This window comes from Streptomyces malaysiensis subsp. samsunensis, from assembly GCF_024519315.1.
Classification (GTDB): Bacteria; Actinomycetota; Actinomycetes; order Streptomycetales; family Streptomycetaceae; genus Streptomyces; species Streptomyces malaysiensis.
In genome coordinates this window covers 114,426-171,553 of the sequence record NZ_JANIIC010000010.1, presented here as the reverse complement: position 1 = coordinate 171,553, position 57,128 = coordinate 114,426, and the positions used below count along the sequence as shown (strand labels likewise).

General features: G+C 70.6%; 50 protein-coding genes (2 of these 50 cut by a window edge). 21 read left to right on the top strand and 29 right to left on the bottom strand.

Features of this window, described 5'->3' with window-relative positions; genetic code table 11:
- The 3 genes from NQU54_RS11715 to NQU54_RS11705 form a co-directional block, all read right to left on the bottom strand.
- On the bottom strand, positions 1–604 hold the 5' portion of the coding sequence (locus NQU54_RS11715) for an ABC transporter permease (protein ID WP_257631012.1). 221 nt of this gene lie to the left of the window's left edge; only the first 604 of its 825 coding nucleotides appear in the window; it begins with the start codon at positions 602–604; its stop codon lies beyond the left edge, outside the window.
- A gap of 107 nt (positions 605–711) precedes the next feature.
- Positions 712–1,563, bottom strand: coding sequence for a molybdate ABC transporter substrate-binding protein (modA, locus tag NQU54_RS11710; protein ID WP_257630991.1), 852 nt, complete (start codon positions 1,561–1,563; stop codon positions 712–714).
- Positions 1,564–1,643: 80 nt separating this feature from the next.
- Positions 1,644–2,033 carry a TOBE domain-containing protein gene (locus NQU54_RS11705; protein WP_173963255.1) on the bottom strand — a complete coding sequence of 130 codons (390 nt, stop codon included), beginning with the start codon at positions 2,031–2,033 and terminating at the stop codon, positions 1,644–1,646.
- Between the two features lie 614 nt (positions 2,034–2,647).
- On the opposite strand from NQU54_RS11705, the gene NQU54_RS11700 reads away from it, so the two are divergent.
- The 6 genes from NQU54_RS11700 to NQU54_RS11675 all read left to right on the top strand — a co-directional run bounded on the left by NQU54_RS11700 (position 2,648) and on the right by NQU54_RS11675 (position 7,707).
- A complete protein-coding gene (locus tag NQU54_RS11700; protein WP_257630990.1) occupies positions 2,648–4,546 on the top strand; it encodes a cellulose binding domain-containing protein in 1,899 nt (632 codons plus the stop codon).
- 101 nt (positions 4,547–4,647) lie between these two features.
- On the top strand, positions 4,648–4,992 hold the full coding sequence (locus NQU54_RS11695; RefSeq protein WP_069860291.1) for a hypothetical protein: 345 nt from the start codon (positions 4,648–4,650) through the stop codon (positions 4,990–4,992).
- Between the two features lie 76 nt (positions 4,993–5,068).
- Positions 5,069–5,557 carry an acyl-CoA synthetase family protein gene (locus NQU54_RS11690; protein WP_306278605.1) on the top strand — a complete coding sequence of 163 codons (489 nt, stop codon included), beginning with the start codon at positions 5,069–5,071 and terminating at the stop codon, positions 5,555–5,557.
- A 195-nt stretch (positions 5,558–5,752) separates the two neighbouring features.
- On the top strand, positions 5,753–6,229 hold the full coding sequence (locus NQU54_RS11685) for a hypothetical protein (RefSeq protein ID WP_148666277.1): 477 nt from the start codon (positions 5,753–5,755) through the stop codon (positions 6,227–6,229).
- A gap of 87 nt (positions 6,230–6,316) precedes the next feature.
- Positions 6,317–6,985, top strand: a complete 669-nt coding sequence (locus NQU54_RS11680; RefSeq protein ID WP_257630989.1) for a thioredoxin-like domain-containing protein — start codon at positions 6,317–6,319, stop codon at positions 6,983–6,985.
- Positions 6,982–7,707, top strand: coding sequence for a DUF305 domain-containing protein (locus NQU54_RS11675; protein WP_257630988.1), 726 nt, complete (start codon positions 6,982–6,984; stop codon positions 7,705–7,707). Before NQU54_RS11680 ends, NQU54_RS11675 begins: the two co-directional genes overlap by 4 nt.
- A gap of 69 nt (positions 7,708–7,776) precedes the next feature.
- Here the strand turns inward: NQU54_RS11675 and NQU54_RS11670 are convergent, their stop codons facing one another.
- From NQU54_RS11670 to NQU54_RS11655, 4 genes are all read right to left on the bottom strand, one after another.
- A complete protein-coding gene (locus tag NQU54_RS11670; protein WP_257630987.1) occupies positions 7,777–8,388 on the bottom strand; it encodes a TetR-like C-terminal domain-containing protein in 612 nt (203 codons plus the stop codon).
- 352 nt (positions 8,389–8,740) lie between these two features.
- Entirely contained in the window at positions 8,741–9,127 is a 387-nt protein-coding gene (locus tag NQU54_RS11665; protein ID WP_257630986.1) for a hypothetical protein, read from the bottom strand.
- Positions 9,128–9,169: 42 nt separating this feature from the next.
- Entirely contained in the window at positions 9,170–10,645 is a 1,476-nt protein-coding gene (locus NQU54_RS11660; RefSeq protein ID WP_257630985.1) for an alpha/beta hydrolase, read from the bottom strand.
- 255 nt (positions 10,646–10,900) lie between these two features.
- The gene (locus NQU54_RS11655) at positions 10,901–11,146 is read right to left on the bottom strand and encodes a hypothetical protein (RefSeq protein ID WP_257630984.1); all 246 of its coding nucleotides are present in this window, start codon (positions 11,144–11,146) and stop codon (positions 10,901–10,903) included.
- A gap of 189 nt (positions 11,147–11,335) precedes the next feature.
- On the opposite strand from NQU54_RS11655, the gene NQU54_RS11650 reads away from it, so the two are divergent.
- Both NQU54_RS11650 and NQU54_RS11645 read left to right on the top strand, forming a co-directional pair.
- Entirely contained in the window at positions 11,336–12,514 is a 1,179-nt protein-coding gene (locus NQU54_RS11650) for a sensor histidine kinase (RefSeq protein WP_257630983.1), read from the top strand.
- Entirely contained in the window at positions 12,515–13,192 is a 678-nt protein-coding gene (locus tag NQU54_RS11645) for a response regulator transcription factor (RefSeq protein ID WP_257630982.1), read from the top strand.
- Between the two features lie 66 nt (positions 13,193–13,258).
- Here the strand turns inward: NQU54_RS11645 and NQU54_RS11640 are convergent, their stop codons facing one another.
- The 11 genes from NQU54_RS11640 to NQU54_RS11590 form a co-directional block, all read right to left on the bottom strand.
- Positions 13,259–13,627, bottom strand: coding sequence for a GNAT family N-acetyltransferase (locus NQU54_RS11640; protein ID WP_257631011.1), 369 nt, complete (start codon positions 13,625–13,627; stop codon positions 13,259–13,261).
- A 98-nt stretch (positions 13,628–13,725) separates the two neighbouring features.
- Entirely contained in the window at positions 13,726–14,352 is a 627-nt protein-coding gene (locus tag NQU54_RS11635) for a protein kinase family protein (RefSeq protein WP_257630981.1), read from the bottom strand.
- A 71-nt stretch (positions 14,353–14,423) separates the two neighbouring features.
- Positions 14,424–14,639 (bottom strand): hypothetical protein, encoded by a 216-nt coding sequence (locus tag NQU54_RS11630; protein ID WP_257630980.1) that lies wholly within the window; start codon positions 14,637–14,639, stop codon positions 14,424–14,426.
- A gap of 397 nt (positions 14,640–15,036) precedes the next feature.
- A complete protein-coding gene (locus NQU54_RS11625; RefSeq protein ID WP_257630979.1) occupies positions 15,037–15,453 on the bottom strand; it encodes an ATP-binding protein in 417 nt (138 codons plus the stop codon).
- 104 nt (positions 15,454–15,557) lie between these two features.
- Positions 15,558–16,772 carry a helix-turn-helix domain-containing protein gene (locus NQU54_RS11620; protein ID WP_257631010.1) on the bottom strand — a complete coding sequence of 405 codons (1,215 nt, stop codon included), beginning with the start codon at positions 16,770–16,772 and terminating at the stop codon, positions 15,558–15,560.
- 146 nt (positions 16,773–16,918) lie between these two features.
- Positions 16,919–18,193, bottom strand: a complete 1,275-nt coding sequence (locus NQU54_RS11615; protein WP_257630978.1) for a cytochrome P450 — start codon at positions 18,191–18,193, stop codon at positions 16,919–16,921.
- Positions 18,190–18,831: a GTP-binding protein gene (locus NQU54_RS11610; protein ID WP_257630977.1), complete on the bottom strand. Its 642-nt coding sequence runs from the start codon at positions 18,829–18,831 to the stop codon at positions 18,190–18,192. The genes NQU54_RS11615 and NQU54_RS11610 overlap by 4 nt, the downstream gene beginning before the upstream one ends.
- Complete coding sequence (locus tag NQU54_RS11605; protein ID WP_167502444.1) at positions 18,812–19,171, bottom strand: DUF742 domain-containing protein; 360 nt, start codon at positions 19,169–19,171, stop codon at positions 18,812–18,814. Before NQU54_RS11605 ends, NQU54_RS11610 begins: the two co-directional genes overlap by 20 nt.
- Positions 19,168–19,596 (bottom strand): roadblock/LC7 domain-containing protein, encoded by a 429-nt coding sequence (locus NQU54_RS11600; protein WP_257630976.1) that lies wholly within the window; start codon positions 19,594–19,596, stop codon positions 19,168–19,170. Before NQU54_RS11600 ends, NQU54_RS11605 begins: the two co-directional genes overlap by 4 nt.
- A gap of 14 nt (positions 19,597–19,610) precedes the next feature.
- Entirely contained in the window at positions 19,611–21,176 is a 1,566-nt protein-coding gene (locus NQU54_RS11595) for a sensor histidine kinase (protein WP_257630975.1), read from the bottom strand.
- 254 nt (positions 21,177–21,430) lie between these two features.
- Entirely contained in the window at positions 21,431–24,181 is a 2,751-nt protein-coding gene (locus tag NQU54_RS11590; RefSeq protein WP_372505850.1) for a SpoIIE family protein phosphatase, read from the bottom strand.
- Positions 24,182–24,456: 275 nt separating this feature from the next.
- Between NQU54_RS11590 and NQU54_RS11585 the strand changes: the two genes are divergently transcribed.
- Both NQU54_RS11585 and NQU54_RS11580 read left to right on the top strand, forming a co-directional pair.
- Positions 24,457–25,047, top strand: coding sequence for a DUF7144 family membrane protein (locus NQU54_RS11585; RefSeq protein WP_441005740.1), 591 nt, complete (start codon positions 24,457–24,459; stop codon positions 25,045–25,047).
- A gap of 48 nt (positions 25,048–25,095) precedes the next feature.
- Positions 25,096–26,634: an ATP-dependent DNA ligase gene (locus NQU54_RS11580; protein WP_257630973.1), complete on the top strand. Its 1,539-nt coding sequence runs from the start codon at positions 25,096–25,098 to the stop codon at positions 26,632–26,634.
- 102 nt (positions 26,635–26,736) lie between these two features.
- Here the strand turns inward: NQU54_RS11580 and NQU54_RS11575 are convergent, their stop codons facing one another.
- Positions 26,737–27,951 carry an alginate lyase family protein gene (locus NQU54_RS11575; protein ID WP_257630972.1) on the bottom strand — a complete coding sequence of 405 codons (1,215 nt, stop codon included), beginning with the start codon at positions 27,949–27,951 and terminating at the stop codon, positions 26,737–26,739.
- Positions 27,952–28,115: 164 nt separating this feature from the next.
- Here NQU54_RS11575 and NQU54_RS11570 point away from each other — a divergent pair, with 164 nt between their 5' ends.
- Positions 28,116–29,183, top strand: a complete 1,068-nt coding sequence (locus NQU54_RS11570; RefSeq protein ID WP_257630971.1) for an endonuclease/exonuclease/phosphatase family protein — start codon at positions 28,116–28,118, stop codon at positions 29,181–29,183.
- A gap of 42 nt (positions 29,184–29,225) precedes the next feature.
- Here the strand turns inward: NQU54_RS11570 and NQU54_RS11565 are convergent, their stop codons facing one another.
- Positions 29,226–30,275: a LysR family transcriptional regulator gene (locus NQU54_RS11565; RefSeq protein WP_237287773.1), complete on the bottom strand. Its 1,050-nt coding sequence runs from the start codon at positions 30,273–30,275 to the stop codon at positions 29,226–29,228.
- 157 nt (positions 30,276–30,432) lie between these two features.
- Here NQU54_RS11565 and ligD point away from each other — a divergent pair, with 157 nt between their 5' ends.
- Entirely contained in the window at positions 30,433–31,377 is a 945-nt protein-coding gene (gene ligD / locus NQU54_RS11560; protein WP_257630970.1) for a non-homologous end-joining DNA ligase, read from the top strand.
- Positions 31,378–31,423: 46 nt separating this feature from the next.
- Here ligD and NQU54_RS11555 read toward each other — a convergent pair whose 3' ends face one another.
- Positions 31,424–33,499: a PhoX family protein gene (locus NQU54_RS11555; RefSeq protein ID WP_257630969.1), complete on the bottom strand. Its 2,076-nt coding sequence runs from the start codon at positions 33,497–33,499 to the stop codon at positions 31,424–31,426.
- A gap of 269 nt (positions 33,500–33,768) precedes the next feature.
- Here NQU54_RS11555 and NQU54_RS49200 point away from each other — a divergent pair, with 269 nt between their 5' ends.
- The 3 genes from NQU54_RS49200 to NQU54_RS11540 all read left to right on the top strand — a co-directional run bounded on the left by NQU54_RS49200 (position 33,769) and on the right by NQU54_RS11540 (position 38,690).
- Positions 33,769–36,270, top strand: a complete 2,502-nt coding sequence (locus tag NQU54_RS49200) for a VWA domain-containing protein (protein ID WP_306278603.1) — start codon at positions 33,769–33,771, stop codon at positions 36,268–36,270.
- A 159-nt stretch (positions 36,271–36,429) separates the two neighbouring features.
- Positions 36,430–38,175 carry a methionine--tRNA ligase gene (gene metG / locus NQU54_RS11545; RefSeq protein WP_257630968.1) on the top strand — a complete coding sequence of 582 codons (1,746 nt, stop codon included), beginning with the start codon at positions 36,430–36,432 and terminating at the stop codon, positions 38,173–38,175.
- A 119-nt stretch (positions 38,176–38,294) separates the two neighbouring features.
- The gene (locus NQU54_RS11540; protein ID WP_069860318.1) at positions 38,295–38,690 is read left to right on the top strand and encodes a response regulator; all 396 of its coding nucleotides are present in this window, start codon (positions 38,295–38,297) and stop codon (positions 38,688–38,690) included.
- A gap of 42 nt (positions 38,691–38,732) precedes the next feature.
- On the opposite strand, the gene NQU54_RS11535 is transcribed toward NQU54_RS11540, so the two are convergent.
- Entirely contained in the window at positions 38,733–38,870 is a 138-nt protein-coding gene (locus tag NQU54_RS11535; protein ID WP_372505848.1) for a hypothetical protein, read from the bottom strand.
- Positions 38,871–39,816: 946 nt separating this feature from the next.
- Positions 39,817–41,625: an aspartate--tRNA ligase gene (gene aspS / locus NQU54_RS11525; protein WP_257630967.1), complete on the bottom strand. Its 1,809-nt coding sequence runs from the start codon at positions 41,623–41,625 to the stop codon at positions 39,817–39,819.
- Positions 41,626–41,744: 119 nt separating this feature from the next.
- Between aspS and NQU54_RS11520 the strand changes: the two genes are divergently transcribed.
- Positions 41,745–43,883 (top strand): ATP-binding SpoIIE family protein phosphatase, encoded by a 2,139-nt coding sequence (locus NQU54_RS11520; RefSeq protein WP_257630966.1) that lies wholly within the window; start codon positions 41,745–41,747, stop codon positions 43,881–43,883.
- Positions 43,884–44,055: 172 nt separating this feature from the next.
- On the opposite strand, the gene NQU54_RS11515 is transcribed toward NQU54_RS11520, so the two are convergent.
- Complete coding sequence (locus NQU54_RS11515) at positions 44,056–45,207, bottom strand: Dyp-type peroxidase (protein WP_257630965.1); 1,152 nt, start codon at positions 45,205–45,207, stop codon at positions 44,056–44,058.
- Between the two features lie 66 nt (positions 45,208–45,273).
- Between NQU54_RS11515 and NQU54_RS11510 the strand changes: the two genes are divergently transcribed.
- Positions 45,274–46,617, top strand: coding sequence for a right-handed parallel beta-helix repeat-containing protein (locus tag NQU54_RS11510; RefSeq protein ID WP_257630964.1), 1,344 nt, complete (start codon positions 45,274–45,276; stop codon positions 46,615–46,617).
- A 7-nt stretch (positions 46,618–46,624) separates the two neighbouring features.
- On the opposite strand, the gene NQU54_RS11505 is transcribed toward NQU54_RS11510, so the two are convergent.
- Positions 46,625–47,305, bottom strand: a complete 681-nt coding sequence (locus NQU54_RS11505) for a hypothetical protein (RefSeq protein ID WP_257631008.1) — start codon at positions 47,303–47,305, stop codon at positions 46,625–46,627.
- A gap of 507 nt (positions 47,306–47,812) precedes the next feature.
- On the opposite strand from NQU54_RS11505, the gene NQU54_RS11500 reads away from it, so the two are divergent.
- On the top strand, positions 47,813–50,257 hold the full coding sequence (locus tag NQU54_RS11500; protein ID WP_257631007.1) for an SdrD B-like domain-containing protein: 2,445 nt from the start codon (positions 47,813–47,815) through the stop codon (positions 50,255–50,257).
- A gap of 117 nt (positions 50,258–50,374) precedes the next feature.
- Here the strand turns inward: NQU54_RS11500 and NQU54_RS11495 are convergent, their stop codons facing one another.
- Together NQU54_RS11495 and NQU54_RS11490 are read right to left on the bottom strand one after the other, a co-directional pair.
- The gene (locus NQU54_RS11495) at positions 50,375–51,370 is read right to left on the bottom strand and encodes a pirin family protein (RefSeq protein ID WP_257630963.1); all 996 of its coding nucleotides are present in this window, start codon (positions 51,368–51,370) and stop codon (positions 50,375–50,377) included.
- 120 nt (positions 51,371–51,490) lie between these two features.
- On the bottom strand, positions 51,491–51,985 hold the full coding sequence (locus tag NQU54_RS11490) for an SseB family protein (protein WP_069860325.1): 495 nt from the start codon (positions 51,983–51,985) through the stop codon (positions 51,491–51,493).
- 137 nt (positions 51,986–52,122) lie between these two features.
- Here NQU54_RS11490 and NQU54_RS11485 point away from each other — a divergent pair, with 137 nt between their 5' ends.
- The gene (locus NQU54_RS11485) at positions 52,123–53,949 is read left to right on the top strand and encodes an acyl-CoA dehydrogenase (RefSeq protein ID WP_257630962.1); all 1,827 of its coding nucleotides are present in this window, start codon (positions 52,123–52,125) and stop codon (positions 53,947–53,949) included.
- A gap of 86 nt (positions 53,950–54,035) precedes the next feature.
- On the opposite strand, the gene NQU54_RS11480 is transcribed toward NQU54_RS11485, so the two are convergent.
- The gene (locus tag NQU54_RS11480) at positions 54,036–54,404 is read right to left on the bottom strand and encodes a hypothetical protein (RefSeq protein WP_167502431.1); all 369 of its coding nucleotides are present in this window, start codon (positions 54,402–54,404) and stop codon (positions 54,036–54,038) included.
- 12 nt (positions 54,405–54,416) lie between these two features.
- Positions 54,417–55,175, bottom strand: a complete 759-nt coding sequence (locus NQU54_RS11475) for a TNT domain-containing protein (RefSeq protein WP_257630961.1) — start codon at positions 55,173–55,175, stop codon at positions 54,417–54,419.
- A gap of 183 nt (positions 55,176–55,358) precedes the next feature.
- Between NQU54_RS11475 and NQU54_RS11470 the strand changes: the two genes are divergently transcribed.
- Entirely contained in the window at positions 55,359–56,651 is a 1,293-nt protein-coding gene (locus NQU54_RS11470) for a M18 family aminopeptidase (RefSeq protein WP_257630960.1), read from the top strand.
- 1 nt (position 56,652) lies between these two features.
- Positions 56,653–57,128, top strand: partial view of an AfsR/SARP family transcriptional regulator gene (locus tag NQU54_RS11465; RefSeq protein WP_257630959.1) — the beginning only. 1,483 nt of this gene lie beyond the right edge of the window; the window shows 476 of its 1,959 coding nt (coding positions 1–476); the start codon lies at positions 56,653–56,655; the stop codon falls past the right edge of the window.

Genomic DNA, 57,128 nt, shown 5'->3' with positions numbered 1-57,128 from the left:
CCACGCCCGGCGCGACCATCGGCAGGGTGACGCGCCGGAAGGCGGTGAAGCGCGAGGCGCCGAGCGTGGCGGCGGCCTCCTCGTAGCGGGGATCGGCCGCCCGCAGTGTGCCCTCGACGCTGATCACGAGGAACGGCATCGCCACGAACGCCTCCGCGACCACCACCCCCGCCGTGGTGAACGGCAGGGTGACGCCGAACGCCGAGTCCAGCCAGCGGCCGACGATCCCGTTACGGCCCAGTGCGAGCAGCAGCGCCACACCGCCCACCACCGGCGGCAGCACCAGCGGCAGGGTCACCAGGGCGCGCACCAGCCGGCGGCCGGGGAAGCGGGCGCGGGCCAGCAGCCAGGCCAGTGGCACGCCCAGCACCAGCGCCACGGCGGTGGCGGCGGTCGCGGTGATCAGCGAAAGCCGCAGCGCCTGCCACACCGCGACACTGGTCAGCTGGTCGGGCAGGCTCCGCCAGGGCGCCCGGACCAGCAGCGCCAGGAGCGGGAGCACCAGGAAGACCAGGCCGACGAGGGCGGGCAGCAGCAGCGGCAGCGGGGTGCCCGTCCGGAGGCGGGGGGTGCCGAGCCACGGCCGGGTGCCGCCGCCACCCAGGACCTCTGTCGGCTCGGTCCCGGCCTTCCGCTCCGCCCCCGCCCTCGGCTGCGCCCCCGCCCTCGGCTCGGTCCCGGCCTTCCGCTCCGCCCCCGCCTTCGGCTCCGTCACGGCTTGAGGAAACCGGCCTGGCCGAGCACCTTCTGGCCCTGCGCGGACTTCACCAGGTCGATGAAGGCGGTGGCCGCCTCGGCGTTGGGGGCGTTCTTCAGCAGGGCGATCGGATAGTCGTTGATCGCCTTCTTCGACTCGGGGAACTCCACACCCGTGACCTTGCCGCCCGCCGCCTTCACATCGGTCTTGTAGACGACGGAGGCGTCCACCTCCTTCAACTGCACCTTCGTCAGGGCGCCCTTGACGTCCTGCTCGTACGAGACCGGGGTGAGCTTCAGCCCGGCCCCGTCCAGCACCTTCTGGGCCGCCGCCCCGCAGGGCACCTCCTTGGCGCACAGCGCGACCTTCAGCCCGGAGCGGGTGAGGTCCTTCAGCGTGGCGATCTTCTTCGGATTGCCGGGGAGGGTCGCGATCTCGAGCTGGTTGCGGACGAAGGTGGCCGGGGCGCCCTTGGAGTCCTTGGCGTCGGTGACGGTCTTCATGGTCTTCGGGCTGGCGGCGGCGAAGACGTCGGCGGGCGCGCCGGAGGTGATGCTGGCCGCGAGGGCGTCGCTGCCGCCGAAGTTGAAGGAGACCTTGGTGCCGGGGTGCTCCTTCTCGAAGGTCTTGCCCAGCGAGGTGAAGCTCTCCTTCAGCGAGGCCGCCGCGAACACGGTCACCGTGCCGGAGAGCTTCTTGGAGGAGGAGCCGGACGAGGACTTGGTGGAGGAGTCGTCGGCGCCGTCCGAGTCGCCGGAGGAGCAGGCGGTCAGCGCCACGGCGGCGAGCGCGAAGCCGCCCACCGCACGGAGGGTCCAACGGGCTCGGGGTCGCGATCGGGGTCCGGATACGGAACGGGTCGTCATAGGGTCTGTCTCTCCCTCTCTGCCACTGCCACTGCCGCTTCCGCGGCTTCTGCCGCCACTGCCGCCCTCGGCGCGTGTGTTCACGGGGTTTCCACGACCACGTTGGTCGACTTGATCACGGCGACGGCCGGAACTCCGGGCTCCAGCTTCAGCTCCTCCGCCGACTCCCGGCTGATCATGGACACCACGCGAAACGGCCCCGCCTGGATCTCCACCTGCGCGGACACATCGCCAAGGATCACCTCGGTGACGATGCCCGAGAAGCGATTGCGCGCCGAGGAGCCGGGGTGGTCGCGCTCCGCGCTGGTGGCGACCTCGCGGGCGAACGCGGCGAGCGCCGGGCCCGGAATGATCCGGCGCCCCTGCTCGTCCCGTTCGGCGGCCAGCCGTCCGCCGTCGACCCAGCGCCGCAAGGTGTCGACGCTGACCCCCATCAGGGCCGCGGCCTCACCGATCCGGTACGTATGCATTCGCCGATGGTAACGCCGCAGCTGCGAGGGGGTACATCGCGATCAGGTGGTATCCGTCCAACGATTCGGGCACGGAGGCTGGCATCTGCCAGCGATCACCAGAGGAGGACGAGGGCTCAGAGCCCTTCACCGCCGTCCACGTCCTCGTCCCCTTTCGCCTCACCGGGGCCGCGAACGGCCGTGACGGATCACACCGCACATCCCCCCGACATGCGGCTGACCACGGCGATCGCGCTACCGGACGCGACATCCGAGGGACCGGCAAATCACCTCGCCGTAAATCTCCGAAAACGCACAGGGGTTCACACGGCGAACGATGCGGTCTGGACCTTTTTCGGGCCCCGGTTTTGTGTCGCATGGGGCAGTGAACGTGACTACTATTCACGTCAATCCGGCCCGATCACACGGCTTGTCAGGTGGTTCATAATCCCAAACGGGGACTGGCCTTCGTCTCTTGTCAGCCTGGTCACCGGCGTGAAAGGCTCGGCGCGCCCCGTAAGGGGAATCCCCAACTCCGAGGCAGAGCTGTGCTGTTGGCTGACCACCCCGCAGCCGTTTATGAGAAGGTCGCCCCCGGCGGGGGCACCGCTGTTCGTGAGTGAGGAAATGCCTCCATGCCCGACCACTCATCTCCCGGGGAATCTCCTGGGAACGGCTCCCCGACGCGCTCCGGTCCTGCCGGGGCGCCCGCCGAGGATGTCGATGGCGCGGCTTCCGCGACGGCGCTGCTGGGCGCCTATTGGGACGCGGTCGCCGATTACGCCGAACTGTGCACCACCACGCCGGAAGACGGGATGCGGCTGGCCACCGAGGCGTTCCGGCGGGGGATCCGGGAGACCCGCAACCGCCGTACCCGGGGCTTCGGCAAGCGTCTCCCGTGGCTGCCGCTCTTTCTGACCTCCATACGGAAGACCGCCGCCGACTGGCAGGCCCACCGCCACGGCGACCGGCTCAACCCGGAGCTGCGGACCTGGCTGGCCTCCGACCGGGCCGCCCGTTTCGCCGCGCCGCCCCGCGACCAGCCGCTCGCCCTGCGCGCGCTGCGGGATCTGCCGGAGGCGGACGGGGAGCTGCTGTGGCTGGTCGAGGTGGAGGCGCGATCCACGGAAGCGGTGGCCCGGCAGCTGGGCTACGACCCGGAGTACGCCACCGAGGAGATCGCCCGGGTCCGCGCGGCCTTCCGCGAACGGTGTCAGCGCGCCCATGTGGACACCCTCACCGACGAGGAGTGCCGCAGCTACGCCAAGTTGCTGGACGCCGCCACCCGGGCGCCCGACTCCCCCTCACCCGCCGACCTGTGGCAGCACCTCGCCCGCTGCCGGTCCTGCCGGGACGCCGCCACCTGCATGTATGTGGACGGGGACGGGCTGCCCGGCGCACTGGCGGGCGGGGTCATCGGCTGGGGCGGGAACCTCTACGTCAAGCGGCGCCGCACGCTCGCCGAGCGGGCCCCGGGCACCGTGCCGAGCGCCCGTTCCGCCGCGCCCACCGCGCACGCGGTCCGCGCACCGCTGTGGGAGCGGCTGCGCGACGGGGTCCTGGACGCGATCGGGGCGCGCCGGAGCAGACGGGCCGGTGATGCGGGCAGCAGATCCGGCGCGGGTGGCGGAGTCGGTGCGGGTGGCGGAGTCGGCGCGGGTGGCGGAGCCGGCGCGGGTCGCAGAGTCGGTGCGGGTCGCAGAGTCGGTGCCGGTGGCAGAGTCGGTGCCGGTGGCGGAGCCGACGCGAGCGGTGCGGGGGGTGCGGGCGATGCGAGTGCGGGCCGCGCCGAGGGGCACCGGGTCATCCGGGGCCGCGCCGCCCGCCGCCGGTTAAGAAGAGCCCGTACGGCCGTCATCCTGGCGGTGATCGCCGTCATCGCCCTCGCCGCACTGGTCGCGTCGCTGACCAGAACCGCCGCGGACTCCGACGACCGCAGCGGCGGGTCCAGAGGTCCGGAGACGACCCCCAGCGGCCTCGTCCCGGCCACCTCATCGCCGTCGCCGTACAACCCCGGCGCCCCCGCCTCCCCGAGCCCCTCGAAGAGCGGGAGTGGGAGCGAGGAAAAGGACCCCGGCAAGGGTTCCGGCCAGGATTCCGGCAAGGGCTCGAAGAAGCCCGGCCGCTCCTCCGCCCCGACCCCCTCGCCCTCCAAGGGTGGCTCCGGCTCCGCCTCCGGCCATGGCGGAAGGCCGCCCTCCGGCCGGATGCCCGGCGGACACGCCGACTGCACGGCCCGCTTCCGGCTCGTGAACCAATGGCCCGACGGCTTCCAGGCCGCGGTCACCCTCACCTCCCGCGAACCCCTCGACGGCTGGCGGGTCACCTGGAGCTTCCGCGGCTCCCAGCGGGTGACGCAGATGTGGGACGGGGAGTTCACCCAGCGCGGTGCGAAGGTGACCGCCACCGCGGCCGACTACAACAAACGGGTCAAGGCGGGCGGCACCCTCTCCATGGGCTTCCTCGGCACCTGGAACGACGGCAGCCGGCCGCCCGGCTCCTTCACCCTGAACGGCCGCCCCTGCGCGAACTGACGACACCGCTCCACCCGGCCGACACCGATCCACCCGGCCCGAACGGCGTTCCCACCCGGATGGCGGAACAAGACCTCCGCCCGGGGGGAAACCATCTCGGAATGAGCAGTGTCCTCAGCGGCATCGTGACCCTGCCCCCCGACGCCCCTGCCGGGCGGGCGGCGCGGGTGGTGGTGGAGGTGCGCAACGTGTCCCGCTCCGATACCCCCGAGTCGATCGTGGCGGCGCAGGTCCTCACCGATGTGCCGCTGAGCCCGGGAGGCCATGTGCCGTTCAGCGTCACCGTCCCCGGTGAGCTGGTCCCGGGCGACAACTACGGGCTGCGGGTCCATGTGGACGTCAGCGGCTCCGGTGTCATGGAGAGCGGCGATCTGGTCAGCACCGAGGCCAACCCCGTACCGGCCGGATCCACCGCCGGTCTGATCGCCCCGGTCACGATCGTCTGACGGAGGGGTCCCCGGCACGAGGCCGGGCGCCGGGGACCCTCCGGGTCAATGGTCGTTCGCCGCGTCGGAGTCCGGGGTGCTGATGACCACCCCGCCGCTGCTGGAGCGGCTGGCCCGGCACGACGACCTCATCGAGCTGATCGGGGAGAAGGTCAAGGGCATCATGTGGGGCGGCGCCCATATGGACGCCGACACCCGCGATCTGCTGCGCACCGAGGTCTTCCCCGGCTGTGCGCTCTACGGCACCTACGGCGACACCATGATCCTCGGCGGTGCCACCGAGCGGCTGGGGCTCGGCCCGGACGAACCGTGTGTCTTCGATCCGCGCACACCGTTCGTCACCGTCTCGGTGGTGGACCCGGCGAGCGGGGCACCGGTGGCGTACGGGGAGCGCGGCCAGGTGGTGATGAACCACGTCAGCGAGTCCGCCCTGCTGCCGGGCAACCTCGAGCGCGATCTGGCGATCCGCGTGCCGCCGCTGGAGGGCGCGGTCGGGGACTCGGTGGCGGATGTGGGGCCGGTGGCGATGTTCGACGACGAGGTCGTGATCGAGGGCGTGTACTGACGGCGTGTCCTGACGGGCGTGCGTGCGGCGCGGGCTGGTAGCGGGGCAGCACGCCTGACGTGGGGCGTCCCTGACATCGGGCGCCGCTGACGCCCGTGCGCCCGGCGCCGCGCCACCACGCCCCCACCAGGCGTTTGCCGCGTTCCGCCATGGACCCATTCATCGCGACAGTCGCAGTGGTTACGATCTGGCCCGATGGGCAGAGGGCAGGGCGGAGGAGAGGCCCACATACGGAGGGGCCACATACGGCGGGACCCGGTGCGCGGCACCGTGCCCGCCGCCGTCTGGCGTGCCGTACTGCTGCTCGCCGCGGCGATATGGGTGGCGCCCTCGTGCATCCACCCCGCCGCCGACCACAACACCCTGTCCACGGGGTGCCCGCACCGGCTGGCGGACCGCGCGCCGGACCAGCAGCCGCCCGAGGGGCCGGTCAGCCATCCGGCTCCGGGGCACGGCCCGGCGGACGCCTCCGGCCCCGGGCCCGGAAGCGACAACTGTGTCGCGGGTCCCCGGGGAGTGGTCCAGGCCCTGGTGCCCACGCCCGTACCCCCGCCCTCCCTCGCCGAGGTTCCACCGCCCGACGGCACCCGGGGCCCGGACTCCGTCCGGGCGCCGCCCGACCACCCCGTCCGCGCCCTCGGCCTCCATCAGCTCCAAGTGCTTCGGACCTAGGCCGGCGCCGGTAACCGCGATTCACCGCTCCACCCATCCAGCGTGCGAACTGCGCGAACTGCGAGTACTGCGAGGTTGAGGACAGCCATGGGCTCCAAGGGATCGAAGACGAAGGGCACCGCGGCCGACCGCCGCGCGAAGATAGAGGAGTTGCGCCGCGCGGAGAAGGCGCGCGAGCGCCGGTACCGGATCATCACCATCACCTCCGTCACGGTGATCGTCGCCGGACTGGCCGTCGGGGGCTACTTCCTCGTCGACGCGAGCGACAAGAAGGACGAGAAGGAGGCCAAGGTCACCTCGTCGGTCGTGCGGACCGGCGAGTTCAAGGGCATGAAGACCTGGAAGAACCTGGGCCGGACCCATGTCCAGGGCACGGTCGAGTACGCGATGTCGCCGCCGGTCGGCGGAAACCACAACCAGGTCTGGCAGAACTGCAACGGCGACGTCTACACCAAGCCGCTCACGAAGGAGAACGCGGTGCACTCGCTGGAGCACGGCGCGGTGTGGGTGACGTACACCGACAAGGCGTCGAAGGAGGACGTCGAAGCCCTCACGGCGCGGGTGAAGAAGACCCCGTACTCGTTGATGAGCCCCTACCAGGAGCAGGACTCGCCGATCGTCCTCAACGCGTGGGGCAACCAGCTGGACGTCCAGAAGGCGTCCGACCCGCGGGTGGCCGACTTCTTCAAGAAGTTCGTCCAGGGCAAGCAGACCCCCGAGCCCGGCGCCTACTGCACCAACGGGAAGACTTCGTGAGCGACGGGACGACCGCCGTCGGCCGCGCGTCACGCCAGCCGCTGGTGGCGGGGATCGCCGCCGCCCTGGCCCTGCTGACGCTGGTGACGGTGGCGGTGCTGTGGCTGACCAGCGACCGCTCGGAGGGCACGACCGACACGGGTACGCCCAAGGACACCTCCGCCGAGGCCGGTTTCGCCCGCGACATGTCCGTCCACCATCAGCAGGCGGTGGAGATGTCGTTCATCGTGCGTGACCGCACCACCGACGACGAGGTGCGGCGGCTGGCGTTCGACATCGCCAGCACGCAGGCCACCCAGGCCGGGATGCTCCAGGGCTGGCTGGACATGTGGGGGCTGGACAAGACGTCCGAGGACCCGCCGATGACGTGGATGAAGAACGCGTCGTCGGACGGCATGGAGGGCATGGAGGGCATGGACCACGGCTCGATGAAGGGCATGGGCGGCGGCGCGTACAAGCCGCACGACGGCTCGCTCATGCCGGGCATGGCCACCAACACCCAGCTCGACGAGTTGCGCAAGGCCAAGGGCAAGGCGGCCGAGGTGCTCTACCTGAAGCTGATGACCGCCCATCACAAGGGCGGCGTCGACATGGCGAAGGGCGCGGTCGAGCTGGTCAAGGACTCGACCGAGAAGCATCTGGCCCAGACGATGGTCCAGGGCCAGCAGTCGGAGATCCAGCTGATGGCCGACATGCTCAAGGCACGTGGCGCGTCCGCCTGACGCGACGCCGATGGCGCCCCGGCCCGCGGGGGCTCGGGGCGCCATCACCCCCGGGCCCGCGGGGCGCCATCACCCCTTCCGCACGAACACCCCCGACCGAGCCGCCTGATACGTCGCCTCGACGGTGGTGTGCACCAGCCGCTCGTCGATGACCCCGCGCAGAATCAGCACCCGGTAGTAGAGCGGCGCCGCCAGCGAGGCGATGACCTCCCACGCGTCGGTGTCCCCGGGAATCTCCCCCCGTTCGATCGCAAGCCGCACGATCCAGGTCACCTCCTCGGTCCGCCGCATGAACGCGCTGCGGACGATCTCCTCGACCCGTGCGTCATGCGCGGCCGCCGCGAGCAGCCCCTGTATCACATTGCGGTTGCGCAGCGTGTTGTTGAAGTCCGCGATGGCCTCGGTGAGTTGCGTCAGGTCCCGCCGGAAGTCCCCGGTGTCCGGCGTGGGCAGCACCGAGCTCCGCTCGGCCAGCAGATCGACGACGACCCCCTCCACCGTGCGCCAGCGCCGCCGGATGGTCGACACATGCACCCCCGACCGCCGCGCGAGCCGGTCAAGGGTGAGCGCGGCGATCGAATCGCGGTCGAGCTCCTCGTACGCGGCCGCCAACACGGCGGCACGGGTCCGGGCCGTACGCCCCCCTGGGCGAGCCGACCCATGCGGTGGTCGCTCTGTCATGACGCGCCGACTCTACGGCCCCTCCGCCCTCGTGAGCACCAGATCTTCACGACATCAGGGCGCCATACGCCGGGTAACCCATTGCACGGCGTACACACCCCTCGCTAGTGTGACACCCGTTACTTAATGCGCGCGATAGCGCATTAAGGCAACGCGGCACGGAGTTTGCCGGACCTTCCTCACGAGGGGAAGGAAGGTCCAGCACGCCGCCTTCCTTCCCCTGGCCTTCGGCCTCCGGACGATCGTGCTCAATCCGGTCCCCGAGCCCCCGCTCGTCCTCACAGCCCATGGCCATCCCGACGGCTGGAGCGAAGAAGCGCGGTCATCCCGCCCCGCCGTCGAGCAGCAAGCTCTAGCGCAGCCGCAGTGCCCGCTCCGTGCTGGCCGCCACAGTCACCAGCCCGAGCACGATGTTGCCCCATGCCGGCATATCAATGGGCGAGGTGAAGGTCCCGACGTAATGGGAGACGCCCTCCGGCGCCCGGGTGATCTGTTCCATGAGTTGCAGGATGAGGAGAACCAGGCCGATGACGAGCACGACCAGCGAGAGGAGGCCGATACAGCGGCTCAGTGCGGGGTGCGCGCGGTCGAGGCGCGCGCGGCGCCCCTCGGCGGAGGCGGGGTCCGGGATGAGTTGGTGCTCGACCCCCTTGGTGGTGACGTAGTGGCAGCGCGGAAACGCTTCAGCGGTCGCCCGACCCCGGGCTTGACCCGCTGCACGGCCCGACGATGCCGCCACTCCTTGAACATGTCTCCGCTCCCGCTCCCGCTCCCGCTCCCGCTACTCGCTCGGCTCCGCCGCGCAGGCGAGGTTCCGCGGCGGGCGCTGTCCGGTGGTCAGGAAAGTCGTCACCGCGTCTTTGGCACACGTGTTGGGGCCGAACGGATAGACGCCGTGGCCGCCTTGGTCGGCCGTCACCAGCGTGGCCCGCTTCCCGAACGCCCGCCGCAGCTTCCGGGCGCCGGTCAGCGGCGTTCCCGGGTCGCGTTCGTTCTGCACCATGAGCACGTTCGACGGGCCCCGGTCACCGATGCGCACCGGCGGCTCGACCCGCTCGGTCGGCCAGAAGGCGCACGGTCCGATGCCGGCCGTGGACCCGCCCAGCATCGGATACTTCAGCCGGTCGACCGCGACATTGCGCTGATACTCGCGAACCGTCCCCGGCCAGCGCGTATCACCGCATACCACATAGAAACGCGCGGCCATGAGGTTCTCGAGGTTCGGCAACGGCGGAATGGACGGCACCGGCCGGTCCGTGTCGAGCGCCTGCCAGAACTCGGCCAGCTGGGGCATGAGCCCATCGGCGTAGAGACGGTCGAACGTGAACCCGCGGAACGCGTTGCCGTCGATGCCCTGGACCGGCTTCGCCTCCAACTGCTCCGCGAGTTCGAAGAACTTCGCGGTCACCTGCTCCGGTGTGGTGCCCAGCCCGTACTCCGGACGCGCGGCCGCGAACGCCGCGAAGTCCGGGAACCGGTCCTCCAGTCCACGGGCGAACAACCGCATGGCCGTGGCGTCGTAACCGCCGGGCCCCAAGTTGCTGTCGAGCACGACCCGGTCGCCGCGCTTCGGGAACATCGTCGCGTACACCGCGCCGAGGTACGTGCCGTAGGAGTGACCGAGGTACGAGAGTTTCGGCTCGCCCAGCGCCGCCCGGATCCGGTCCATGTCGCGCGCGGTGTTCGCGGTGGTGGTGTGCGGCAGCATCCACGCCGTCCGCGAGGTGGCGCACTGTTCGGCGACGGTCAGCGCGTTCCCCGCCTCCCGCGCGACATCGGCCGCGGTGTGCGCGTACGGCGCGAAGTTGCCACGGTACTGCTGCTCCTGCGTCAGATCGCAGGTCACCGGTGTGCTGTGGCCGACGCCCCGCGGGTCGAAGCCGATCACGTCGTAGGAGTCCAGCACCTTCCGCGGCAGTCCCGAGCCGGCGAGAACGGCCGGGTAGTCGAGCCCCGCGCCGCCGGGGCCGCCCGGATCGGTCAGCAGCACACCGCGGCGCTGCGACGGTTTCTCGCTCGCCAGTCGGGAGATGGCGATCTCGATCTGCCGGCCGTCCGGATGCCGGTAGTCCAGCGGGACGTCGAGCGTCGAGCACTCGAGACGGGGTGAGGCGACGTCCTCCGGGCACGGGCCCCACCGCACGGTGTCCGGCGTCGTCGCCACCGAAACCTTCGGCGTCGCCGCCACCGACACTCCCGGAATCGCGGCCGCCGCCACCACGGTGGCGGTGAGAGCGAGGGACCGGGTTCTGCGCATCTGATGTCCTCCTGAAGGGGTGCACGAGGCACACGGGGCGCCGGAACGGCGCGGGCTCAGCGGGCCCGGCGGGCTCAGCGGGCCCGGCGGGCCCGGTCGTCGGCCGCGTGCCGTGGTTGAACAGGCCACCGGCGTTCCTCCGGTGGTGCGGTAGGAGCGAGTCCGTCGTTCGGATCGCGTCGTTCCGGATCGCGCCCCGGATCGCATCGTCCCGGATCGCGTCAGGCCGTTTCCCGGCCGCGGATTCCCCCGGAATCACCGGCCCGGTCGGTGTCCGGTCGGTCCCCGGCGGGTGTGTGCCCAGCCACCGGACACCATGGCGACGAGCCCGATGAATCCGAGGAGGACCAGCTGGCCGGCAAGGCCGCCCGGAACCCCGTTGAAGATGCCCCAAAGCGGCTCGGAGTCCCGGTCGAGCAGACCGTGGATCACCGCTTGGCCGGCCAGGGCCGTGATCACCATCCCGACCGCCTCGAGCGCCGCTAAGCCACCCTCGCGCATCGCGCTTCTCCGTCTCGTATCCGGTTGTCTCAGCACATGACCGAGCCTGTCCCGACGGCGCGGCCGGCACATCGGCCCGGCGGCCAGAACCGACCTCGACCGCGGGCGAGGCGGTGCTTCGACTCTGGTCTAGGGCGCATCAGCCCTCGGTCCGACTCGCCGGCCGCACGGTGTCGCGATAATGACCAGGTGAACACTGACGTCGCGCCACGGCTCGGGTGGTGGCAGCAGACCTGGCGGCTGACGGCGGCCGCGGCGGTGGGCATCCCGATCTGGCTCTCCACCGGTGTGCTGCTACGGGGGCAGTCGGCCGAAACCGGCTCGTGGTTCCTCATCGGTGATCCGCTGGTCGCTCTCGGCTGCCTGGTGGTGCTTCTGTGGCGGCGGCGGTTCCCGCTCACTGTCGCCATGACGGTCGCGATCGCCTCGACCGCGTCGGCACTCGCCACCGGCGCCGCGCTTCTGGCGCTGGGCTCGATCTCCACTCGTCGCCGTCCGGTAGAGATCGGGGCCGTCGGGCTGGCCTTCGTGACCGCGTCACAGTTCTCCGCGTTCTACTCGATCCAGAGCCCGCCCAGCTCGTTGTGGCTCCAGCTCTCTTTCTCGGTGCTGATCGCGGGCATCGCGGTGGCCGCGGGCATGGCCATCGGCGCGCGACGGGTCGAAGTGCGGTCCTTGCGAGAGCGGGCGGAGAGCGCGGAACGGGAACAGACCGCACGAGCGGCGCAGGCACGGGCCCTGGAACGCAACCGGATCGCCCGCGAGATGCACGACGTACTCGCGCACCGGATCTCCCTGGTCGCCATGCAGGCCGGAGTGCTGGACCACCGCGGCAACCTCACCGCCGAGGAGACCCGCGTGCTGATCCGCGGCATCGCCGACGGCTCCCACCAAGCCCTGGAAGAACTACGGGATGTCCTCGGGGTACTCCGAGCCGACCCGGGCCGCCCGGAACCACCACAACCCTCCCTCGACCGCATCCCCGGACTGGTCGACGACGCCCGCGCCTCCGGACTGGACGTCACGCTCACCACCACCGTGACGGGAACACCATCCGATGTCGTGGGACGAACCTGCTACCGGATCGTCCAGGAAGGACTGACCAACGCCGTCAAACACGCCCCGGGCGCACACGTACACATCACCCTCGAAGGCACGGCGGGCGACACACTCGGTGTCAGCGTCCGCAACTCCGCGGCCACCACACCAACCGCACAGCCACCGGCCTCGGGATTCGGTCTGCTCGGCCTCACCGAACGAATCAACCTCGCCGGCGGAGAACTCGACCACCACCCCACACCCGACGGCGGATACCTCCTCACCGCACGACTACCCTGGCCGAACCCCACGCACGAAAAGAGAACATGAGTGGACAGCCGTCGGGACCCGGTACGTATCGTCATCGTCGACGACGAACAGCTGGTGCGCATGGCGCTGCGGCTCGTCATCGACGGCGAGCCGGACCTGAGCGTCGTCGCGGAGGCGGCCGACGGGGACGCCGCGATCACCGTGGTGAACGAGCACCGGCCGGACGTCGTGCTGATGGACGTACGGATGCCCGGCCGCGACGGTCTCAGCACGACCCGGGAACTCCTCGCCCGACCGGCGCCGCCGCGGGTGCTCATGCTGACCACATTCGACTCCGACGATCTGGTGCTCGGCGCACTGCACGCCGGAGCACTCGGGTTCGTCCTCAAGGACACCCCACCGCCGCACATCCTCGACGCGGTACGGACCGTCGCGGACGGCAACCCCGTGCTGTCACCAGCGGCCACGGCACGAGTGATCGCCGCAGCCACCAGCCCGCGGTCCTCCCACGCCCGCGACTCATCCCGCGAAGCCGCCCGGCAGCAGCTGTCCGCACTGACCGAACGAGAACTCCAAACCGCCCGCGCCATCGCGGACGGACTGGGCAACCCGGAGATCGCCCAGCGGCTGCACATCAGCATCGCGACCGTCAAGGCACACACCGGCAACCTGTTCGCCAAGCTGGCCGTCGAAAACCGGGTACAGATCGCACTCCTGGTCCGCGACGCGGAGGAATGACCGGTCGTTCGAGGGGGCAGGGGGGCCGAGCTCCACTCGATGACCGCCCTCTGCCCCCGCCCAATCTCACACTGTCGGCGGCATCCACACCATGTGGGCGTCGTCCACGGTGTTGAAGCCGAGCTGTTCGTACAGCGCGTGCCCTTCGGCCGAGGCACGGAGCTGTACGTGTGAGCAGTCGTGTTCGGCGAGCCACTGCAAGAGGGCGATCAGGCAGGCCCGCCCGTGGCCGTTGCGCCGGTGCGCGGGGTTGGTGATCACGGAGTGCACGTGTCCTACGTTGGCGGCGGTGGATCGAGGGCTGGGGGGTCGTCTTGTGTATTCGCCAACGGCACAGGACAGCAGTGGGCCAGAGCCGGGGACACCGATCACGAACGCCGCGAACGACGGATCATGCGCCAGCCGCTCAGCGAAGGCACCCAGGCACCTTCGCATCCACCTGTCGTCCGAGGGCGTCGGCCCCAGGCTGGTGAACATGACATGGCGCAGCCGTACGAGCTCTCGTGCGTCGGCCCTCGTGGCACGCCGCGCCTTCACGGGGCCATTCCGGCGAGGAGGGCTGTCAGTTCGCCGGATGTGGGACGCTTATCCGGATCCGGATGCAGACAGGCCATCAGGGCCTCTTCGAATGCCGGGAAAGGCCACGGTCGCGCCAAGGCGAGATCACGTGTAAGTCCCTCGGCGATATCCCGCAGCTTTCCCTCTCTCGAACCGTTCGGCTCGTGATAGGGCACGGGCCGCTGCCCGGTCCAGCACCAGAACAGCGACGCGCCCAGTGCCCATACATCGGATGCCGCCACGACGGGGATGTGCTCGGACTCGGAGGTGTCCAGCACGGCTTGGGCGATTTCCGGAGCCGTGGTGTGGGTGAGAGCCCCACGGTACGGCACGCGGTCGGTCTCCAGATCGGGCCGACCGGCAGTCACAGGACCGCACGCCAGCGCATAGTCGATCAGCATTGCCGTTCCGTCCTCGGTGACCAGCGTGTTGGTGGGCTGGACTTTGGAGGCAATGGTCTCCAAATCGCTGCCCGGAGCCGGCTGGTAGCGCATCCACCGGGTCTGCCCGGTCCGCGTCGCCGGAGTCAGATACGGGCAGTTCCCGGCTACGGCATTCATGTACGGCCCGAGGCCCACCGCCGCGGCGTCGCCGACGCTCACCTGGCTCAGTAGCCGAGGTGCGGGCAGGGCCCTGGCGGATTGGGTCCGCCGAGGCCCTGTTGCCGACGTGGTCATGACCGTCGCGCGGTCGCGGTCCGCGTCGGTGTCGCAACCTCGTCGTCGCCATCGCCACCGCTCGGCACCGGCGAACAGTCCCAATTGGCGACCACGGTCCCGGTGCGTTCGTACCCGCTGAGGATCTCCGTGTCGATCTTGCCGGAAGCGTCGGCGAACCACACAGCGGGCAGGGCGCCAAAACGGTCGGTGTACTCGTCGATCCAGTCCACGCGCCCCGCCCCCTTGACCGGCGCGTGGCCGATGGGAGTGCCCGCGAACGACGGCTGGGCCGGGCCTCAGTACCGCTGTCGGCCTCCGGGGTAGCGGACCGGTTCACGGCACTCTGGTGCGTCCGTAGGAGGGGCCCAAGCACCCAGCGCGTAACACAGAGCCGCGTGCAGTTGCTCCGCCTCGGCGACCGTCAACACCAGCGAGGCAAGGGCGACGTGCTGCCCGGAGCGGACGGCCTGAAGCGGCAGTTCCAGGTGGCCATCCCGCGCGTGGCGCAGACCACGGCCCGGGACAGGCCCGACCTGCCACGTCTCTGCCCCAACGGATCGGGATCGGTTCATTCACACGCTCCCCTCGGTGTCATTGGCGGCCTACCCGGCCCCGGTCCCATGGGCCTCACCCGTCGATCCCACATCGCAACTCGCCCCACACCCGCTTCCCCCAGGGCAGCCGATCGATCCCCCATCGCCAGGCGCACTCCTCCACCACGGCCAGGCCCCGACCGCGCTCGTCGTCGGCTCCGGCGGTGCGCGGCACCGGCAGTGTGCGGCACTTGTCCACCACGGCGACGCGGACCAAGCCAGGCGCGGGACGGGTGACGGTAACGCGGATGACGCGGGTGTCGGTGTGGTCCACCGCGTTGGCCACCAGCTCCGAGACGATGAGGGTGGCGGCGTCGACGCAGTGCTCTATGCCCCAGACCGCCAGCGCAGTACGGACGAGACGACGAGCCGTGGCGGCGCTCTGGGCCGTGCACGGCAGGGTCTCGGTGTAGCCGGGGTGCCCGGAGGAGCGGGTGGTGGTCACAATCATGGCGGACCTCGCGGTTCGTGAACGTGAGCGCACGCTATGACCGCTGAGAGCGACCGGACAGTTACCGTACGTACTACATTGACGCGGGGGTGGGACGCCGTGTCCTACCCGTCCAGGTTGAGCCGGTCGGCCAATTCGGTCACGGGGGAGGTGCGGCGGCGCTCACGACCCCGCAGTTCCGCAACCACCCGCCGGGCCGTTCCGTGGTAGCGCATCCACTCCGGTGCGTCGCCCTCCGCGACCAGGAGAGCGCGAATGGCGCTGTCGTCCTTGCCGAGGTCCACACAGGCCAGGGCGCGATCGACATGGAACCGGGCGCGCCAAGTCGGCGGAAGCCGGTGGAGTTCGGGGACGGTCCGGGCCGCGGTCAGCGCCTTTGCGCCGCGCTCCATCTCCACCAGGAAATTGACCTTGGCGACACCGACGTTGGTCGGGCCGAACGGTGTGGCGTAGTCGAGACGGTCCTCCCCGATGCGGGAGGCGGCGGCCGTCGCCATGTTGAGCAGTTCGTCCACGGTGTCGTGCTTGCCGCGTCGCACGGCCGCGGTCGCCGCACGCAGCAGCAGGATTCCCCACAGGGACAGATCGATGGGCCGGGACCGGAATCCTGGCTCGGTCCGCTCGGCGGCGGTCAGGGCGACGCGCTCGGCGTCCTCCAGCCGGCCCTGCTTGGTGAGGATCCACGACAACGTGGAGACGCCCATGGTCTCGAGGTGCGGATCGTCCGACCGCCTGGCGGCCTCCATGGAGCGCTCCAGCGCCGTGAAACCGGCATCCTCCTTGCCCAGTGCGGCCAGCGTGGTGGCCGCCACCTGATACGCCTCGGCCAGCACCGCATGAGCCGCGGCGGAATCGGCGCCGCCGTGGGCACGGGCCGCCGTCCTGGCGTCCCGGATGAGTTGAGGCAGCAGGACGCCGATTTCGGCCATCCGGCCCTCGCGGCGGATGCGTTCGGTGGAACGTAACGCGGCGCGCAGCGCGCCGACGGTGGGCGGAGCCTCGGGGTCGGCGTCCTCTCCGAGGAGTTCGGTCAGTGGGGAGATGGCCTGCCGCAGCGCGAGCACGGACGGCGAGTCGCCCTCCTGGCGGGCCTCGAAAGTGGTCGGCTGACCGATCAGTACGGACGGTTCCACATCGAGTGCGCGGGCGAGGGCGTTGATCGTCGAGAGCCGCGCCGTCTGCCGCTGCCCCTGTTCCAGTTTGCGCACCACGTCCACGGACAGCTCCGCCCGTTCGGCGAGCCGCTCCTGGGTGAGCTTGCGCCGGACCCGGAACCGAGCGATCCGGTCCCCGAGCCCCCGCTCGTCCTCACAGCCCATGGTCCCGGCCCCCAACTCACCATCAGATATCGGGCGAATGTGGCTTCCACGCTACGCCCTCGCCCGCGCCATATGGGAAATCCGGTGCCCTTTTCGTCTCCCAGCGGTGGCAACGCACCGCCGGGGGACAAGGCCGGGACGAAGGGTCAGTGCAGATGGGCCGGGGTGAATTGGACCGGGAGGGCGGCCACCCCGCGCATCACCAGGGTGACTCGCCAGTCGAGGTCGGCCGGGGGGACGGAGAGGGTGACGTCCGGGAGGCGGTCGAGGAGGACCTCGATGGCGGCGGTGGCGATGACCTCGGCGATTTCGCGGGCGGCCGGGGGGCAGCCGTGTTTGCCGTGGCTGAAGGCCATATGGGCCTGGTTGCCGCCGGCGCCGGAGTGGAAGTCCGGGCGGACGTCGGGGTCGGCGTTGGCCGCGGCGAGGCCCAGCATCAGGCAGTCCCCCTTTCTGATGCGCTGTCCGCCGAGCATGGTGTCCTCGGCGGCCCAGCGGCCGATCCAGAACGGGACCGGGGTGTCCTCCCACAGCACCTCGTTGAGCGCCTGGCCGACGCTGCGGCGGCCGCCGGAGAGGGTGATGGCGAACCGTTCGTCCGTCAGCATGAGCCGGAGGGCGTTGCCGATCAGGTCGCTGGTGGGCTGCTGGACGGCGTAGATGGAGCCGAGCAGATCGTTGATGATCTCGTCGTCGGTGAGCCCGGCCGGATGGGACACCAGATGGGCGGCGACGCTGACCTGGTCGGGGTTCTCCCGGACGCGCTCGATCAGCGCCTCCATGCGGGTCTGCATCCTCTGGAGGGCGACGGGGGCCTCGGACCCGGTGAGGTGGAGCGAATCGTCCTGGAGGGCGGCGGATTCGGCGTCGTCCAGGCCGTACAGCCGGGTCACCACCCGCAGCGGGATCTGGCCGGCGTACTCGGCCACCAGATCGGCGCGGCCGCTGCCCGCGAAGGTGTCGATCAGCTGGTCGGCGACGCGCTCGCACTGGGCGCGCAGCTCGAACTGGTCCACCGAGGCCAGACCGTCGCAGATGGCCTCGGACCGCCGCTGGTGGTCGGCGCCCTCGCTGAAGAGCCCGGTCGGGCGGTAGCCGACGAAGGTCGTCAACTCCCAGTCGGGCGGCACCAGATGCCAGGAGTGCCAGCGGCGGGAGTCGCGGGCGAAGCGGTTGGGGTCGGTGGTCACCCGGACCACCTCGCGATAGCCGAGCACCATCCAGACCGGGATCTTCCCGTCCAGCAGGATGGGCACCACCGGGCCGTGCTCCCGGCGCAGCTCCCGGTAGAACTCCAGCGGTTCGTCCCGGAACCGCTGGTAGTCCAGTGGCACCGACCCGGCGGGCACCACCCCGTCGGGCGGCGCCGGGGCCGACGGAAAGACGGGCCCGGACGGGGAGGTGAGGTCAGGGGTGGTCACGCGGTGCTCTCCCCGGCGGCGCCGTTGGTGGACAGGGAGTAGAGGTAGCGGGCGAGCGCGACCAGTACGGCCTTGCTGGAGTCGCGCTTGCGGGCGTCGCAGTCGATCATCGGCACATCGGGCGGGAGGTCGAGCGATTCCCGCACCTCCTCCAGCGTGTGCCGCGGCTCGGTGAAGTTGTTGCGGGCCACGATGAACGGTGTGCCGTGGTGCTCCAGCCGGTCCAGCGCGTACCAGGAGTCGGACAGCCGGTTGGTGTCCACCAGGACCACCGCGCCCAGGGTGCCGGAGAAGAGCCGGTCCCACAGGAACCAGAACCGCTCCTGGCCCGGGGCGCCGAACAGATAGAGCACCATCTGCTCGTCCAGGCTGATCCGCCCGAAGTCGAAGGCCACCGTGGTGGTGGTCTTGTTGCGGACGAACGAGGAGTCGTCGATGCCGACGCCCGCCTGCGTCATCGTCTCCTCGGTGCTGAGCGGGCGGATCTCGCTGACGGACTTCACCATCGTCGTCTTGCCGACGCCGAACCCGCCGACGATCGCGATCTTGAGACCGTTGCTCGCGCTCTCCCGCAGCGGGGACTGTTCGGTGCCGTGGAGAACCGTGCTGACGGTGCGTTCAGAGATTCTGGAGTGCAACGAGCACCTTCTTCAGGGTTTCGGGCCCGGGCAGCCGACCGCCGAGGCGGGCCACCTGCGGATGGCGCGCGGTGATCCGGCCGGTGTCCAGCAGATCGCACAGCAGGATCTTGACCACGCTGACGGGCAGTTCCAGATACGAGGAGATCTCCACGACCGACAGGGGGCGGCGGCACATCCGCAGGATCTTGACGTGCTCGGACTGCATCCCGGGGGTGGGGTCGCTTTCGCTCACGATCAGCGTGACCATGTCGAACCGGCTCTCATCGGCCCGGCTGCGGCCGCCGGTGACGGTGTACAGCCGGTCCGGCCCCTCCTTGTCCAGCGGGCCTCGGATCATGCTTTCGTCCCGCCGCCGCTGCCGCCCGCGGCCACCCGCGGAGCGGCGCGCAGATGGTCCCCGATCTGCTCGACCAGTTCGTTCATGTTGTGGCCGATGACGCCGACATCGGCATCGTCATGGGCCACCACGGCGAGGTGGGCGCCTTCGCCGGCCTCGACGATGAACAGAATTCCCCCGTGGAACTCCGTCATCGACTGCCGTACGCCGCCGCTGCCGTCGCCGAACTCGATGGACGCGCCATGGGCGAGGCTCTGGATGCCCGACGCGATGGCCGCCAGCTGATCGGCCTGGTCCACGGACAACCCGGAGGAGAGGCACAGCTTGAGCCCGTCCCGTGAGAGCACCAGGGCGTGGCGCGAGCCCGGGGTCTTCTCCAGCAGGTTCTCCAACAACCAGTCCAAGCTGCGGTCAGTGGTGTTCATCGGCGTTCCTTCTGTCACGGCTTGTCGTTCTCGGCAGGCTCGGCGGACTCGGCGGACTCGGCGGACTCGGTGTGCTCCGCGGATACCGAAGGCTCGGTGTCACACGGGGCACCGGCGGCGGAACCACCCCGGGCCGCCTGGCGGAAGGCGCCGAAGCGGGCTCCGGCTTCCTCGGGTCGTGGACGGCTCGTCCTGGCCTTGGGTTCCTCCTCGGCCGCCTGAGCGGCCGCCCGGGTGGCGGCGGCGAGCGTCTCGCCACGGCGCCGCTTGGGCAGTCCGTTGACCCGCGAGGGCTGCTCGGCGGGGTCCGGCGCGGACGAAGGCGAGGTGGACGGCGGCGTGGACGGCGAGGTGGCGGGGGCCAGGGTGGCGGTGGCGGTGGACGCGGCAGACCCGGTGGACCCTGCGGACGCCTGCCGGGGAAACCCGGAGCGGACCGAGCCCGGCGTGTCGAGGACCACGGCGTCCTGGTTGAGGTGCGTGATCAGCTGCTGCGGGATCAGGACGACCACGCCGGTGCCGCCCCGCGCGGACGGCCGGAAGGAGACGGTGAGCCCGTGCTTACGGGCCAGACAGCCGACGACCGCGAGGCCCAGCCGGGTGCCGGACAGGCTCATCAGGTCCAGGCTCTCGGAGGAGACGGCCTTCTGGGCGCGGTCCAGGGCGGCCGGGCCCATCACCAGTCCGCCGTCCTCGATGGTGACCACGACGCCCGCGTGCGTCTCCTCGACGTACACATGCACCTCCTCGGTGGGAGGCGAGAAGCTGGCGGCGTTGTCCATCAGTTCGGCGAGGGCGTGCATGACGCCCTCGGCCGCGTAACCGGCCACCGCGGCGTTGCTCGCCGAGTGGACCCGTACCCGCTGGAAGGCGCTGATCCGGCCGATCGCGCCGCGCAGCACGGACTCCATGACGATCGGCTTGGTCCAGCGGCGCCCGGAGCGCGCACCGGTCAGCACCGCGATGCTGTCCGCGATCCGGCCCGCCTGGGCGGTGGTGTGGTCCAGCTTCAGCAGATCACCGAGGACGGTTTCGTCGTGGCGGTTCTCCATCTCCCGCAGATCGGCCAGCATGCTGGTGGCCAGCGCCTGGACGCGGCCCGCGGCGTTGGCGCACGCGGCCATCGCGGAGGCGCGCATCCGCTCACCGTCGCCGATCTCGCGCAGCAGCGTCCGCAGCAGCTGCTGATGGGCCCTGCTGGTGGGGCGCTCCATGCGGGTGACCACGGTCTCCACCGAGCCGCCCGCGCGCAGTTGCCGCACCGCGGACGGAATCGTTTCCTCGGCGAGCCGGGTGGCCTCGATCTCCCGCGCGGCGGACGCGTTCTCCAGCGCCGTGACCCGCTCCCGGAGCCGGCCGATGGTCAGCGAACGCTGGGTGGCGACCGCGAGCGCCACGCCCAGCAGCACGGCGGCGGCTCCGCAGAAGACGGCGACGAGGGCGCGCTGGTCGGATGGGACCGCGGTGGTCACCCACAGTCCCGCCGCACCGGCGACGACGGCTGCCAGCAGCGGGACGGCCAGGGCCGACCGCGTCACCGAGGGCCCTTTGTACGGATGGCTGGATATGTGTGCTGACATCTATCAGGTCCTCATGGGCGCGTTGAGGGTTTCCGGCTGGACCACGCGGACATCAAGCCGTGGGCGCCACATGTTAGTGGAGTCACGCCACTTTGACCGGTCCCTCCCAGCACATGGATTATGACGATCCGTCAAATCCGGGCGCCGTGGAGCGTCATCTTCCGGACGCATATGCCGCCGCCATCGGCGGCCATCGCCCTGCCGGTCGTATGGGGGCGCGCGGCGGACGCCCCGCCTCGCCGTGTCCCGCGCCGTTACGGAATCGCCAGCTCCGCCCAGATGACCTTGCCGTCCGAGGTGTAGCGGGTGCCCCAGCGCTCGGCGAACTGGGCGACCAGGAAGAGCCCCCGGCCGCCCTCGTCCATCGTCGCCGCGTACCGCAGATGCGGGGAGGTGCTGCTGGAGTCGGAGACCTCGCAGATCAGGGCGCGGTCGCGGAGCACCTGCACCCGGATCGGGCCGGTGGCGTGGCGGATGGCGTTGGTGATCAGCTCGCTGAGCACCAACTCGGCGGTGAACGCGACCTCGTCCAGCCCCCATTCGTCCAGCTGCCGCATGACATCGGCACGCACCCCGGCCACGGCGGCGGGGTCGGACGGCACGTCCCAGGAGGCCACGCGGTCGGTACCCACGACCCGGGTACGGGCGGCGATCAGGGCGATGTCATCGCTGGGGTTGCTGGGCAGCAGCGCGTCCAGCACCTCGGTGCAGATCTCGTCGGGCGTCCGGCCGGGGTGGGACAGGGCGGCGCGCAGCATCTCCAGTCCGGTGTCGATCTCCCGGCGGCGGTCCTCGATGAGCCCGTCGGTATAGAGGACGAGATGGCTGCCCTCGGCCAGCTCCACCTCGGCGGTCTCGAACGGCAGCCCGCCCAGGCCCAGCGGCGGCCCCGCGGGCAGATCGAGGAACTCCACCGAACCGTCCGGACGCACCAGCGCGGGCGGTGGATGACCGGCCCGCGCCATCATGCAGTGTCGGGTGACGGGATCGTAGATCGCGTACAGACAGGTGGCCCCGGTGATCCCCTCGCTGCCGCCGCCCCCGCCGCTGCCGTTCGGCCCACCGGGGCCCTCGTCCTGGTCGATCCGGGCGATCAGATCGTCGAGATGGGAGAGGATCTCATCGGGCGGGAGATCGAGCGTGGAGAAGTTGTGCACCGCCGTACGCAGCCGTCCCATCGTCGCGGCCGCGTGCAGACCGTGCCCCACCACATCGCCCACCACCAGCGCCACCCGCGCCCCCGGCAGCGGAATGACATCGAACCAGTCGCCGCCCACCCCCGATTCGGCCGGCAGATAGCGGAAGGCCACGTCCAGGGCGCTCTGGGTGGGCAGGGCGCGCGGCAGCAGGCTGTGCTGGAGGGTCACCGCCATGGTGTGTTCGCGGGTGTAGCGGCGGGCGTTGTCGATGCAGACCGCGGCGTGCGAGGCGAGCTCCTCGGCGAGGGAGACCTCTTCCTCCTCGAAGGGCTCGCGCTGCTTCATGCGCCAGAAGTTGACCACGCCCAGCAGCACGCCCCTGGCCCGCAGCGGCACGGTGACCAGCGATCGGACGCCGTAGTCGATGATCTTGGCGGTCCGCTCGGGGTCCTGGGCCTGCCAGCCGGTGGCCTCGGAGAGATCGGTCTCCACGACCGGTTCACCGCCGCTCAGCCCGAACGCCTGGGGTGAGGACGGGACGAACGAGAAGATCCGGCCGGCCGGATAGAAAGGGGGATCGGAGCGGATGCCGTGGACGGCCGACCGGCGCATCTCGACGCCGCCGATCGCCAGCGGCTCATCGCCGCGCGCCACGGGCTCCGCCAGGTCGACGGTGACGAAGTCGGCGAAGCGGTCGACCGCCACCTGCGCCAGCTCCTCGGCGGTCCGGCCCACATCGAGCGTGGTGCCGATCTCCACGCTCGCGTCGTAGAGCAGTTTGAGCCGCTTCTGCGCCACTTCGGCACGGCCGGAGAGGGCGCGCAGCTCGGTGGAGTCGCGCAGGGTGGCGACGCTGCCGGGCGGGCCGCCGGCCCGGTCGGTCAGCCGGTTGTTGATGGCCAGCAGCCGGTCGCCGGCCACCAGTACCTCGTCGGTGACATCCCGCCCGGAGGCCAGCACATCGGCGACATGGGGCTCCAGGCCCAGGTCGTCCACCAGCCGTCCCTCCGGCCGCAGCGGCAGATCGAGCAGCCGCGACGCCTCGTCGTTGGCCAGTACGAGGCGCCCGTCGCCGCCGACGATCAACACGCCCTCGCGCACCGAGTGCAGCACCGCGTCATGGTGCTCGTACATCCGCGTCATCTCGACCGGATCCAGGCCGCGGGTCTGCCGCCGCAGCCGCCTGGTCACCAGCGCGGTGCCGCCGGTGGCGAGGACGAGCGAGGCGGAGACGGCGCCGACCAGGAGCGGCAGCTGACGGTTGGCGAGCCCGCTCACCTTCTGGATGGTGATCCCCGCGCCGACCGCACCGACGACCTTGTGGTGGCTGTCGAAGATGGGCGCCACCGCGTCCATCGCCTCCCCCAATGTGCCGGGACCGGTATGGGTGATGGTGTGCCCGTGCAGCGCCGGCTCGATGACACCGACGTAGTGTTGGCCGATCCGGTTGGGATTGGGGTGAGTGAGCCGGATCCCCCTGGTGTTCATGACCACGACAAAATCCAGCCCGGACCCCTTGCGGGCGGCCTCGGCCCTGGGCTGGAGCACCTTGGTGGGACTGGTGCTGTGCAGGGCCTGGACGATACCGGGGGAGTTGGCGAAGGACTCGGCGACCGCGATGGACCGGCCGCGGGCCTCGTCGGTGGCGTCGTGCCGCACCTGGAGCACGAGGGCGAAGGTCGCCGCCGCGCCGAGCAACAGCACGATCACCAGCTGGAGAACGAAGACCTGCCCGGCCACGCTGCGGACGCTCAGCCACGATCGAAAGCGCCGGCCCGCCACCTCCGGGCGCTCCCGGCGCCGACTCCGTGGGCGCCGACCGGGGAACATGCGGGCAGCCCACGATCGACCCATAAACCGGGCCATACAGATACATCTACACCGGGAATTCCTGGAAGGCGAATCTCCGCTTCCACTGGCCAGGCGCCCTTACATTCCGCATGCGACGCACGACTTTCCGTATCGAGTCGCTTACGGAACGCCCCCATCGCGGGCTCCGCGACAGGACTTTGGGCGGACCTTCGGTGGGCGAGGTGCCGAAGGCGAGGCTCTATGCAAATCTAAGAAAAAGGGTAATTCACCCTTATTGCCGCACATCGGTGTCATGGTGGCGCCGATTGCGCCTGACGAAGGAGCCCGACATGGCCAGTCACGCCGGTGGAGTTCAGACAGGGGCCGCCCCGGGCCACATGCACCGGGCGGTGAGCGGATGGCTCGTCTTCGCGGCGGTCATGATGATCTTCAGTGGTCTGATGAACCTGCTCCAGGGCATCTCGGCCATCCAGACCGACCGAGTGTTCCTGGTCACGCAGAGCTATATCTTCCAGTTCGACCTCGCCGGATGGGGATGGGTCCACCTGGGCGTGGGCATCGCCCTCCTGGTCGCCGGATTCGCGGTGTTCACCGGGGCGATGTGGGCCCGCGTAGCCGGTGTGGTGCTGGCCGGTCTGGCTCTGATCGCCAACTTCCTGTGGCTGCCGTACTACCCGGTCTGGGCCACGGTGCTGCTCATCGTCGACGCCCTCGTCATCTGGGCGCTGTGCGCCGGGCCGAGCCGTGGCGGCGCGGGACGCGCGGACATGGGACGTGGCGACACGGGACGCGCGGACATGGGACGCACGGAGCCGGGCCGCACCGACATGGGCCGCACGGACACGGGCCGCACGGACATGGGACGTGGCGACACGGGACGCGGCGACACGGGACACACGGAGCCGGGACACCCCGCCTGAGGGGCGCCGCACCTGGTTTCCGCCCGGGGTGCGGGGCAGGCTGGAGCCATGCTGCTGGCTGATGTCGCGCGGACCTCCCGCCAGGTCGCGGCCACCTCCGCCCGCTCGGAGAAGATCGCCGCGCTGGCCCGGCTGTTCCGGCGTACGGAACCGGCCGAAGCGGCCGTGGTGATCACCTACCTCGCGGGCAAGCTGCCCCAGCGCCGCACCGGAGTGGGCTGGTCCACCCTGCGCCACCGGCGGGAACCCGCCGCCGAGCCCACGCTGACCGTGCTCGATGTGGACGAGGCCCTGAGCCGGGTCGCGGCGGTCTCCGGCAGCGGTGCGACGGCGGCCCGCAAACGGCTGGTGGGCGAGCTGCTGTCCGCCGCGACCAAGGAGGAGCAGGGCTTTCTGCTCGGCCTGATCGGCGGCGAGCTGCGGCAGGGGGCGCTGGAGGGACTGGCCGTGGAGGGGCTCGCCGAGGCGGTGGGCGCACCGGCCGCCGAGGTGCGGCGGGCGGTGATGCTCGGCGGTTCGCTGGGCGCGGTCGCGGGGGCGCTGCTGGCGCGCGGCCCGCAGGCGCTGGCCGACTTCCGGCTCGAGGTGGGGCGGCCGGTGCTGCCGATGCTCGCGCGGAGCGCCAAGGACCTCGACGAGGCCATGGACCGGCTGGGGCCGTGCGCGGTCGAGGAGAAGCTGGACGGGATCCGGGTGCAGGTGCACCGGGACGGCGCGGACGTACGGATCTACACCCGCACCCTCGACGAGATCACCGACCGGCTGCCGGAGGTCGTCACGGCCGCGCGGGAGCTGGCGGTGGACCGGGCGATCCTCGACGGCGAGGTGATCCTGCTGGACGCCGAGGGGCGGCCCCGGCCGTTCCAGGAGACCTCCGGACGGGTCGGCTCCCGGCTCGATGTGCCCGGGGCGTCGGCCGCGCTGCCGCTGTCCCCCGTCTTCTTCGATCTGCTCGTGGTGGACGACCGCGATCTGCTCGACCTCCCGGCCCATGAGCGCCATGCCGAACTGGCCCGGATCACCCCCGGGCCCCGGCGGGTGCGGCGGCTGGTGGCCGACGACCCGGCGGATCCGGAAACCCGGCGGGCGGCACGGGAGTTCGCCGCGGACGTGCTGGCCAGGGGCCATGAGGGGGTGCTGGTCAAGGCGCTGGAGGCGCCGTACGGCGCGGGACGGCGCGGGGCGTCCTGGCTGAAGGTCAAACCGGTGCACACCCTCGACCTGGTGGTGCTTGCGGCGGAGTGGGGGCACGGCCGCCGCACCGGGAAGCTGTCCAACCTCCATCTGGGCGCGCGGGCGGCGGACGGCACGTATCTGATGCTGGGCAAGACCTTCAAGGGGCTCACCGACGCGATGCTGGAGTGGCAGACGGAGGCGCTGCTGGGCGTCGCGGTCAGCGACGACGGCTGGGTGGTGCGGGTGCGGCCGGAGCTGGTGGTGGAGGTGGCCTTCGACGGGCTCCAGCGCTCGTCCCGCTATCCGGCGGGCGTCACACTGCGGTTCGCGCGGGTGCTGCGCTACCGGGAGGACAAGCCGGCGGATCAGGCGGACACGGTCGAGACGGTGCTGGCACTGCGCGGCGGGTGACGACGGGGCCCGGCGGCCCGAGGCCCGGGACCCCGGAGGCCCGGCACGCCGGAACCCCGGGCCGCGCGGCGGCCCGGGGTCGGCCCCTGGTCAACCGGGGAATCAGGCGGGGTTCTCCGCGTGGGTCAGGGTCTCCCAGCCCAGGAAGAGGCTGTTCGTACCCGCCGGGCGCTGCTGCTCGGTGAGCTTCTGGGTGTTGGTCATGGCGGTGCCGAGCCGGGTGTGCAGGGCGTTGAAGCCGACCTCGGTGACCGGTCCGAGGCCGCGCTTGACGCTGCCGCCGCACAGCCAGGACGGCGGGGCCTCGCCCAGTTCGTACTTCGACTGGAAGCCCAGCGCCTGCCGCAGCCGCTCGCCCACCTCGGGGTAGAGGTCCTGGCCCTGGATGCGGCTGGTCTCGGCGACATGCGAGATGGAGGAGATGCCGTATCCGGTGTGAGTGAAGTCGCGGCAGGTCTCCTGGGTGAGGCCGGTGACGAAGGTCGACTGGCCCTGCCAGTAGTTGATGATCTTGTCGCGGGTGTCCAGTCCGCTGCCGGGCGCGGTCTTGGGCAGGGCGCCGTCGGACCCCAGGTAGATATAGGCGGGGACGCGGCCGCGGAACTTGGCGATGGCCTTGTCGTAGTTGGCCCGGTCGTCGAGGAAGACGGAGATGCCGGTGGCGGCCTCCATCATCGTCAGCTCCCAGTTGCCGTTGGAGTTCGAACCGCCGATGACCTTCGGCAGATAGACGTTGCGCAGCATGGTCTTGAAGCGGTCGATCGAGGCGGCGGACCAGCCGTCGTAGGTGTAGCGGATGATCTCGGCCGCCCGGGGCCACGAGGACCCGGCCCAGCCGGTCTGGAGCGGGGCGTTGCTGTTGGTGTGGTCCTTGATGGTGGCCGACCAGGCGTCCATGATCTGGATCGCCTTGTCGGCGTAGCGGCTGTCGCGGCTGATGTACCAGGCCAGCGAGAGGGAGTAGGCGGCGAGCGCGTCCTGGCGCTCATCGGTGCAGCCGATGTTGGGGTCGGAGTAGGGACCGCATTCGACGACCGCGCGGGGCTTGGGGGTGCGCGACAGCGAGGCGTACGGGCTCGCCAGCATCGCGTCGTACGCGCCCTTCCAGGGCTGGGCGCCCGCGTTCACCTTGGAGCGGACGAAGTCGAGCTGGGCGCGGCTGACGAGGACGCCGGGGTGGGTGAAGGCGGCCTTGGGGGTGGCCTCGGGCGCGGCGGACGGCTGGGTCTGCCCGGCCGTGGCCGGTCCGGTGAGGACGCCCGCCAACAGCGCGGCCAGCGCTGTGGCGAGGGCGAGATGCAGAGCTCTGGTGCGCATGGGGGCGGCTCTCCTGTCGAGGCGATGGGTTCTTGTATGTGAACAACGGATGCCGACATGAACTCCTGCGATGCCCCGGGAAGTTAGCTCATGAACACGTCAAGGTCTAGACCTTCTGTGCGTACGAGAGAATGTGCGCCCCCGCCCCGATCGAGAGGCCCAGCGTGGAGACGACAGTCGCGGAGGACCGAGCCGCCGACCCCGGCCGGCCGCCCGGCGCCCCGCGCGGCGCCCGGGGCGCCGCCGGCCGGCTGCTACGACTCCCCGCCGGACGGGGCCGACGCTGGGCGGCCTGGTGCGCGATGCCGCCGCTGGCCCTGGTCAGCGTGGTGGTGATCTGCCGGGCCACGGACACCGACGGCATCACCCCCATACCTCAGCTGCTGGCCTTTCTGCCCTGGCTGCTCGTCCCGGCGGCGCTCGCACTGATGCTCGGCACGGCCGCCCGCTGGCCGCTGGGGTGCGGCTGGGCGCTGGCGGCAGCGGCGGCCACCGGGTGGTTCATCCAGCCGTACGACAACGGCCCGCTGCCCGAGCCGCGCGGACCGGTCCTCGCCCGGCTGCGGGTGATGACCGCGAACCTCGAGTTCGGCCAGGCCAGGGAGGGGCTGCTGAGCGCGCTGCGCCGGGAGCGGCCGGATCTGGTCGCGGTGCAGGAGTGCGATACGGAGTGCGCCGAGGCGCTGGACTCGGCCGACGTGCGCACCGGCTACCCGTACCGGAGCATCGCCCTCGGCGACAGCCCCGCCGCGGGCTCGGCCATCCTCAGCCGCCATCCGCTGACCCCGGCGGAGGGGGTGCGCGGAACGCTGCGGATGCCGGAGGCCGTCGTACGGATCGCGGGGCAGCGGCTGCGGATGCAGGTCGCCCACCCCATGCCGCCGGTACCGGGCGGGGTGGACCTCTGGCGCACCGAGCTGGGGCGGCTGCGGGCCTACGCCGCCGGGCGGGGCGGGGAACCCACCCTGATCGCGGGCGACTTCAACGCCACCCAGGACCACGCCGCGTTCCGCGCCGTCCTGGACACCGGGCTGCGGGACAGCGCACGGGCCGCCGGAGTCCCCCGCACGCCCAGCTGGCCGAGGGCCACGACCCCGATCCTGGGGGCGCAGATCGACCATGTGCTGGTCAGCCAGGCGCTGCGGCCGCGCACCGCCCGCTTCCTGGATCTGCCGCACACCGACCACCGGGCGCTGCTGGTGGAGCTGGACCTGTACGGACCACGGGGCTGATCCGGGGGCTCGGCTCCCACTCGGCTCCCACTCGGCTCCCGCTCAGCTCTCGCTCGGGTCGTAGGAGTTGGCCAGCTCGAACGGATCGGGCTCCAGGCCCGCCGTCGGCCAGCGCTGCTCCCGCTGCCAGCGCGCGTTCTCCTGCGCGAGCGCGTCCCAGAGCAGATTGAGCGGATGGGCCGCGTCGTAGGACGCGCGCTCACCGCGCCGGGCGAAGGCCCCCAGCAGCACCTCCAGCCGGGGCCCGGTGTCATTGACCAGCTCGACGGCGCGCAGCCCGCGTCCGTACGCCACCCTCGGATCGCCCGCCGCGTCCGCGACGCCCTTGGTGACCAGCATGCAGCCGCGCAGCAGACCCGAGCGCAGCAGCTCGAAACCGTAGTTGACGGTGTCGATCTCGGCGGCGATGCGCAGCTTGTTGCGGTAGTCCCCGCCGAACCAGGTGTGCAGCACCCCCGCCATCAGCCCGCTGGCCGAGACCACCAGCGGCAGGGTGCGCAGCGCGCTGGTCGGAGCGGTGGGGCCGGGCAGTTCGGCGCCGGACAGATTGGTCAGCAGCGAGACCCCGCTGCGGCGCCACTCCATCACATCGAAGGCGGCGAGTTCGTCGTCGCCCTCGGGCCTGGTCACCACCGAGCCGCACACCAGGTCGACATCCTTCGCCCGCAGCTTGGCCAGCACATCCCGGGTGCGCACATGGCCGACCTTGAGCTCGATGGCGCGCTGCCGGAAGTCGTCGGCCACCCGTTCCCCGGCGCCCGCCAGATAGCTGAGGGTAAATCGGGTGGTGCCCACCATCAGGGTTTTTCCCAAGCGCCGCCGCGACTCATGGATGCCGTCCAGCCAGTCGCCGAGAGTTCCGCGCGCCAATTCGACCAGGGCTTCTCCGGTGCCGGTGAACAGCACGTCCTTGCCACGCCCCTGCTTGAGTATGAGAGGTTCGCCGCAAAGCTCGCGAAAGTTCCGGTTCATGGTGTCGATCTGCTTTTGCACACTGGACTGTTCACGGCCCAGAATCCGTGCGGCGCCCAGTGCGGTACCGGCCTCATGGACCATGATCAGAGTGCGCAACTGGTCCATCGTGGTATCCATGAGCGCGAGCGGGCTCTGCGCCCAGCGGCCGCGCCGATCCGTCGTCGGCGGGCCGGGCGATCCGGGTCTCACCATGATTTCCCCCGCTTTTCAACGTCCTACGGTTTTCCTGACTTCAGAGTTTAGTCAGCGATCCATGTGGTTACCCGGGTCCGATATGAGCGAGAAGCGGACCGATGCACGGAACGTCAGGAGCGGGGGCCGCACCGTACGGATCAGCCGGCCGGAAAAGGAGCTCTTCCCCGGCGACGGGATCACGAAGTGGGATCTCGTCGAGTACTACCGTTCGGTCTCCCGCCGCATCATTCCGCAGTTGCGCGGCCGCCCTTTGATGATGGAACGCCATCCGGACGGAATCGGCGGCAAGCCGCTCATGCAGAAGAACGCACCCGACTACTTTCCGGACTGGGTGCGCCGCGCCGTACTCCCCAAAGAGGGCGGCGAGGTCGTCCATGTGGTCTGCGACGACACCGCGACCCTCCTCTACCTCGCCGACCAGGCATGCGTCACCCCGCACCGCTGGCTCTCCCGCGCCGACCGGCCCGACCACCCCGACCGGCTGGTCTTCGACCTCGATCCGCCCTCGTCGGGGGAGTCCGGCTTCGAGGAGGTGCGCTGGACGGCCCGCCGCTGCTGCGGGCTGCTCGGCGAGCTGGGACTGCCGGGGCTGCTGATGACCACCGGCTCGCGCGGACTGCACGTCATCGTCCCGCTGGACCGCCGCGCCGACTTCGACACCGTGCGGTCCTTCGCCCATGACGCCGCCGATCTGCTGGCCGCCCGCCACCCCGACCGGCTCACCACCGAGCCGCGCAAGGCCAACCGGCGCGGCCGGCTCTACCTGGACATCCAGCGCAACGCCTATGCGCAGACCGCCGTCACCCCGTACGCGGTGCGCGCCCGCCCGGGAGCCCCCGTCGCCACGCCCATCGACGGGCGGGAGCTGGACGACCCGGAGCTGCGGTCGGACCGCTGGACGCTGCGGACCCTCCGCGAGCGGCTCGCGAACGACCCCTGGGCCCGTACGGACACCAGGGGCCGTTCGCTGCGCGCCCCGCGCGAGCGGCTGAAGCGGCTCGCGGAGGGCGAGGGCGAGGGCTAACGCTTGAGCGTCATACGCCTCACGCGTCTCGTGTGCCCCGCGTACCTCAGGCGCCGATGTCGCCGCCGTCGCGCCGCCAGACGCTGATCACGGACGGCCGGGTCAGCTTGCCCGGACCGTCGGGCCAGGTGGACGCGGGCTTCTCGACGCTCGCACCGTCGAGCTCGCCCGGGTGCTGCACGGCCACCAGCACCCGCCGGTCCTGCACGATCGGACCGCAGGTCTCGGCGCCGGTGGGCACGGTCAGGAACTGCTTGACCTCACCGCGCCGGCTGCCCGCCGTCGCCACGCCGAACAGCCCGTCGTGGTTGCCGAGCGCGTTGCCGTCGGTGGAGATCCACAGATTGCCGTACGCGTCGAAGGTGATGTTGTCCGGGCAGGAGATCGGGCTGACCTGGTCCTTGGGGAAGCCGCCGAAGTAGGTGCTCGGGTCCTCGGGGTCGCCGCAGACCAGGAACAGCCGCCAGTTGAAGCGGGTGGAGCCGGCGTTGTTCCAGCGCTCGGTCAGCTCCAGGATCTGGCCGTGCTTGTTGCCGTTGCGCGGGTTGGCCTCGTCGGCCGGGGCCTTGTCCGCCTTGCCGCGGTCGGTGTTGTTGGTCAGCGCGATGTAGACGCGGCCGGTGCGCGGGCTCGGCTCCACGTCCTCGGGGCGGTCCATCTTCGTCGCACCCACCTTGTCGGCGGCGATGCGCGTGAAGACGTACACCTCCTCGGCAGTCATGCCCTCCACGAAGGAGCGGTCGCCGCAGGCCAGCGGGATCCACTCACCGGCGCCGTCGAACTCGCCGTCCTTGGGCAGCTTTCCGGAGCCGTCGATCTCGGCGGCCGGGCTGTCACCGGTGAACTTGGCGACGTACAGCGTGCCCTCGTCCAGGAGCGTGCGGTTGTGCTCGCGGGCGATGCGGCTGTTGCCCTTCATCATCCGCTTGGCGGAGACGAACTTGTAGAAGTAGTCGAACTTCTCGTCGTCGCCCATGTAGAGGACCGGACGGCCGTCGCTGGTCAGCCGGGGCTCGGCGGCCTCGTGCTTGAAGCGGCCCAGCGCGGTCAGCTTGCGCGGGGTGGAGTCGGGGTCGAACGGGTCGATCTCGATCACCCAGCCGAAGCGGTTGGTCTCGTTCGGCTCCTTGACCACGTCGAAACGGTCGTCGAACCGTTCCCACTTGCGCTCGGAGGCGGCACCGGCGATTCCGTAGCGCTTGAGGCGGGCCGCGGTGGTCGGGTCGGTGACCGAACCGGCGTTGGCGAAGTACTGGTTGAAGTTCTCCTCGCCGGAGAGCACCGTGCCCCACGGCGTGATGCCGCCACCGCAGTTGTTCAGCGTGCCGAGGATGCGCTTGCCGGACGGGTCGGCGGAGGTGCGCAGCAGCTCGCTGCCCGCCGCCGGGCCGGTGACCTCGAACGCGGTGGTCGCGGTGATACGGCGGTTGAGGCGGTGCCGGGGCACGGCGGTGAGCCGGCCCAGCCTGCGCTCCTCGGCCGTCACGACCACGGACAGCCCGTGCGCGGCCCAGCCGATCTCGGCCTGCTCGCGGGTGGGGTTCTCCGGGTCGTACCCGGAGAACATCAGCACCTCGTCGGTGTACTCGTGGTTGACCACGAGCAGCTGGTGGTCACGCTCGCCGGGGACGTCCAGCACCGCCATGTAGTCGTTGTTGTAACCGAACTGGCCCTCCTGGGCCTTGGCGCTCTGCTTGTCCGGGTCGAACGCGGGCGCACCGCGCAGGATCGGGTCGCCCCAGCGGATCACCACGTTCTGGTCGTGGCCCTCGGCGGTGACCACGACGTCCTCGGTGTTGGGGGCGACCGGCGCGAAGCGGAGGCCGCGGGCGGCCTTGCCCTTGGCCGCCGCGCCGGCGGGGGCGGCGGCGCTGTTCGCCGCGGCGGACGCCTGCGGCGCCCGCTCCACCGCCACGACACCGGTCGCGGCGGCCACGGTCACCACCGCGCCGGCCCGCAGCAGCGAACGGCGCGACGCGGCACCGGCGATGACATCGCCCACGTAGGCGTTGTCGCTGGTGTTCGGCGTCTCGTGAAAGCAGGCGTCGCCACAGCGGTACCGGCATGTCAGCGCGGAACGACCGCCCGGGTGTGAGCTGATGAGCGGCAGGAGGTTGCGCACGTCTTCCCCTCCGTAAGGGTGTCACGTATGGGCTTCGCACGGCCCGCATGGGCGGTGAGCCCACGCGGTCCGGGCCGACATGACGTCGGGATCCTTTGGCGGCGAAGCTATGGGCGTAGAACCGCATAGCGGCGACGAACGCCTGAACCAGAGGTGAACGAAGCGCGAGCGGAATCGGCGGAAGAGGGCCGCCGAACGGCCCGCTAGCCTTTCGGCACCACGGTCATGCACCGCCATGCACCGCACTCGACACGTGAGAGGTATCTCCCATGGGCATACGGGACCTACTGCGCAAAGTTTTCGGCCGCTCCCGAACCACGGGGGTGGACGATGCTTCTGCTGCGCCGGAGGCGGCGGTTGTCCCGGACCCCCAGTCCGCGGAGCCGAAGTCGGCGAAGCCGACGGTGGACGAGGAGGCCGGGCAAAAGGCCGAGTCGGACGCCGGACCCACGAAGGAGGCTGAGTCCGCGGTTGAGGCTGAGCCGAAGCCTGACCCTGAATCGACTGCGGACCCCCTGGTCCCGGCCTCGGACTCCTCGGATTCCCCGGATTCCCCGGATTCCCCGGACGACGAATCCGCGCACGACCCGGCCCTGTCCACCCCGCTGAAGTCCCTCGACGAGATCCTGAAGTCCCCCGAGCACGAGGACACGTCAACGTCGGACGGTGAGTCCGCGGTTGCGGCAGCGGCCGACGAGAAGGAAACGGCCGCCCCGGAGCAGGGGGCGGACGAGCCCGCCGCCGAGGCCGAGGCAAAAGCCGCGTCCGAGCCGCCTGCGGACGATGACGACGCCACGTCCCCCACCGCGTCGGCGACCGACGTGAAGGACGAGGCGGAGACAGCCGAGGCCGAACCGGAGTCCACCGCCACGGCTGAGGCCGACGCGGACGTGGACGCGGATGCGGATGCCACGGCGGCTCCGGCGGCGGAGGCACGTGCCGCCGCCGAGGCGGAGACGGAGGCTGGCGACGAGCCCGCCGAGGCGGAAGCGGCAGCCAAGCCCGCAGCCGACCACAAGCCCGCGGAAGCGGAGGCGGAAGCCAAGCTGGAAGCCGAGCCCGCAGCCGCAAGCAAGCCCGCGCCCCAGACCGACGACGAGCCCGCCGAGACTGAGGCGGAAGCCAAGGCCGAGGCGGAGCCCGCAGCCGCGAGCGCCCCCGAGCCCGCAGCCGACCACAAGCCCGCAGAGGCAAAGGCCGAACCCGCCGAGCCGGTGGCGGAAGCCGCCGAGGCGGAGGCGGAGACCGGTACGGCGTCCGACTCCACGGCCGAGGCCGAGCCAGTCGCCGAGGCTGAGGGCAAGACGGAAGCGACCGAGGCCGAGGCGAACGCCGATGCCACGGCAGCCTCGGCACCGGAGCCGAGTGCCGAGGCGGCGGCCGCAAGCGCCCCTGCACCCGAAGCCGACGCCGAGCCCACGGAAGCGGAAGCCAAGCCGGAGGCCGAGCCCACAGCCGCAAGCGACCCCCAGCCCGAGGCCGACGACAAGCCCGCCGAGGCGCAGGAGGGCACCGCCGCAGCCAAGACCGACGATGAGCCCGCCGAGGCGAAGGCGGAAGCGGAGGCCGAAGGCGCCCCCGCCTCCGAAGCCAACGACGAGCCCACGGAAGCGGAAGCCAAGCCGGAAGCCGAGCCCGCAGCCGACGTCGAGCCCGAGACTGACGCCGAGCCGAAGGTCGAGACCGCAGCCGATGCCGAGGCCAAGGGCGAGCCCGCGGCCGCGGCCGCATCTGAGGTCGAGGCCAAGGACGGCCCCGAGCCCGAGACAACGCCCGAGCCCGCGGCCACGCCCGCAGCCGACCCCGAGCCCGAGCCTGAGCCCGCGGCCACGCCCGACCCCGAGCCGGTCGCAGCCGCCACCGCAGCCGCAGCCGCCACTGCACCCACCGCCACCGCCACCGCAGCCGCCCCCAAGACCGACGCGCCCGCCACCGCAGCCGCCCCCAAGACCGACGCGCCCGCCACCGCAGCCGCCCCCAAGACCGACGCGCCCGCCACCGCAGCCGCCCCCAAGACCGACGCGCCCGCCACCGCAGCCGCGTCCGAGGCCGACGCGCCCGGCATCCCCCTCGGCGATCTCGAGTCGCGGGCGTCCGGGCTGGTCGGGGCGTACAGCGCCGCCGGGGAGGCCGTGCGGGCGCATGGGCTGGCCGGGCAGCGGGCGGTTGTCTACCTCGTGCTGGACCGGTCCGGGTCGATGCGGGGGTACTTCAAGGACGGCACCGTTCAGCACCTCGCCGACCAGGCACTCGCCCTGTCCGCGCGGCTCGACACCAGCGGCACCGTGCCCGTCGTGTTCTTCTCCACCGACATCGACGGCACCGCCGAGATCGAACTGGACCACCACACCGGCCGTATCGAGGAGCTGCACGGCTCGCTCGGGCACATGGGGCGGACGAACTACCACACCGCCGTCAACGCCGTCATCGAGCACTACAAGGCGTCCGGCACCACCGACCCCGCGTTCGTGATCTTCCAGACGGACGGCGCGCCCACCGCCAAGACCGCCGCCGAGAAGGCGCTGTGCGAGGCGGCGGGGCTGCCGCTGTTCTGGCAGTTCCTCGCGTTCGGGGACCCGGAGGCGAAGGGGTTCGACTTCCTGCGGAAGCTGGACACCTCGCCCGCCCTCGCCGTCCCGGAGAAGCGGGCGGTCGACAACACCGGCTTCTTCCACGCGGGGCTCGACCCTCGTACGGTCGCCGACGCCGAGCTGTACGGGGAGATCCTGAAGAAGTTCCCGGGCTGGCTGGCCGCCCGCGAGCAGGGCTGACGAGCGACCTCACCCAGGCGGGCGCCGCTCCGGCGCCACCCCGGGGGCCATCCGCCGCGGAAAAAACGCCGCGCGGGTGGCCCCCGCCGCTCGGATACGATATTGGCGGCTCAGTAGAGCAAAAAGTCACTTACCGTATCGACTCGGGAGCAGCCTGCAATGGCTCGACACCTCATCACCAGCGCCCTTCCCTACATCAACGGGATCAAGCACCTGGGCAACATGGTGGGGTCCATGCTCCCGGCCGACGTCTACTCCCGCTATTTGCGCCAGCGCGGCCATGACGTCCTCTACATCTGCGCCACCGATGAGCACGGCACCCCCGCCGAGCTGGCCGCCAAGGAGGCCGGGCTGCCGGTCGACGAGTTCTGCGCCCAGCAGCACGACGCGCAGCGGGCGGTCTACGACGGCTTCGGGCTCGCCTTCGACTACTTCGGCCGCAGCTCCTCCGCGCAGAATGTGCAGATCACCCAGACGATCGCACGTGAGCTGAAGGCGAACGGCTTCATCGAGGAGCGCTCGATCCGCCAGGTGTACTCCAACGCCGACGGCCGCTTCCTTCCCGACCGCTATATCGAGGGCACCTGCCCGCACTGCGGCTACGACAAGGCCCGCGGCGACCAGTGCGAGAACTGCACCCGTGTGCTCGACCCGACCGATCTGATCGACGCCCGCTCCGCGATCAGCGGCAGCAGCGATCTGGAGGTCCGGGAGACCAAGCACCTCTTCCTGCTCCAGTCCAAGCTGGCGGACGAGGTCGCCGCCTGGGTCGACGAGCACGGCAAGGAGTGGCCGACGCTGGCCTCATCGATCGCCCGCAAGTGGCTGAACGAGGGGCTCCAGGACCGGGCGATCACCCGCGACCTGGACTGGGGCGTACCGGTGCCCGCCGACGCCTGGCCGGACCTGGCGGCCGAGGGCAAGGTCTTCTACGTCTGGTTCGACGCCCCGATCGAGTACATCGGAGCCACGAAGGAGTGGGCGGACGCCGCGAAGGACACGGACGCGGAGCTCCGCGACTGGAAATCGTGGTGGTACGACGTGGACGAGTCCGTCCGCTACACCGAGTTCATGGCCAAGGACAACGTCCCGTTCCACACCGTGATGTTCCCGGCCACCCTCCTCGGCACCCGGGACGCCTGGAAGAAGGTCGACTACGTCAAGGCGTTCAACTGGCTGACGTACTACGGCGGGAAGTTCTCCACCTCCCAGAAGCGCGGGGTGTTCACGGACGCCGCGCTCGAGGTGCTGCCCGCCGACTACTGGCGCTACTTCCTGATGGCGAACGCCCCCGAGTCCGACGACACCTCCTTCACCTGGGAGCACTTCACCGCCACGGTCAACAAGGACCTGGCCGACACCCTCGGCAACTTCGTCAACCGCGTGCTGTCCTTCTCCCGCAAGCGGTTCGGCGACGAGGTCCCGGCCGGGAAGGCCGCCGGTGAGGCGGAGGAGCGCCTGGGCGAGGAGATCGCGCGGCTGCTGGCGGAGTACGAGGAGCACATGGACACGCTCCAGTTCCGCAAGGCCGCGGCGGCGCTGCGCGCCCTGTGGAGCGCGGGCAACTCCTATTTGGAGGAGAAGGCTCCCTGGCTGGAGATCAAGGCCGACCAGGAGGCCGCGGCCCTCACCCTCCGTACGGCGATGAACCTCATCCACCTCTACGCGATCGTCTCCGAGCCGTTCATCCCGGCCTCGGCGCGGGCCATGCGGTCGGCGTTCGCGCTGGGCGAGGACACCGCGACCTGGGTCGGCCAGGAGGAGGCGCGGGCGCTGGCGTCGGTCCCGGCGGGCACGGCCTTCACCGTTCCCCCGGTGCTCTTCGCGAAGATCACCGAGGAGGACCTGGAGTCCTACCGGGAGCGGTTCGGCGGCGCGGAGCAGAACGGGAACGGCGCCGCGTAAGGCGTTTGTACGCGGTGCCGCACGGCCGCTCATGCGCGTGTTGATCGCGCGACAACCGTTCGTTTAGTCCTCTCGATGACCCTGTGGAGTCCAATTCCATCGGGAAGTCGAGGAATGCGGTGCCGGACGTACGTGTCACGGTGACGGTCCACGGCCCCGACCCGCTCAGCCGGGCCGGGGTCTTGCGTCATCTGAAGCATCAGCCCAGCGTCGAGCTGGTCGACCGGCCAGGTCCGCTCGGTGGCGAGCCCCGCGGCGCGGTCGCCGTCATGCTCGCCGAGCGCCTCGACGACCGCGCGGGGGCGGAGCTGCGCCGCCTGGTGCGCGGCGGCCGGCAGCGGGTGGTGCTGATCGCGGGTGAGCTCCGTGAGACGGAGCTGATGGCGGTGATGGAGTACGGCGTCCAGGCCGTCTTATGGCAGCACCGGACCACGCCGAAGCGGCTGTTGCGCGCCGTGCACCGGGCGGCCCGCGCGGACCGGGGCACACCGTGCGGCGTGGACCGGCGGCTGTGACCCCACGACTTCAGGGCTCCACGACTTCAGGGCCCCGGCGCTTCAGAGGTCCGTGCCGTCGTGGGTCGCGTCGGGGTCGACCCCCAGGGTGAGGCTTCCGGCGACCCCCTTCTCGATCCTTCCCTCGCGGTACTTCAGGCGCAGCAGACCGCCCCGCGCGCCGTTGCCGGGGGTTGGCAACTGCTCGCCCGGGAGTGAGTAAGGCCGGTTTAGCTCGATCGTGTGATGGTCGGCTTCTGGCCTTGCGGCGCCACAGGCGGGTTGGGTTAGCGTGGCTGTGCGATCTGGGACGCCGGGTGCGGTGCCAACGTGCGGGGCCCCTGCTCCACCAGAGAGATGGTTCAGGGCCTCCCCGTCGCCTCTGGCCGCATCCACATGGCCAGGTCGTGAGGGACTCCGCCCACCCGGCTCGGACCACGGACGCGATCCGTGTCGCCGCCCGGGACGCGAAAGCGGACGACCAGTACGCCCAAAACCGTTCGGGGCGTGCCAGTGAGCGGGCTCACTCCCGCTCACTGCCCAGGAATGGTAGATCCCGTCCTCGTCGAGGGTGGTGCGCCGGTGGTGCTGGTGTTGTACGGGGCCACTTCAGCCGTCGGTGGGCGGTGTCCCGGTCGGCGGGGTGCCGCCACCGCCGCCGCTCGAGCTCTCATGGAGGGTCATCGGGATGCCCTCCTTGCCCTCGGTGATGTCCTATCTGATCTTGTCGGCGTCTATGTAGTACGGCCCCTCGGTGGTCTCCGAGGTGAGCCGGTAACAGACCTCCCCGGACGGGGAGGACGCGGAGGCCGAGGGGTGGCGGAGGCGGCGGACGCGGATGTCCCGCCGGCCGATGCGGTGGTGGCGACGGCCGCTCCCAGGCCCGCCGCCGCGACCGCCGCGCCGCCCGCCACCACGATCCGCCGTCTCGTCATGTCCCGCCGGGGCCGCGGCCCGGGGTCGTTGCTCTGCTGTTCGGTCATGGGCCGGGACAGTAGGGAGACAACCTGGGAGCCCCATGGGTGCCGGCTGTGAATGGCTGTGCGAAGCGCGTCATTCGGCCACCGGCCGTCCACGGCCACTCATACGCGGGGCGGGGGCGCGCCGTTCGGCACGCCCCCGCCCTGTGGGTCTCGTTCCGCCCCGTCTACTCGGCGGGCTTCTCGGCCGTCTCGCCCGTCTTCTCGGCCTGCTTGACCTGCGGCGGCTTGCGCAGCGACAGGTGCAGCTCGCGCAGCCGGGTGTCGTCCACCTCGCTGGGCGCGCCCATCAGCAGGTCCTGGGCGTTGCCGTTGAGGGGGAAGGCGATGGTCTCGCGGATGTTGGGCTCATCGGCCAGCAGCATCACGATGCGGTCGACGCCGGGGGCGATACCGCCGTGCGGCGGGGCGCCGAAGTGGAACGCGCGCAGCATTCCGCCGAACTCGCGCTCGACCTCTTCCCGGGAGTAGCCCGCGATCTCGAACGCCTCGTACATGACCTCCGGCTCGTGGTTCCGGATGGCGCCGGAGGACAGCTCCACACCGTTGCAGACGATGTCGTACTGCCACGCCAAGATATCCAGCGGGTCCCGCGTGCGCAGGGCCTCCAGGCCGCCCTGCGGCATCGAGAAGGGGTTGTGGGAGAACTCGATCTGCCCGGTGTCCTCGTTCCGCTCGAACATCGGGAAGTCCACGATCCAGCAGAAGCGGAAGACGCCGTCCTCGAAGTGGCCGGCCCGCTTGGCGGCCTCGACCCGCACCGCGCCCATGATCTTGGAAACCTCGTCGAAGTCACCCGCGCCGAAGAAGATCGACGTGCCGGGCTTGCCCTCGACCTCGGTGATCAGCTTCTCGACGTCCTCGTCGGTGAGGAACTTCGCGATCGGGCCGGTCAGCTTGGAGTCCTCGCCGATCCGGACCCAGGCCAGCCCCTTGGCGCCCTGCTCCACGGCGAACTCACCGAGCAGGTCGAAGAACTTCCGGGGCTGCTCGGCGGTGTCCGGCACGGCCAGCGCGCGTACGTGCTTGTCGGCGAACGCCTTGAAGCCGGAGCCCTCGAAGATGTGGCTGACGTCCCGCAGCTCCAGCTGGGCCCGCAGGTCCGGCTTGTCGGAGCCGTACTTCAGCATGGCCTCGCGGAACGGGATCCGCGGGAAGGGCGAGGTGACGTGGCGGCCGCCGCCGAACTCCTCGAAGAGCTCGGTCATGACCTTCTCGATGACGCCGAAGACGTCCTCCTGCTCGACGAAGCTCATCTCGACGTCGAGCTGGTAGAACTCGCCCGGCGAGCGGTCGGCGCGGGCGTCCTCGTCGCGGAAGCAGGGCGCGATCTGGAAGTAGCGGTCGAAGCCCGCGATCATCAGCAGCTGCTTGAACTGCTGCGGGGCCTGCGGCAGCGCGTAGAACTTGCCCGCGTGCAGCCGGGAGGGGACCAGGAAGTCCCGGGCGCCCTCCGGCGAGGTGGCGGACAGGATCGGGGTGGCCAGCTCGTTGAACCCCTGCGCGGTCATCTTCTGCCGGATGGCGGAGATGACCGCTGAGCGCAGCATGATGTTGCGGTGCATCCGCTCGCGGCGCAGGTCCAGGAAGCGGTACTCCAGCCGCCGCTCCTCGCCGACCCCGTCCTCGGGGAAGACGGTGAAGGGCAGCGGGTCGGCGGCGCCGAGCACCTCGACGTCGGTGACCTCGACCTCGATCTCGCCGGTCGGCAGTTCGGGGTTGACGTTCTCCGCGCCGCGCGCGATGACCCGGCCGTCGACGCGGACGACGGTCTCCTTGGTGATCGAGCTCAGCGCCTCGTTGGCGGCGGTGTCGGGGCGCACCACTAGCTGGACCAGGCCGTAGTGGTCGCGGAGATCGATGAAGAGGATGCCGCCCAGGTTCCGTCGATTGTGGAGCCATCCGGAGAGCCGGACGTCGGTGCCGACGTCAGCGGCGCGGAGCTGACCACAGGTGTGGGACCGGTACCGATGCATCATTCATCCAAGTCGTGTCGAGCGGGAGGCGTACGTACCCTCGGGGAGCTTCCGGCCAAGCCTACCGGCGCGGTGCCCCTCACTGGTAAGCCGTTGGCAAACCCCCATAAGGTAGTGCAATGCGCACCGAGGACCTGCTGGCCGCCATAGCGACCGGCCTATGGCGGTGGGACAGTGTCTCGGGCGCTGTCACCTACGACGCGGAGGCGGCCCGGCTGGTGGGCCTTCCCGCCGAGCCCGTCACCGTTCCCGAGGCCGCCGCCCGCGCCTGTTTCCACCCCGCGGACTGGCTCGAGGTCAAGGCCATAGTCCAGCTCGCGGTGGCCGAGGGCACCCTGGCCGAGGCCCGGCTGCGCATCGTGGACGAGAAGGGCACCGTGCTGCGAACCGTGCGCACCCGGTCCCGGCCGATAGCGCGGGGCGGCAGCGAGGACGGCTACTACCTGCTCGGCACCCTCCAGGAGGTGCCCGATCCGCTGCCGGGCACCTCGGCCTTCGGCCCGCCGATCACCGGCGACTGGCGCCGCAACCGCGAGGCGTTCCTGCTGGACGCGGGGCGGGCGCTGGCGGAGGCGATGTCCACCGCCGAGGTGCTGCGGGTCGCGGCGGGGCTGTCCATGCCGGGCTTCACCCCGGACGGGCTCGCGGTCTTCGGCGTCCAGGGCGAGCGGATCTCGGTGATCGGCCATCACGGGCCCCGGGCGGGCACCGACCGCCCCCTGCACGACATCACGCTGAACACCGACCATCCGGCGGCCGAGGTGGTCCGCACCGGCCGGGCGGTCTATCTGCCCACCCCGGAGGAGTACCGCGGCCGGTTTCCGACCGCCTGGACGCCGGGCCGGACTCGTATCCGCCGGTCCTGGGCGTTTCTGCCGCTGATCGTCGCGGGCCGCACCATCGGCGCGTGGATGGCCGGATTCGCCTATCCGGTGTCGTTCTCGCCCGATGAGCGCTCGGTGCTGACAACGATCGCCCGGATGCTGGCCCAGGCGCTTTCCCGCACCGCGCTCCAGGAGACCGAGCGGGAGCTGGCGGACGGGCTCCAGCGCTCGATGCTGCCCGCCGACAAGCCCGATATCCCGGGGCTGACGGTGGCCGCGCGCTATGTGCCGACCGGCGGCGGGCTCCAGGTCGGCGGGGACTGGTACGACGTGATCGGGCTGCCGTCGGGGCGTACCGCGCTGGTGATCGGCGATGTGCAGGGCCACGATGTGCGCGCCGCGGGGATCATGGGCCAGCTGAGGATCGCGGTCCGGGCGTACGCCTCCGAGGGCCACCACCCCGACGCGGTGCTCTCCCGCGCCTCCCGTTTCCTGGCCGGTCTCGCCGAGCCCGAGGGCCCGGACGGCCGGTACGACCCGAGGTTCGCGACCTGCCTCTACATGGAGGTGGACCCGGTGGCCGGCACCCTGGACATCGCCCGCGCGGGCCACCCCGACCCGGCGGTCCGGCTCGCCGACGGCACGATGATGATCAGGCCCACGGCGGGCGGGCTGCCGCTGGGCATCGACCCGGACGCCGACTATCCGACCACCCGGGTGGTGCTGGAGCCCGGTGAGACGCTGCTGATGTGCACCGACGGGCTGATCGAGACCGGCGGGCACGATCTGGAGACCGGCTGGGACCGGATCCGGAAGGTCTTCGAGCGGCCCGTCATCCCGGCCGCCGGCTCCGGCGGTCTGGACTCCGACGATCTCGAGGTCCTGGCCGACTCCCTGGTGCAGGCGGTGCACGGACCGCCCTCCCACCACACCACCGGCCCGCTCGCGGACCGGCGCGAGGACGACATAGCGCTGCTGCTGATCCGCCGGGAGGCGGAGCTCTGCCTGGTCGGGCCCGGTTCTGCGCCGGTGCGGCGTACGGCGGTCACGGTCGCGCAGGCCGAGCCCGAGCGGATAGCGGGCGCCCGGCAGCAGCTTCGCGACATGCTGCACGACTGGGCCGACCCGGAACAGGTGGAGTCGGCGGTGCTGATGCTCTCCGAGATGGTCACCAACGTCCTGGTGCACACCGACGGGGACGCCCTGCTGGTGGCCGAGGTCCGCGGGCGGCACGGGGCCCGGCGGCTGCGGCTGGACGTCGCCGACAGCAGCGATGAGCTGCCGCACCGCCGCCGTCCGGGCGAGCTGGCCTCCTCCGGGCGCGGGCTGCTGCTGATGGAGGTGCTCGCCGACACCTGGGGAGTGGATCCGCGCGGCGACGGCAAGTGCATCTGGTACGAGCTGTACGAGGCCACGCCGGAGGACGGGGCCTGAGCGGCCTCGCTGAAGTCCGGTGCGGTTCGGGTGCGCCCCGAAGGGGCGCGGGGCTGTGTCGATATGCGGCTCCGCCGCGGCTGTGTCGATATGCGGCTCCGCCGCGTGGGACCAGCCACGACGGCGCCGCAGTCAGCCGACGACGCATCGGGGCACTTCCCGCGGAGCGCATTCAGCGGAAGAGCCGGGAACCGAGCGGGTGTTGTTCGTCGAAACCAGGAAGGATCAGGAAGGTCGCACTGGCGGTCGTGGTCGTGTATTCCAGCAGGGCGTCGGAATTGTCCATACGGGTGAGGGTGTTGGTGAACGTCCGTATGTCGTTCTGGAAGCTCATGAAGAGCAGGCCGGGAGTGGGTCCGTCGAAGCTGTAGGAGCGACGGAGCATGAGGCCGACGCCGACCGCCGTGGCGTGTGCCCTGCGGGCGTGGGCGTCCGCAGGGACGAGGTAGCGCCCGTCCGGCGTTTTGGCGCCGAGGTCCGGGCCGGAGGCGATGGTGCCGCCGGAGAGGGGTACGCCGGTGGCCCGGCGGCGGCCGAAGACCGCTTCCTGTTCGGCGACGGACAGCTTGGCGAACCGCGGCAGGTCGACTTCCATACGCCGTAGTACGGCGAGGGTGCCGTGGGCGACCGGAGCCGGCCCGGCCAACCACAGGTCGCGTCGTTGTTCGGCCCTCGTATGGGGGCCCACGATGCCGTCGATGAAGCCGAAGGGGTTTCGTGGCGCGGTGACGCCCCGATCCACCCGCACATTCGAACCGCGGACCCCGGACTGCCGCCAGCGTTCCCGTATCCGGTCACCGGCCTGCTCGACAAGCGCGGCGGCCACGACCGGTATCACCAAGGCGTCGTCGGCGCAGATCTGTATCAGCAGATCGCCGCCGCGTGCCCGGGAGGCGATCCGTTCGCGGGAGAACCGTGGGAGGTCCTTCGCGCCGGGCAGGGCGGGATCGACCTCGCGCACCAGCCGGGGGCCCACCCCGATCGTCACCGTCAGATCGCCCGGCTCCAGGCCCATCAGCCGTGCGTCGGTCCCCGCGACCAGGGTGCGGACGGCCTCGCCGAGTTCGGCCAGCAGCGGACGGACGGACACGGCGTCAACGAGGTCGGCCACCACGGCCAGCAGGTTCCGCTGGGCCGGCTGGGGAAGCGTGATGCCCGCCTGGTAGCGGCCCGTTGGTGACACCGGCGGGGTCGGCGCGGGGGCGTCGTCCCGGTCCGGCGGGGCGGAACGCGATTGGCACCCGGCGGAGAGGCCGACGGCGGTCACGGTGCCGGTGGCACCGAGAAACGTGCGGCGTGACGGGCGGGAGTCGGCTTGGCACACAGTGTGAACTGTGCCATATCCGCATCGGCGTCTGCGACTTGGCCCGCGCCGTGCCAGGATGGGGCCATGCCTCGTCTCCGTCTTCGCCTGATCGCCGCGGTGCTCGGAACCCTGGCACCCGTACTGGTCGGTTGCGGCGGAGGCGATGACGGATCGGACGACGGCCGGCGACCGTCCGGTGAGCACGTGACGATCAAGGTGCCGGGTGACGCCCCGACGATCTCGGCCGCGGTGTCCCTGGCCCGGCCCGGCGATCTCGTGCTGGTCGCGCCGGGCAAATACCACGAGTCGGTGAAGATCTCCACGGCTCGTATCACTCTTCGCGGCGAGTCCCGGGGCAAGGTGGTCATCGACGGGCGGTTACGGCAGCCGAACGGCATTGTCGTCGCCGCTCCCGGGGTGGCCGTGGAGAACCTGACCGTGGAGAACAACACGCAGAACGGGGTCCTGGTCACCGGCTCGGCGAAGGCGGCCGCCGGAGCGCCGGGGCAGTCCGGCGGCTACGACACCGGCGATGAGCCCGTCACCTTCCTGAAGTCGTTCCTGGTCTCCCACGTGACAGCGACCCGCAACGGGCTGTACGGCATCTACGCGTTCTCCGCGCAGAACGGCGTCATCGAGCACTCGTACACCTCGGGCTCGGCCGACTCGGGGATCTATGTCGGGCAGTGCAAGCCCTGTCGCATCGTGGTGCGGGACAACATCGCCGAACTCAACGCGGTCGGTTACGAAGGCACCAATGCCAGTGGCGACATGTATGTGGTCGGCAACCGCCTCGCCGGTAACCGGGTCGGACTCACCACCAACTCCGACCACCAGGAGAAATTGCTCCCGCAGCGGGATGCCGTCATCGCGGGCAACCTGATCGCGGCCAACCAGCAGTCGGCCACCCCCGAACAGGCCGACGGCGGATGGGGCATCGGCATCGGCGTCGACGGCGGCACCGACAACCAGTTCATCCGCAACCGGATCACCGGCAACAGCAACGCCGGGCTGGTGATCACCGCGACCGCCGACATTTCGCCGGACGGCAACCGGATCCTGGACAACACCTTCGCCGCCAACAGCGTTGACGTCGGCTGGACGTTCCCCACCGCCACCAAGGGACGGGGCAACTGCCTGCGCGGCAACGAGCTGCGCACGACGGTGCCCGCCCGGCTCGCGACCACCGCGTCCTGCCCGCGTCCCGCCCGGTCGGCCTCGCCGGCCGGCACCTGGGCGAAGCCGACGCCGCCCGGCGGTATCCCGTTCACCGAGGTGGCGGCGCCCGGACCACAGCCGCAGTTCCCGAAGGCCACCACCACGGGCGCCACCGCTGTTCCGGCCGTTCCGGCGCTACCGGAAACGGCGGACATCCGGCTGCCGTCGGCGGCACTGCTCGCCGCGGACGCGCGGGTGCGGACGTCCTGAGCGGCGGCTACCGCGCCGGAGTGGCTCCCGGTACCGGCCGGACCGGAACGTACTTCTGGGTGTCGAAATCGATGACCACCGGCCGCGATGCGGAAGCCACGCCGACGCGAACCCGGTACATGGTGCCGTCCGAGCCGATCCAGTAGCGCACGGCACCCGGCGTACCGGACCTGGTACGGGCGCTCGGCCCGGTCATGATGTCCACCTGATGGCCGTCCAGCCGGTCCTGCCCGACCCAGGCGGCACCGTTCTGCGGCAGCAGTTCGGCGTTCTCCGGCCGGTCGCTGCCGAGCTTCAGCGCGATGGCCAGCGAACTGTCCAGCGAACTGCCGTAGTTCTGGAGCGGACGGCGGTACCAGCCCGACTCCGGCGGCCATGCCGGTGCCTTCGCCGGGGTGTTCGCCATCGGGTGGACGAACACGGTGGTGGCCGTCCACTCGATCAGCCCGTCGCTGGACGTATCGCGCCCGGTGCCACGCACCACGCCGTAACCGATCTTGCCGCGGTAGTCGATGGATCCGGTGACGGTCAGCCCGCCGGCGGTGTTCGGCACGTTGATCGTCACCGCGCGCCCGCCCGCCTGGTAGTTGCGGAACCGCGTGACCGCCAGAAGGTTCGCCTGATCCGACGTCAATGCCTTTGGACCGCTGGGGGCGGAGCCGCTGCCGATGGCCAGGAACGCGGCCACCGCGACCGCCACACCGCCGATGGCGACTGCCACCCAGCGTGGCCGTAGCCATCGGCGGCGGCCGGCCGGGCGCCGCGGGAGACTTTTCTTGATTCTCGTGCTCCGCACCCTGCGCATTGCTAATTTCGTCCGCTCATTCACCCTCTGCTCTACCCCCGATCTTGGCGGCCACCCGGTACAGTATCGTCCCTGGTAGGGCGGTTCAGGATGACTATTCAGACTCTTGTGCTGTTTCCATGTGGGGAAGCGAGGACGAGTGCGACTGGCCTGGGGAAGGCACTCCCGAGTCCCTGAATTCGTCACATCCTCCAGAACGACCGAGAACGACCGGGTCCACCGAAACAGTGGTGGGCTCTTTTTCATGGCCGATGTGCGTTCGGCTCACATCACGAGGGGAGTGTGATGGCTGTGCGAAAAGTGTGTAGAAGATTACGCCGAACAGCCGGGAAGAGTACGGGTCCACTGGCTCGAGTGGGCTTGTCTGTTCTCCTGCTGTCGGGTGGCGCCATGGGCGCGACGGCCGGGACGGCCACCGCTTCCACTGGCGACGGCACCCTGACCGTCGAGGTGCTGCGGGATTTCTTCGGCACCGGCGTGATCAACACGACCATGGACGTGCCACAGCGAGGCATGAAGGTTGAGGTGACCGACCCCGCCGGCCATCGGGTCTCCGGCACCACGGATGCCACCGGAAAGGTGGTGGTCTCGAAGTCGGCCGAACTGACCGGCGGCCAGTACCGCGTCGACGTCACCATCCCGGCGCCGTACGACAAGTATCTGCGGGCGGCACCGGCCTCGACGGCGGAGAACCACTTCGACAGCTTCACGACGTTCGTGGACGTGTCGGACGGCAAGGACGACTCGGTCATCACCGGGGTCTGGAACCCGGCCGACTACACACTGCCGGACTCGCGGTATTTCGTGCCGGTCCAGAGCGCTGCCAACGGGCAGGACACCCGGGCACTGGTGGCGTTCGGGACGGACAAACGAGGTACGTGTCCTGGCGATACGGAGTGCCCGACCGTCGTCAACACGCAGGACCAGGTGGGCACGACGTTCGCGCTGGCCTACGACAAGTACCAGAAGCGGATCTTCCAGGGCGCGTTCGCCCGGCGGTACACCCCGTACGGGCCGGGCGGCGGTGGCGCGATCTACACCACGCCGACCGACGGTGGGACGCCGACCCTGTTTGCTCAGGTGCCGGGCGCCGCGGTGACGCCGCACGACGCCACCAACATGATCAAGGACGCCGGATTCACCAATGCGCCGGGGAAGGAGAGCATCGGCGGCCTGGCCCTGTCCGAGGACGGCTCGACGCTGTACGCGGTGAACCTGCTGACCCGGCGCCTGGTCAGCTTCGACGCGACTGGTACCACGGCATCCGCACCCGAGGCGACGGTGCGCATCCCGGACCCGGGCTGCGCGAGCCCCGGCGACTGGCGGCCGTTCGGTCTTCAGGTCCACGACAACAAGCTCTACGTCGGCGGCGTGTGCAGCGCGGAGAGCACACAGCAGCGCGAAGACCTGAAAGCCGTCGTCTACACGTACGACGGTGAGCGGTTCACCGAGGTGCTGAGCCACCAGCTCACGGACAAGCGCGGCAGCGTCTTCGGTTCCGGCGACAAGGTCACCCACTGGAACCCGTGGAACACCAGCCTGGACACGTGGGACGACCGGAAGTCGGGCAACGTCTTCGGCGATCCGCAGCCGGAGCTGGCCTCCCTCGCCTTCGCCCGCGACGGCTCGATGATCCTGGGTTTCCGCGACCGGTTCATGGACGTGCTCAGTTGGGGAGGGCTGGACCCCCGCCCGGGGAACGACACGGCGGAAAACGGCATGTCCGGTGGTGACATCACCATGGTCTGCGCCACTCCCACCGGTGAATACCAGTGGGAAGGCACCGGGAGCTGCCCCAACCACGCCACCCCCGCCAACAGTGGCGGCCAGCCCGCCGATGTCGTCGAATACTTCCCGGGCGACTCCTACGCCAACGCGCACCAGGAGACCGCGCTGGGGTCGGTGGCCTATATCCCGCAGCAGCAGTGGGTCGTCAGCACGGAGTTCGACCCGGTCGCCGACGTCGCGACCTCAGGGACCGGGTACCACAACATCACCACCGGCCAGGGCCCGGGCAACAACCCGAAGGCCAACGGGTTCCAGTTCGTCAGCCGGGAACAAGGCGGGTTCGGTAAGGCCGGTGGGCTCGGCGATATCGCCTATGAGGCGGCGAACGCGCCGATCCAGATCGGCAACCGGGTGTGGTTCGACGGCGACCACAATGGGATCCAGGATCCCGAGGGTGCCAACGAGGTGCCGCTGCCGGACGCGACGATCAACCTGTTGGACGCCGATGGCAAGCAGGTCGCCACGACCAAGACCGATGCCGCCGGCGAGTACTACTTCGGTGGAGTCGGCGCCGACTACGAGCTCGAGCCGGGTGCGAAGTACACGGTGGAGTTCGATGTGTGTACCGCGGACACCGCCAAGGTGCCGAGCCAGCCGCCGGCCACCGAGCTGCGGTTCACGCTCCCGCGGGCCGGTGACAACCGGGCACATGACTCCAATGTGACCCCGCCGAGGACCGGGCGGCTGTGCGACGGACAGGCACCTGTCACGGCGCCGGACAAGCCGGGAGAGGTCGATCACACGATCGACGCCGGCGTGTACATCCCCGAGGAGGCACCGCCGACTCCCACGCCGACGCCCACTCCGCCGTCGTCCGAGCCGCCGAACTCCGAGCCACCGAGCCATGAGCCGCCGACCCATGAGCCGCCCGCGTCCGAGCCGCCCAACAATCCGGGCCCCCAGGGTGGCGGAGGCGGAGGCGGTGGTTCACTGGCCAACACGGGTACGTCCGGCCTGCTGAAGATCGCCTCCCTCAGTGCCCTGCTGCTCGGTTCGGGCGCGGCATTCGCGTTCGCGACCCGGAAGCGTCATGCCAGGCAACACTGAGACAGCCACACAACGCTGAAAGCGGGTGATCCGCCCGTAAGCGCCGACGAGCCCCGTCCATATCCGGACGGGGCTCGTTCGCTTTTCTTCCCGGCGGGCCTTTCTTCCCGACGAGCCTTATATTCCGCCCTCGCCGCCCTCGGGATTTTCGCCCTCGGACATCCCGTGCACCGCGGGGATCGTGCCGAGCCGGCCCTTCTGGAAGTCCTCGAACGCCTGCTGGAGCTCCGCGCGGGTGTTCATCACGAACGGCCCGTAGTGCGCCATGGGCTCACGGATCGGCCGGCCGCCGAGGAGGACGACTTCCAGGTCCGGCGTATGGGAGTCCTGCTTCTCGTCCGCGCGCACGGTCAGCGCGGAGCCGGGGCCGAAGACCGCGGTCTGGCCGAGGTGGACCGGGCGGTGCTCGGTGCCGACGGTGCCGCGGCCCGCGAGCACATACGCGAGGCCGTTGAAGTCCTCACGCCAGGGCAGGTTGATCCCGGCGCCCGGCGCCAGCGTCGCGTGCACCATCGTGATCGGGGTGTGCGTGATGCCGGGCCCGTCGTGACCGTCCAGCTCACCGGCGATGACGCGCAGCAGCGCGCCGCCGTCCGGGGAGGTGAGCAGCCGGACCTGGCCACCGCGGATGTCCTGGTAGCGCGGCGGCATCAGCTTGTCCTTCTTCGGCAGGTTCACCCACAGCTGGAGGCCGTGGAAGAGGCCGCCGGACACGACCAGGTGCTCCGGCGGCGCCTCGATGTGGAGCAGACCGGCCCCGGCCGTCATCCACTGGGTGTCACCGTTGGTGATGGTGCCGCCACCGCCGTTGGAGTCCTGGTGGTCGAAGATCCCGTCGATGATGTACGTGACGGTCTCGAAGCCGCGGTGGGGGTGCCAGGGGGTGCCCTTGGGCTCACCCGGCGCGTACTCCACCTCACCCATCTGGTCCATCATGATGAACGGGTCGAGGTGCTTGTAGTCGATACCGGCGAAGGCCCGGCGCACAGGGAAGCCCTCGCCCTCGAAACCGCTGGGAGCGGTCGTGACGGCGAGGACGGGGCGCTGTCGTGCCTCGGCGGGTGCCGCGACGGGCGGCAGGGTCAGCGGGTTCTCTACGGTCACTGCGGGCATGACGGCCTCCTCGGTCGTTCACCATTCAACTTAATTGAACGCTGAACGACCCGCAAGGGGGCCTTTATTTCCACCCGAGCGCCTTACGCGGCGAACGGTGTTTTCCGGACGTATACCGATCTATCCGTACATACGCCGCATAGCGAAATCGACCATCTGTTCCACCGCCTTCGCATCGAAGACGATCCGGTGCTCGCCCTCCATGTCGAGGACGAAGCCGTAGCCGGTGGGCAGCAGGTCGATCACCTCGGCGCCGGTGATCACGAAGTACTTGGACTCCTTGCCCGCGTACCTCCGCAACTCCTTGAGCGAGGTGAACATGGGGATCACCGGCTGCTGGGTGTTGTGCAGCGCCAGGAAGCCGGGGTTGTCACCGCGCGGGCAGTAGACCTTCGACCCCGCGAAGATCTGCTGGAAGTCCTCGGCCGACATCGAACCGGTGGTGAAGGCACGCACCGCGTCGGCGAGCGACGGCGGCGAGGGCTCCGGGTAGAGCGGCTGCTGGCCGTAGCCCGCACCCGCCGTGTGATGTGACGCATGCGGCTGCTGTTGCGGCGGAGGCGGCGGGGCGGCATAGCCCTGCCCTGCGCTCGCGTTCTGGTCGTAGCCGTACATGCGCAGAAGCGTACTGAGTCACAGTTACCCGGTTGAGGGTTGCCCTTTATTACCCACGGGTAGCATCATGTGGACAGCTGATCCGATACGCGTCAACGCAGAGGTCCTGGCCTCCCGATCCTTACGGAGCCGTCGCCATGGGGCACTACAAGTCGAATCTCCGCGACATCGAGTTCAACCTCTTCGAGGTGCTCGGGCGCGACACGGTGTACGGCACCGGCCCGTTCGCGGAGATGGACGTCGAGACCGCCAAGAGCGTGCTCTCCGAGATATCCCGGCTCTCCGAGCACGAGCTGGCCGCGAGCTACGCCGACTCCGACCGGAACCCGCCCGTCTACGACCCCAAGACCCACACGGCGCCGCTCCCCGAGTCGTTCAAGAAGAGCTACCGGGCCTACATGGAGGCCGAGTGGTGGCGGCTGGGCGTCCCGGAGGCGCTCGGCGGCACGGCCTGCCCCCGCTCGCTGCTGTGGGCCTCGGCCGAGTCCATCCTCGGCGCCAACACCCCGATCTGGATGTATGCCTCGGGCCCGGCCTTCGCGGGTGTGCTGTACGACGAGGGCACCGAGGAGCAACTGAAGATCGCCCAGCTGATGGTGGACGAGCAGTGGGGCTCCACCATGGTGCTGACCGAGCCGGACGCGGGCTCCGACGTCGGCGCGGGCCGCACCAAGGCGACCCGGCAGGAGGACGGCAGCTGGCACATCGAGGGTGTGAAGCGGTTCATCACCTCCGGTGAGCACGACCTCTCCGACAACATCATCCACTTCGTGCTGGCCCGGCCCGAGGGCGCCGGCCCCGGCACCAAGGGCCTGTCGCTGTTCATCGTCCCCAAGTACGACTTCGACTGGGAGACCGGTGAGCTCGGCGAGCGCAACGGCGTGTACGCCACCAATGTCGAGCACAAGATGGGCCTGCGGGGCTCCAACACCTGTGAGCTGACCTTCGGCGCCGACGGCCCGGCCAAGGGCTGGCTGCTGGGCGAGAAGCACGACGGCATCCGCCAGATGTTCAAGATCATCGAGTTCGCCCGGATGATGGTCGGCACCAAGGCCATGGCCACCCTCTCCACCGGCTACCTCAACGCCCTGGAGTACGCCAAGGAGCGCGTCCAGGGCCCGGACCTGGCGGCCTTCACCGACAAGAGCGCCCCGCGCGTCACCATCACCCACCACCCGGATGTGCGCCGCTCGCTGATGACGCAGAAGGCGTACGCGGAGGGCCTGCGCGCGCTGGTGCTGTACACCGCCACCGTCCAGGACGAGATCCTGATCAAGGAGGCCGCGGGCGAGGACGCCTCCGCCGCGAACCGCCTCAACGACCTGCTGCTGCCCATCGTCAAGGGCTACGGCTCGGAGAAGGCGTACGAGCAGCTGGCGCAGTCCCTCCAGACCATCGGCGGCTCCGGCTACCTCCAGGAGTACCCGCTGGAGCAGTACATCCGGGACGCCAAGATCGACACGCTCTACGAGGGCACCACCGCCATCCAGGGCCAGGACTACTTCTTCCGCAAGATCGTCCGGGACCAGGGCCAGGCGCTGACCGTCGTCTCGGAGGAGATCAAGAAGTTCCTCGCCGAGGCCGCCGGGGGCAAGGAGCTGGAGGCCGCCCGCGACCAGCTGGCCCAGGCCGCGGTGGACCTGGAGGCGATCGTCGGCACGATGCTCACCGACCTGGCCGCCACCGAGCAGGACATCAGCTCGATCTACCGGGTCGGGCTCAACTCCACCCGGCTGCTGCTGGCGTCCGGCGACGTGATCATCGGCTATCTGCTCCTCAAGGGCGCGGCCGTGGCCACCGAGAAGCTGGGCACCGCCTCCTCGAAGGACCGCTCCTTCTACGAGGGCAAGATCGCGGCCGCGAAGTTCTTCGCCCATGAGGTGCTGCCGGGCGTCTCGATGCAGCGCTCGCTGGCCGAGTCGGTCGACAAGGGGCTGATGGACCTGGACGAGTCCGCGTTCTGAGGGCTCCTCGCACATCGTCCAGGGGGCCGGCCGGCCCATCCTCCAGCGGGGCGGCCGGCCCCCTGGCCCGTGCGCGTGTCATGTCGTCACCGTTCCTGGTCGCCGGGCGGCCGCTCCCGCAGGGCCCGTTCCACCTCTTCCCGGGCCCACCGCCTGAGCTCCTCGCCCTGCGCGAGCAGCTCCTCGAGCGTCTCGCCCCCGGCCTCCGGCGGGCGGGGGCGGGCCCTGAGCTTCTCCAGCAGATCCCGGCACGCCTCGTCCTCGGTGGCGAACCGGCTGGTGTCCCGGTCCAGGGAGCGCTCCCTGAGCCCGGTCTCCCAGCCGCCGTCCGGGGCGGGTCTGAGGTAGTAGTACGCGTCCGGCTGCACCGGGATGTCCCGCACTCCCGGGATGTCGTACAGCGCGTCCGGCACCTGCTCGTCGCGGAGGGTCCGGACGAGTTCCGTTCTGTCCACCGCTCCAGGGTCTCAGTTGAGCGGGCGGAGATTACCGGAGGCGACCAATTGGGGGATCGAAGGCCCGGTCAGATACTGGAGACCGAAGCCGGGTTGACCGAACCAGGAGCGGATGGGACCGGCCTCGACCAGGAAGGACTGGGTGACCTCATAGAGGTGATAACCGTTCGGATACGCCGGGTCGAGGGTGTTGAGGTTGCTGGGCGGCAACGCGCGCTCCGCGTAGGGCGTGCCCGCCGGGGCGAGGAAGTGGCCGAAACCGCTTCCGAAGAGGTCGACCTTCTGACCGACCTTCAGCCTGACCGTGGTGTGCAGGGGTGAGTCGTTGAGGAGGACCCAGCCGTCGGGGTACGGGAACCACCAGCCGTTGGTCCGCTCGTTCCAGTAGCAGTCGAGGAACGCGTAGGAGCTGGAGAAGTGGTCGAGCCGTTCGTAGCCTTCGAGCATCTCCCCGATCGCGCCGTAGCGGGGGAGCTGAGCGGGTCCGAGCCGCCAGTCACCCTGGTAGTAGCGGTCGAGCGGAGGATTGGGCGCGGTGTTGGTCCCCCCGATGCGGTCCTTCGTGGGACAGGAGGGAGGGTGGCCCTTGCCCTCACCGTCCCCGCCGCCGCCCGGACGCGGGCCGGGCGAGGGCGCGGCCGCCGGCTCCGGGGCGGCCACGGGGGCCGGCGCCGCGGTGAAGTCCGTGACGGGCTTGGCCATGGCCGGTCCGCCGGCGCACAGCAGCAGCAGCGACCCCAGGACGACAAGCAGGTGTCGAAGAACGCGCATCCGGTATCCCCTCGAGTTACGACTCAGTGCGACGTTGCTCGGTCACGGGGAATATCGACCGATTCGCCCGACTTCTCGCCTTAACTGACGTGCTTTCATCAGATTGGATCAACGTGGCCCCACGGATGGATGCCGCGACCCGTACCAGGGCGAGCCGCCCCCCGGCGAATCTATGCTGAGCACATGAGCGCACAACCCGGCATCGACCGCGGCCACACCGATGACCTGATGTCCTTTCTCCGCGCCAGCCCTTCGCCGTACCACGCCGTGGCGAGCGCCGCCGAGCGGCTGGAGAAGGCCGGGTTCCGGCGGATCGAGGAGACCGCGCCCTGGGACGGCACGGCCGGTGGACGGTTCGTACTGCGGGGCGGCGCGATCATCGCCTGGTACGTACCGGAGGGGGCGGAGCCCGCCACTCCGTACCGAATTGTGGGCGCTCACACCGACTCTCCCAATTTGCGGGTCAAGCCGATTCCCGACACCGGTGCGCACGGCTGGCGCCAGATCGCCGTCGAGGTCTACGGCGGAGTGCTGCTCAACACCTGGCTCGACCGCGACCTCGGGCTCTCCGGCCGGATCACCCTCCGGGACGGCTCACACCACCTCGTCACCGTCGACCGGCCGCTGCTGAGAGTGCCCCAGCTCGCCGTCCACCTGGACCGATCGGTGAACACCGAGGGCCTCAAGCTGGACAAGCAGCGCCATATGACGCCCATCTGGGGGCTCGGCGGCGTCGAGGAGGGCGACCTGCTCCGCTTCGTCGCCGAGGCGACCGGGGTTGCGGCCGAGGAGATCGCCGGCTGGGACCTGATGACCCACAGCGTCGAGCCGCCCGCCTACCTCGGCCGGGACCGCGAGCTGGTCGCCGGTCCCCGGATGGACAACCTGGTGTCCGTACACGCCGGTACGGCCGCGCTCATCGCCGCCGCCGCGCGCCAGGAGCTGCCCTACATCCCCGTACTGGCCGCCTTCGACCACGAGGAGAACGGCAGCCAGTCCGACACCGGCGCCGACGGCCCGCTGCTCGGCACCGTGCTGGAGCGTTCGGTCTTCGCCCGCGGCGGCGCGTACGAGGACCGGGCCCGCGCCTTCGCGGGCACCGTCTGCCTCTCCTCCGACACCGGCCACGCCGTGCACCCCAACTACGCCGAGCGCCATGAGCCGGGCCACCACCCCCGGCCCAACGGCGGCCCGATCCTGAAGGTGAACGTCAACCAGAGATATGCCACCGACGGCGCCGGGAGAGCCGTCTTCGCCGCCGCCTGCGAGCGCGCCGGGGTCCCCTGGCAGAGCTTCGTCTCCCACAACTCGATGCCGTGCGGCACCACGATCGGCCCGATCACGGCCGCCCGGCACGGCATCGCCACCGTCGACATCGGCATCGCGATCCTGTCCATGCACTCGGCGCGGGAACTGTGCGGAGCACAGGACCCCCGGCTGCTGGCCAAGGCGCTGCACGCCTTTCTGGAGGGCTGAGTTGGACTTCTCCCTGCTGGGCCCGGTGACCGTCACCGCGGGGCCGCCGGCAGCATCCGTCGAGCTTCCCCTGGGGCCCGCCAAACGGCGCAGCGTGCTGGCGATGCTGCTGCTGCGGCCCAACGCGACGGTGTCCATGGAGCAGTTGATATCCAGCCTGTGGGAGGACGAGCCGCCCGCCCACGCCCGCACCGTCATCCAGGGCCATGTCTCCCGGCTCCGCGCCGCCCTGGCCGAGGGCGGCGCCGAGCACCACGGCGTCGAGCTGACCACCCACAGCTCCGCCTATCTGCTGCGCATCCCCGACGCCCTGATCGACACCCAGCGCTTCGACCAGCTGACCGCCCAGGCCAGCCCGGAGTCCGCCCCCGGCGAGGCCGTCCAGCTGCTCCGCCAGGCGCTCGGCCTGTGGCGCGGGCCTGCGCTCACCGGGACCGTGGCCAGCCCGCCGTTCGCGGCCGCCGCGCACGCCCTGGA

What these genes read in the sequence shown, in the direction of transcription:
- modA (WP_257630991.1), bottom strand. Translation starts at nt 1,563, where the DNA reads ATGACGACCCGTTCCGTATCCGGACCCCGATCGCGACCCCGAGCCCGT.
- NQU54_RS11705 (WP_173963255.1), bottom strand. Translation starts at nt 2,033, where the DNA reads ATGCATACGTACCGGATCGGTGAGGCCGCGGCCCTGATGGGGGTCAGC.
- NQU54_RS11700 (WP_257630990.1), top strand. Translation starts at nt 2,648, where the DNA reads ATGCCCGACCACTCATCTCCCGGGGAATCTCCTGGGAACGGCTCCCCG.
- NQU54_RS11695 (WP_069860291.1), top strand. Translation starts at nt 4,648, where the DNA reads ATGAGCAGTGTCCTCAGCGGCATCGTGACCCTGCCCCCCGACGCCCCT.
- NQU54_RS11685 (WP_148666277.1), top strand. Translation starts at nt 5,753, where the DNA reads ATGGGCAGAGGGCAGGGCGGAGGAGAGGCCCACATACGGAGGGGCCAC.
- NQU54_RS11680 (WP_257630989.1), top strand. Translation starts at nt 6,317, where the DNA reads ATGGGCTCCAAGGGATCGAAGACGAAGGGCACCGCGGCCGACCGCCGC.
- NQU54_RS11670 (WP_257630987.1), bottom strand. Translation starts at nt 8,388, where the DNA reads ATGACAGAGCGACCACCGCATGGGTCGGCTCGCCCAGGGGGGCGTACG.
- NQU54_RS11660 (WP_257630985.1), bottom strand. Translation starts at nt 10,645, where the DNA reads ATGCGCAGAACCCGGTCCCTCGCTCTCACCGCCACCGTGGTGGCGGCG.
- NQU54_RS11655 (WP_257630984.1), bottom strand. Translation starts at nt 11,146, where the DNA reads ATGCGCGAGGGTGGCTTAGCGGCGCTCGAGGCGGTCGGGATGGTGATC.
- NQU54_RS11640 (WP_257631011.1), bottom strand. Translation starts at nt 13,627, where the DNA reads ATGCGAAGGTGCCTGGGTGCCTTCGCTGAGCGGCTGGCGCATGATCCG.
- NQU54_RS11625 (WP_257630979.1), bottom strand. Translation starts at nt 15,453, where the DNA reads ATGATTGTGACCACCACCCGCTCCTCCGGGCACCCCGGCTACACCGAG.
- NQU54_RS11620 (WP_257631010.1), bottom strand. Translation starts at nt 16,772, where the DNA reads ATGGGCTGTGAGGACGAGCGGGGGCTCGGGGACCGGATCGCTCGGTTC.
- NQU54_RS11605 (WP_167502444.1), bottom strand. Translation starts at nt 19,171, where the DNA reads ATGATCCGAGGCCCGCTGGACAAGGAGGGGCCGGACCGGCTGTACACC.
- NQU54_RS11600 (WP_257630976.1), bottom strand. Translation starts at nt 19,596, where the DNA reads ATGAACACCACTGACCGCAGCTTGGACTGGTTGTTGGAGAACCTGCTG.
- NQU54_RS11595 (WP_257630975.1), bottom strand. Translation starts at nt 21,176, where the DNA reads ATGTCAGCACACATATCCAGCCATCCGTACAAAGGGCCCTCGGTGACG.
- NQU54_RS11590 (WP_372505850.1), bottom strand. Translation starts at nt 24,181, where the DNA reads ATGGCCCGGTTTATGGGTCGATCGTGGGCTGCCCGCATGTTCCCCGGT.
- NQU54_RS11585 (WP_441005740.1), top strand. Translation starts at nt 24,457, where the DNA reads ATGGCCAGTCACGCCGGTGGAGTTCAGACAGGGGCCGCCCCGGGCCAC.
- NQU54_RS11580 (WP_257630973.1), top strand. Translation starts at nt 25,096, where the DNA reads ATGCTGCTGGCTGATGTCGCGCGGACCTCCCGCCAGGTCGCGGCCACC.
- NQU54_RS11575 (WP_257630972.1), bottom strand. Translation starts at nt 27,951, where the DNA reads ATGCGCACCAGAGCTCTGCATCTCGCCCTCGCCACAGCGCTGGCCGCG.
- NQU54_RS11565 (WP_237287773.1), bottom strand. Translation starts at nt 30,275, where the DNA reads ATGGATACCACGATGGACCAGTTGCGCACTCTGATCATGGTCCATGAG.
- ligD (WP_257630970.1), top strand. Translation starts at nt 30,433, where the DNA reads ATGAGCGAGAAGCGGACCGATGCACGGAACGTCAGGAGCGGGGGCCGC.
- NQU54_RS49200 (WP_306278603.1), top strand. Translation starts at nt 33,769, where the DNA reads ATGGGCATACGGGACCTACTGCGCAAAGTTTTCGGCCGCTCCCGAACC.
- metG (WP_257630968.1), top strand. Translation starts at nt 36,430, where the DNA reads ATGGCTCGACACCTCATCACCAGCGCCCTTCCCTACATCAACGGGATC.
- aspS (WP_257630967.1), bottom strand. Translation starts at nt 41,625, where the DNA reads ATGCATCGGTACCGGTCCCACACCTGTGGTCAGCTCCGCGCCGCTGAC.
- NQU54_RS11520 (WP_257630966.1), top strand. Translation starts at nt 41,745, where the DNA reads ATGCGCACCGAGGACCTGCTGGCCGCCATAGCGACCGGCCTATGGCGG.
- NQU54_RS11510 (WP_257630964.1), top strand. Translation starts at nt 45,274, where the DNA reads ATGCCTCGTCTCCGTCTTCGCCTGATCGCCGCGGTGCTCGGAACCCTG.
- NQU54_RS11500 (WP_257631007.1), top strand. Translation starts at nt 47,813, where the DNA reads ATGGGCGCGACGGCCGGGACGGCCACCGCTTCCACTGGCGACGGCACC.
- NQU54_RS11495 (WP_257630963.1), bottom strand. Translation starts at nt 51,370, where the DNA reads ATGCCCGCAGTGACCGTAGAGAACCCGCTGACCCTGCCGCCCGTCGCG.
- NQU54_RS11490 (WP_069860325.1), bottom strand. Translation starts at nt 51,985, where the DNA reads ATGTACGGCTACGACCAGAACGCGAGCGCAGGGCAGGGCTATGCCGCC.
- NQU54_RS11485 (WP_257630962.1), top strand. Translation starts at nt 52,123, where the DNA reads ATGGGGCACTACAAGTCGAATCTCCGCGACATCGAGTTCAACCTCTTC.
- NQU54_RS11475 (WP_257630961.1), bottom strand. Translation starts at nt 55,175, where the DNA reads ATGCGCGTTCTTCGACACCTGCTTGTCGTCCTGGGGTCGCTGCTGCTG.
- NQU54_RS11470 (WP_257630960.1), top strand. Translation starts at nt 55,359, where the DNA reads ATGAGCGCACAACCCGGCATCGACCGCGGCCACACCGATGACCTGATG.